Source organism: Pseudomonas sp. G11-1 (assembly GCF_024031555.1).
Taxonomy (GTDB): domain Bacteria; phylum Pseudomonadota; class Gammaproteobacteria; order Pseudomonadales; family Pseudomonadaceae; genus Halopseudomonas; species Halopseudomonas bauzanensis.
On sequence record NZ_QEYQ01000002.1, the window covers coordinates 518,647 to 575,655 of the forward strand.

Here is a 57,009-nt window from a genome sequence, read left to right on the forward strand (position 1 = left end):
CCTTGCGTAACCGATAGCGACTACGCAACCCTTCCGGCAGCGCAACCTGTGGCAACTGTTGCAGCACCGGATTCAAATACAGCAGCTTGCGCGCCTTGCGCCAGGTGCCGTCCAGCAGGACCAACCGGCGGGGACGCTCATCGACGGTGGTCGGCTGCAGCGGCGATGCGCCGTGCCCAGGAAACAGCAACTCGGTACGCCAGGCGGCATCGAGCAGTTGCTCACACCGCTGTTCGGAAAGCCGCTCGGCTACCAGCAGCTCGGCGTCGGCCAGCCCCGCGACCAACAGACGAGCAGTATTCAGTGCATGACGCTGCTCATCCGGATGCTGGATGACCAGAATCTGCGTACGCGCCGCAATGTGCGGCAGCAGATGACACAGGCAATATCCTGCCGGCCGCAGGCATCGGGCGCATCGCCGCCGTGCGGCCACAACAGGAGGACAGGAAGGATCAGACATGAACCGGCTCAGGTGATCAGGACCGGACAAGTCTAGCCTGGCAACCAACCCAAGCCCAGGCTGGAGCGCCCGATGCAGCCAGGAAAATAAAAAAGGCGGTCACCAGAAGGTAACCGCCAAAGGCCTTGCGAGCCATGCTCATTTGCAGGTTCCGAGATCGTGCACCGCTGGTCGGAACTCTCGAAATCAGTGGAATCAGGGATTCTTCTTGCTGCTCTTGCGCGCATCCTGGTAGATGAAAACGCCCACCCCGGCCAGGAAAATGACCATCAGACCCACAGTCAACAAACCGGCAATCACTGCATCATCGATAAACATGAGGGCATCTCCGCTTCCATGTATGTCCGTGTATGGTTGCAGAATACCCATGAGCTTCATCCGGTTGATTGACCGGGATCAATTAATCGCAATATTTCAGCGCTTTTTCGGCTTTCTGGCTTTTTTCTTACGGGTAGGCTTGGGCGGAGCGGGTAGCGGCAGGGCTTTTTCAAAGGCGGCGCGCACCTTGAGTAGGCGCGCTTCGTGGATATCGTGCAGCCGGCTGCGCCGCGCTTCGGCAAGATCGATAACCGGGGCTGACTCGGGCTGGTCGGACATGCGCACTCCTCAGGACAGCAGCAAGCCTACCACCGTCTCACGCCCGGATGTCAACCAGCAGGCCCTTGCGCGGCAGGTCCGCTGCGCCGCCCGGCGCAGCTTTCACAGCAGGCGGCTGTTCGCTCTCGAGCTCGGGAGCTGGACTCGGTTGCTCGCCGGCTGACTGCTGGTGGCCACCCTTTGAGCCGCTGTCATCCACCGGCAGCTCCGATAACGGATCTCCAGGCACACCCTCGATCGCACCCGGCCTGATCTTGCGATCAGGCTTGAATGCATCTTGCTGGGCGCCGGCTGGCGGAAGGTTCGGGATGAGCATGGGTCTTACCTGTGCGTGTCGTACATACCAAGGATGGTACTGATGTTATCGGCCGTCAAAGGCGGTTTTTTACTGCATGCAATGCGCAGCACATCACAGAACGATATTTCTGCTATCAGCCCGACGCCGATCGGTGCGGAAATAAACCATGCCATCAACGGTTTGTGAGCACTCCGGTATCGGGTACCATATGCGCCCTTTACGCATGGGCAGGAGTGAGGCATGACAGTATTTACCCCGGGGCAACGCTGGGTCAGTGACAGCGAATCGGAACTGGGACTGGGTACGGTGTTATCACAGGATGGCCGGTTGGTAGTCATGCTCTTCACTGCCAGCGGCGAGACCCGCCACTATGCCATGCGCAATGCTCCGCTGACCCGTGTGCGATTCAGCCCTGGCGACAGCATCACCCATCATGAGGGTTGGAGCCTGACGGTCAGCGACGTGACCGAGAAAGACGGCCTGTTGCATTATCGCGGATTGCGCGACGACGGCAGCAGCGCCGAATTCGCCGAAACCATGCTGGACAACTTCATTCAGTTCCGGCTGGCCAGCGACCGCCTGTTCGCCAGCCAGATCGACCCCCTGCCCTGGTTCGGCCTGCGCTATGAGAGCCTGCGCCATTATTGCCGCATCCAGCGCTCGGCACTGCTGGGCCTGGCCGGGGTTCGCACCCAGCCGATCGCTCATCAGCTGCATATCGCCCGGGATGTTGCCGACCGCGTCGCCCCACGCGTACTGCTGGCCGACGAAGTAGGCCTGGGCAAGACCATCGAGGCCGGCCTGGTCATTCATCGCCAGATCCAGACTGGCCGGGTGCGCCGGGTGCTGATCGTGGTACCGGAAAACCTGCAGCATCAGTGGCTGGTCGAGATGCTGCGCCGCTTCAACCTGCGTTTCGCCCTGTTCAACAGCGACCGCTGTGCGGGTGCCGAAGAAAACCCCTTCGAGGAAGAACAGCTGGCCCTGGTGTCACTGGAATTCCTGCTGGAAGACGACAAGGCCGCTCAGTGGCTGCAGGCCAGTGACTGGGATCTGCTGGTAGTGGACGAAGCCCACCACCTGGTCTGGCATGAAGAGGCGGCCAGCCCCGAATACAATCTGGTGGAGCAACTGGCCGGCCAGATCCCCGCTGTACTGTTGTTGACCGCCACGCCGGAACAGCTCGGCCAGGCCAGCCACTTTGCCCGCCTGCGCCTGCTTGATCCGGACCGTTTCCACGACCTGCAGGCCTTCCGCGACGAGACCGCCCGTTATCAGCCGGTAGCCGAAGCCGTGCAACAATTACTGGATACCGAGGAACTGGCCGCGGCCAACCGCCAGGTCATCAGCCAATGGCTGGGTGACAGCGCCGAGTCCCTGCTCGATGCAGTGCAGGCCGGTGGAGAGGCCGCAGCCGAGGCGCGCCGCAGCCTGGTCCGCCAGTTGCTCGACCGCCACGGCACCGGCCGCGTGCTGTACCGCAACACCCGTGCGGTGATCAGCGGCTTCCCCGAGCGCGAGTTGCACGCCTATCCGCTGCCCTGCCCGGCGCTCTACCAGGATCTTGCCGGGTGCGACACGCTGTATCCGGAAGTCGGCCTGCAGGATGAGTTCGAGCCGGCGGAAACCGCCTGGTGGCAGGACGACCCCCGTGTCGACTGGCTGATCGATACCCTGAAGATGCTCAAGCATGCCAAGGTACTGGTGATCTGCGCCCACGCCGAAACGGCGCTGGACGTGAACGATGCCCTGCGTATCCGCAGCGGCATCCCCGCCACCGTGTTCCACCAGGGCATGAGCATCATAGAGCGCGACCGCGCCGCCGCCTTCTTTGCCGACGAGGAATTCGGCGCCCAGGTAATGATCTGCTCGGAAATCGGCAGCGAGGGACGCAACTTCCAGTTCGCTCATCATCTGGTCATGTTCGACCTGCCGGCGCACCCCGATCTGCTGGAACAGCGCATTGGTCGCCTCGATCGGATCGGCCAGAAGAATGTCATCCAACTGCATGTGCCCTATCTGGAAGGCACCGCCCAGCAGCGGCTGTTCCAGTGGTACGATCAGGCGCTCAACGCCTTCCGCGCCACCTGCCCGACTGGCAACGCGCTCCAGCAGGAATACGGCGCAGCGCTCCAGCAACAGCTGGAACAACCGCAGGACGAGCAATGGCAGGCGCTGATCACCAGCGCACAGCAAGCACGCGCCGCACTCGAAGCGGAACTGCACAACGGCCGCGACCGCCTGCTGGAGTTGCATTCGCGCGGTCATACCGGCGAGGCCCAGCGCCTGATCGACACTATTGAGAAGCAGGGCCGGGATATCCAGCTGCCGATCTACATGGAACGGCTGTTCGACGTGTTCGGTATCGATAGCGAAGACCACTCGGACAACGCTCTGGTACTGCGCCCCGGCGAGCGCATGCTCGATGCCGGCTTCCCGCTGGGTGACGACGAAGGCGTGACCATCACCTATGATCGCGACACTGCGCTGTCTCGCGAGGACATGCAGTTCATCACCTGGGAACATCCCATGCTGCAGGGCGGCATGGATCTGGTGCTGTCCGGCAGCATGGGCAACAGCTCGGTAGCGCTGCTGAAGAACAAGGCCTTGAAACCCGGCACCATGCTGCTGGAATGCCTGTTCGTCAGCGAAGCGATTGGTCCGCGTGCGCTGCAACTGCAGCGCTATCTGCCACCGACCCCGGTACGCTGCCTGCTGGATATCAGTGGCAATGACCTGGCATCCAAGGTTGCATTCGAAACTCTGGAAGCGCAGATCGACGGCTTGCCCAAGCACCTGGCCAGCAAGATTGCCAAGACCCAGCGCGACGAGGTCGAACGCCTGCTGGATCGTGCCGAGGCGCTCGCCGATATGCAGCATGCCGAGCTGGTGGAACAGGCCTCGACCCGCTTCACTACCGACCTGGACGAGGAAATCAATCGCCTCAAGGCGCTGCAGCAGGTCAACCCGCTGGTGCGCCAGAGCGAGATCGACGCTCTCGAGCAACAGCGTCAACGCGGCGTGGAAGTCCTGCACCAAGCGAAAATCCGATTGGATGCGCTGCGCATTCTGGTAGTGGGCTAACCGCCCACAATATGTGGGAGCGGGGCGTGCCCGCGAGCAGGCTGGCGGAACAGCTTCGCGGCCAAAGCCGCTCCCACCAACACCACTCCCGCCTCGGGGCGTCTACAGCTGGCCGTGTGTCGTGCTTGCTCCGGTCTCCGCAAACCCCAGAAACCGCCGCAGATCATCCGCCTGCGCCAGCGCATCGCGGCGCCCCAGGGCGATCAACTCATTGCAGTATTCCGCTTCGAACAGCAGATAACTCAACAGGTCACTGCCTGAGGAGCGGGTCGCGCCACTGCCGCGCAGGAACAGGCGCAGCCCGGCCGGCAATGCGGCCCGGTGGCGGGCGGCAATCAGGTCCACTGGCTCGCTGGGTGAGATCACCAGCACATCCACATGCCGCACGCCATGGTCGCCGCTGCGCATGGCGAACGGCTGGTAGGCGGCCAGGCGATTCATCCGCTCCAGCTGCTCCAGATCGGTTTCCAGATTATCGATAAAGGTACTGTGCAGAAGATGCCCGCCCAGCTGCGCCAGGCTGGGCGGCGCCGGTGTCTGTAACACCGGGCTGGGCTGACCAGCCGCCGGTGTCTGACCATGATGGGTCACGCCGATCACGAGGACCTTGTTCGCCCCCAGATGCAGAGCCGGGCTCAATGGCGACTGCTGGCGCACCGCACCATCGCCGTACCAGGCGCGGTTGAGCAGGACCGGCGGAAACAGCAGCGGGATCGCCGTGGAGGCCATCAGATGATCCAACCCCAGCCGGGTCTGTACACCGATGCGCCGGTGTCGCCGCCACGGCGTGATCCGCTCACGCCCCTGATAGAAGTACACCGACTGCGAGCTGCGGTAATCGAAGGCGCTGACTGAAATTGCCCGCAACTGGCCCGCCTGCAACGCCTCTTCGATGCAGCCGAAACGCATGCGCGCCTCCAGCAGGCGCCGCAGCGGCCGATTGTCCAGCAGCGCGGTAGTCGCCTCTCCGGCAGCGCTGCCGAGCAGGTTGGTGCGGCTCCAGCGCCAGGCCTGTGCCAACAGCCCCGGCCAGTCGGTCCGCATCACATGATGACTGCGAAACTCCGACCAGACCTCCAACATGCTCTCTACTGCCGAATGCAGATTACCGGCATGGGTCGCCAACGCCAGGGCGTTGATTGCCCCGGCAGAGGTACCGCAGATGATCGGGAACGGGTTCGGCGTGTGCTGCGGCGTCAGCTCGGCAATCGCTGCCATCACACCGACCTGATAGGCTGCCCGGGCACCGCCGCCGGAAAGGATCAGCGCCAGACAATCATCCCTGCCCGGTCCGGCCTGCAGCATCAGTTGCGACTCTTGCGCTTGCGCCGCCTGCGCTGGCGCTTGGGATAGGGGCGCGCTTCGCCTTCCGGGCGGGTCTTGAAGCGTCGGTGCACCCACATGTACTGCTCGGGCTGGCGCAGAATCTCCTGCTCCACCCATTGATTGATGCGCAGCGCATCGGCTTCTTCATCACCCTGAGGGAAGTTCGCCAGCGGCGGGTGCACGGTCAGCCGATAGCCCTGGGCCCCGGGCAGGCGGGTCTGGGTAAAGGGCACCACCCGAGCCTTGCCCAGCCGGGCGAAGGTAGCAGTGGCGGTGACGGTCGCGGCCGGGATACCGAACAGCGGTACGAACACACTGGCCTTGCGACCGTAATCCTGATCCGGTGCATACCAGATCCCCCGACCCTTGCGCAGCGACTTGAGCATGCTGCGCACATCCTCGCGCTCCACGGCGATGGCATCGGCATTGTGCCGCTCGCGCCCGCGCCGCTGGACATAATCGAAGGCGGCGTTGCGGTGCTCGCGGTACATCCCGTCGATCGTCGCCCGCTGGCCGAGCAATGCCGCACCGATTTCCAGGGTGGTGAAATGCAGCGACATCAGCACCACGCCCTGCCCGGCCGCAGCGGCCTGCTGCAGATGCTCCAACCCCTCGATCTGCGCCAGCTTCGCCAATCGCCGCGGCGGCCACCACCAGGCGATGGCCATCTCGAACAGAGCGATGCCGTTGGATGCGAAGTTCTCGCGCAGCACCCGGGTACGCTGTTCCGCGCTCCACTGCGGAAAGCACAGCTCCAGGTTGATGCGGGCGATTTCCCGACGCTCACGCATCAGATGATACATACCCCAGCCGAGCATACGCCCCAGCTTCAGCAATACGGCAAACGGCAGGTGGATCACCAGCCACAACAGGCCCAGCCCAAGCCACATGGGCCAATAACGTGGATGCAGCAATGCCGCTTTGAAACCGGGACGAGTCATCAGACAACCATAGTTTGAAAAAAAGCCATTCTACCCAAGCCGCCTGCCAGATGGGAAACCGCAGGCTCAAAGCGCCGGGCTGATCCGTTACCGGTTTCGGCTTGCCGTCGGACATGTCAGGCTATATAAGTGTGCCCACCAAACGCTCTATGGATCTGCCATGACTTCTGAAACAAATCTGGACCTGCTCGATACCGACCCTGTCTTCCAACTGAAGGGCGGCATGCTGACCATGACAGTGTTGGAGCTGGTTCACCTGGCCCCACAACGCTTCGCCATACAGCTGGCGGAGAAGGTCGAACAGGCGCCGAATTTCTTCCAGGACACGCCGGTGTTGATCAGTCTGGAAAAACTGGACGATAACCTGGATATCTCCGGGCTGATCGCGCTGCTGCGGATCTGTCGGGATCATGGCCTGCAACCGGTAGCCCTGCGTGGCGCCGAACAGTTTCGCCCGCTCGCGCAGCAGGCCAGCCTGGTGCTGCTGCCTCCGGGACGCAACCGTGACAAAATAATCGAAGCGCCGGAACCTGCGCCGCAACCTGTTGCCCAACAAGCGGAGGCCGCTCCGGTGTCCGCACCCCAGCCGGCAGATACCACGCCGACCCGGGTGATAACCGAGCCGGTGCGCTCCGGGCAGCAGGTCTATGCCCGCGGCGGCGACCTTGTCGTGCTGGCACCGGTCAGTGCCGGCTCGGAGCTGCTTGCCGATGGGCACATCCACGTCTATGGCCCGCTGCGTGGCAGAGCCCTGGCGGGAGTAAGAGGCGACACCAGGGCACGCATTTTCTGCCAGTCGCTGGAGGCCGAACTGGTGTCAGTGGCAGGGCAATACAAGGTGGCCGAGGACCTGCGGCGGCAACAATGGAAAGAGGCGGTACAGATATCACTCGAAGGTGACATCTTGAAGATAGCAGCCCTTTGACAGATACTGTTCAGCCATTCGGGACGCCCATGAGCCGCGGCTCAACGCCGATCGCGAGCGTCCCAGGCAGGCCGGGACACATGGCACGCAACACCGGTTGTCCGGTGCACCCTAACAATCAAATTCAAGATCAGTCAGGAAGGTCATTTTGGCAAAGATCCTAGTCATTACCTCAGGCAAGGGGGGCGTTGGTAAAACCACTACCAGCGCTGCCATCGGTACCGGACTCGCTCTGCGTGGATACAAGACAGTCATCGTCGATTTCGACGTAGGTTTGCGTAACCTCGACCTGATCATGGGTTGCGAGCGTCGCGTAGTCTATGACTTCGTCAACCTGATCAACGGCGACTCGAACCTCAATCAGACGCTGATCAAGGACAAGCGCTCCGACAATCTGTACATCCTTCCTGCCTCCCAGACCCGGGACAAGGACGCACTGACCCAGGAAGGGGTCCAGGGTGTGCTCGACCAGCTCAAGGAAACCTTCGATTTCATCGTCTGCGATTCCCCGGCCGGTATCGAGAAAGGCGCCCACCTGGCGATGTACTTCGCCGATGAGGCCATTGTCGTGACCAACCCGGAAGTCTCTTCCGTGCGCGACTCCGACCGCATGCTCGGCCTGCTGTCGAGCAAGTCGCGCCGCTCCGAACAGGGCGAGAAGATCAAGGAACACCTGCTGCTGACCCGCTACAGCCCGGAGCGCGTCGAGAATGGCGAAATGCTCTCGGTCAGCGATGTCGAGGACATTCTGTCGATCCCGCTGTTGGGGGTGATTCCCGAATCCCAGGCTGTGCTCAAGGCGTCCAACCAGGGTATCCCGGTGATCATGGATGACAAGAGTGATGCCGGTCAGGCCTACAGTGATGCCGTCGAACGCCTGCTTGGCAAGGAAGTGCCCCACCGCTTCCTCGAAGCTCAGAAGAAAGGGCTGCTCAAGCGCCTGTTCGGAGGATGACGATGAGTCTTTTTGATTACTTCAGCCGCAAGAAGAAACAGGATTCCGCGGCCTCGGTGGCCAAGGAGCGCCTGCAGATCATCGTTGCCCATGAGCGTGGCCAGCGCAGTCAACCCGATTACCTGCCGCAGCTGCAGCAGGAAATCATCGACGTGATCAGCAAGTACGTACCGATCGACCGTGATCAGGTGCATGTCGCTCTGGATAACCAGGATGACTGCTCGATCCTGGAACTCAACATCACCCTGCCCGAACGCTAACAGACAGGTGCCGCCGCCAGGCGGCACCGTGGTTACCCCATGCCCCTGACCCATATCGGTATCCTCCATGAGGATCCGGCTTTTCTGATCGTCAACAAACCTACCCTGCTGTTGTCCGTCCCCGGCCGCGCCGAAGATAACAAGGACTGCCTGATTACCCGCCTGCAGGAAAACGGCTACCCCGAAGCCCGCATCGTGCACCGACTGGACTGGGAAACCTCCGGTATCCTGGTGATTGCCCGCGACCCGGACAGCCACCGCGAACTGTCGCGTCAGTTCCAGGATCGCGAGACCGGCAAGACCTATATCGCCCTGTGCTGGGGCCAGCCCGAAGCGGACGCCGGGCACATCGACCTGCCTTTGCGCTATGATCCGCCCAACAAGCCACGGCACATCGTCGACCATGAGCAGGGCAAGCCGGCGCAGACCTTTTGGCGAGTACTGGAGCGCCATGCCGAGCATTGCCGGGTGGAACTGACGCCCATCACCGGTCGCTCGCACCAGCTGCGGGTGCACATGCTGAGCATCGGCCATCCGCTGTTGGGCGATCGTTTGTACGCCCATGAGGCGGCATTGGCTGCCTGCCCGCGCCTGGCACTGCACGCGGCCCGCCTGGAAATAAATCATCCGCAGAGTGGCGAGCGCCTGACCTTCGATTGCCCTGCCCCATTCTGACGTACAGGAGTATCCATGACGCCCGATAATGCCAGTCAGTCCCTCGCGGACTTCATCCAGTCTTCTCCCACCCCTTTTCATGCCGCCCGCAGCCTGGCCGAGCGCCTGCAAGCTGCCGGTTATCAGGAACTGGATGAACGGGATGAATGGACGCTGGCCGACGGCGGGCGCTATTTCGTGCTGCGCAACCAGTCATCGCTGATCGCCTTCAGCCTGGGGCAGTCCAATGCCCTGCGCAACGGCATCAGAATGATCGGCGCGCACACTGACAGCCCCTGTCTGCGGGTCAAGCCGCAGCCGGAGTTGACTCGCCACGGCTTGTGGCAATTGGGCGTAGAAGTCTATGGCGGTGCGCTGCTGGCGCCGTGGTTCGACCGTGACCTGTCGCTGGCCGGCCGGGTGACTTGCCGGGATAGTGGCGGCCAACTGCATAATCTGCTGCTCGACTTCCAGCGCCCCATCGCTGTCATCCCCAACCTGGCGATTCACCTGAACCGGGACGTCAACGGCGGTTTCGCGGTCAATGCGCAGACCGATCTGCCGCCGGTACTGGCCCATGGCATCGAACCCAATCGCGATCTGCGGGCGCTGCTCGCCAATGAACTGACCCAGCAATATCCCGAGCGGGAGCCATTGCAGGTGCTGGATTACGAGCTCAGCTTCTATGACACCCAGCCCCCGAGGGTAATCGGGCTGGACGGCGATTTCCTGGCCGCTGCACGCCTGGATAATCTGTTGTCCTGTCACGCCGGCCTCGAAGCCCTGTTGCGCAGTGATGGCAAGCAGGCCTGCCTGCTGGTCTGCACTGACCATGAAGAGGTCGGCTCCAGTTCGGCCTGCGGTGCCGATGGGCCGTTCCTGGAAGATGTACTGGCACGGCTGCTGCCGGATGAAAGCGAGCGCATCCGCACCATCCAGCGCTCGGTACTGGTCTCGGCGGACAACGCCCACGCCATCCATCCCAATTACGCCGATCGCCACGACGGCAACCACGGCCCGCAACTCAATGCCGGCCCGGTAATCAAGATCAACAGCAACCAGCGCTACGCCACTACCAGCGAAACCGCTGCCCTGTTCCGCCACCTGTGCCAGCAGGTGGATGTACCGGTGCAGAGCTTCGTGGTACGCAGCGACATGGGCTGTGGCAGCACCATCGGCCCGATCACCTCCAGCCGCCTGGGTGTACGCACCGTGGATATCGGCGCACCGACCTTCGCCATGCACTCTATTCGAGAGCTGGCGGGGGTCAGGGATGTGGCGTATTTGCAGAAGGTGCTGACCGCGTTTCTGGATTGCGAGCGGGTATAACATCCAGGTTGTTTGCACCTTTAATGTGGGAGGGCCGAAATCCATCTCGACCCTCCAAACACCACGCCCCTCGGGAGCATGGCGTCTGGGTGCGGCGCTAGACTTGCCCGCTCACCAACACGATCTTGCCAACAATCTGATCCTTGGCCAGCTCGGCAAAGGCTTCCTCGGCCTGCTCGAATGAGTAGGTCTTGGCCACCAACGGCTTCAATTGCCCCGTTTCGAACAGCGGCCACAGACGCTCTTCCATACGCGCCAGCAATCCGGCCTTGAAGTCGGCGCTGCGGGTACGCAGGGTCGAGCCGGTGAGCTGCAGGCGCTTGACCAGCACCTTCGCCAGATCCAGCTCAGCCTGGCGTCCACCCATCAGACCAATCATCACCCAGCGACCGTCCAGCGCCAGCAGATCGAGATGATCCGAGGCGTAATTGGCGCCCACCGGGTCCAAGACCACATCAAACGGCCCATCTGCCTTGAGCCCGCTGATGCCTTCATGGCGCAGCACGCCGCCCTGGGCGCCCAGTGCCTTGCAGGTGTCCAGTTTTTCCTGGCTACCCAGGGTGACCCAGCAGGGATTGTCGAAGGCCTTGCATAACTGAATGGCGGCGGTGCCCACGCCACTGGCGCCGGCGTGGATCAGCACCTTCTCACCGGGTTGCGCCGCGCCCAACTCGAATACGTTCAACCAGGCGGTACTGAACACCTCGGGAATCGCGGCCGCATCTTCCCAGCCCATACCCTGGGGAACCGGCAGCAGATGCCGTCCGTCGATCACCACTTCATCGGCCATGCCACCACCGGCCAACAGGGCACAGACCCGGTCGCCCACGGACCAGCGGCTGTCGCCACAGGTCTCGACCACCTCACCGGCACATTCCAGGCCCAGAATGTCCGTAGCGCCGGGCGGCGGCGGGTAGTTTCCGGCCTTCTGCAACAGGTCCGCGCGATTGATTCCCGCGGCCCGAATACGTACCCGAACCTGCCCCGGCGCCAGTGCTACAGCCGCCTCCGTACGCCAGCTCAGTACCCCGGCTTCAGCTTGCAATCCTCTCACGGTGCCCCCATAGTTATCAGTCGAATCGGTTTGAAAAGGGAACCCTAGGGCCCCTGTCGAGCACTAAAGCATATCCTCACCTCTCCGGACACGATACCTTTGATGACAGTTTCCAACATCTTGCGCAAATCCTGCCTGATTGCTCTGCTCAGCCTTGGCACCAGCGCTTTCGCCGCAGAAACAGCCGACAGCGCAATGCCGATATTCGATCTGGAGAGTCTGCAACCGACCCGCGAGCAGATGATTGCCAGCCTCAATACCGTTGAGCTGCTGCGCCGTCACCACTACAACCGCATCAGTCTGGACGACGCCCTGTCCAGCGAGATCTTCGACACTTATCTGCGCCAGCTCGACCCCCAGCGCAGCTTGTTCACCGCTGCCGACATCAGCACATTCGAAGAGTACCGCCACAAGCTCGACGATCTACTGCTGGCCGGTGATTTGAGCGTCGGTTTCGCCATGCATACCCGGCAGATCCAGCGCGCCGACCAGCGTATGGTCTACGCCCTGCAATTGCTGCGCGAAGGTATTGGCCAGCTGGATTTCAGCAGCGACCAGAACATCCTGATTGACCGCGAGAAGGCCGAATGGCCTGCTGATCAACAGGCACTCCATGTGCTCTGGCGGCAGCAGATCAAAGATGAAGTGCTGCGCCTGAAACTGGCCGGACGCGAGCAGGACTCCATTCAGGAGCTCCTGGAGAAGCGTTATCTCAATGCTCAGAAACGCCTGTACCAGACTCGCAGCGAAGACATCTTCCAGAACTACATCAATGCCCTGGCCCAGGTCTACGATCCGCATACCCAGTATCTGTCTCCGGACAATGCGGAAAATTTCGACATCAACATGAGCCTGTCGCTGGAAGGTATCGGTGCGGTCCTGCAGAGCGACAACGACCATACCAAGATCGTCCGCCTGGTGCCGGCCGGCCCTGCGGAGAAGAGCAAGCAGCTCGCCCCCGCTGACCGCATCATCGGTGTTGCCCAGGACCAGGGTGAAATGGTCGATGTGGTTGGTTGGCGCCTGGACGAGGTGGTCAAGCTGATCCGCGGCCCGAAAGGCTCCTCGGTACGCCTGGAAGTGATTCCCGCCAGCAACCCGCCCAGTGACATGACCAGCCGCGAAGTGGCCTTGGTGCGCGAGGCGGTGAAACTCGAAGATCAGGCCGCCAAGTCGTCGGTACTGGAATTCAACGAACAGGGTAACGATTACCGCATTGGTGTGATCGAAGTCCCCGGCTTCTATATCGATTTCAAGGCCTACCGCCGCGGCGACCCGGACTACCGCAGTACCACTCGCGATGTGCGCCATCTGCTCAGCGACCTGCAGGAACAGGAAGTCGACGGCATCGTGCTCGACCTGCGCAACAATGGTGGTGGCTCCCTGCAGGAAGCCACCGAGCTGACCGGCCTGTTCATCGATAAGGGGCCAACCGTACTGGTACGTGACAGCAAAGGCGACGTGCAGGTGCTGGACGACCCCGAAGCCGGTATCACCTACGGCGGACCGATGGCAGTCATCGTCAACCGGCTGTCGGCTTCAGCGTCGGAAATCTTCGCCGGCGCCATGCAGGATTACGGTCGGGCACTGGTGATTGGTGAACCGACCTTCGGCAAGGGCACGGTACAATCGATCCAGCCGCTGAATCACGGCGAGCTGAAATTCACCCTGGCCAAGTTCTATCGGGTCTCCGGCCAGAGCACCCAGAATCGCGGCGTGGTGCCAGACATTACTTACCCGTCGCTGCTGGATACCGTGGAGATCGGCGAAAGCAGCCTGCCCCGCGCCCTGCCCTGGGACACCATTCCCGCAGCCCGTTACCAGGCCGACAGCCGGCTGGAACAGTTCATTCCGCTGCTGACCGACAAACACAAGGCACGGGCCGCCAATGACCCTGAGTTCGCTTATACGCTGGCGCGCATCGAGCTGAACCGCGCCATGCAGGAGCGCGAGTACCTGCCGCTGAACGAAGAGCGTCGCCGGACCGAACAGAAGGAGTTCGAGGACAAGTTGCTGGCCATGGAAAACACCCGACGCAAGGCGCTGGGCGAAGAGCCTCTGGCTGCGCTGGACAAGGAAGATCCGCTGATGGACGGCACCGGTATTCCCTCGCCCATGGCCGAGGAAGAGAGCACCGATGAGAACGATCCCTTCCTGGCGGAAACCGGCCATATCCTGATTGATCTGCTGGAACTCAAGCGACAGGTCGCCAGCGCCAGCTAAGGGAACGCGTTTATATTCCTGCCATCTCGCTGACTGGCCATTCAGCTGCCTTACCCGGCTCCCCGCCGGACAAGGCAGCTGACATATGGCCCCACCATATAGCTCCATCCCCCAACCACGTGCAGCCTCTGCCCGAGCGCATGTTCATCTAGTTGAACGGGCAGCTCCAGGTAGAACTGAAAAGATGGGATGTGCCAAGGCAGCTCGGCGCAGCTAAGGATCTGCTTATTCGAGGTTACCCACAGTTACTGTGGATAAGTCTGTGAACAAGGCTTGAGCAAAGCGGGCAAATGCCCGGTTAGATGCGCCTCGACTCACTCTGGACGTTTTTTAACCAACCACAAAAACCTTGAAAAACAGGTACTTGCGGGAGCAGTTAAAGATGCTGGAAGGAGGCAAATTGTCGCTTGCCTGTTACCGGTGGAATGTGCATAACGGTAACACTCCGAGGCCCGCAATCTCTGTTCCGGGCCTCGGCAGGTGTTACCCTATGACTTACTCGTCGTCTTGCTGGATGCCCAACAGTTCCATTTCGAAAACCAGAATGGAGTTCGGCGGGATCACCGGGCTGGGGCTGCCGGGACCGTAGGCCAGATCGCTGGGAATGGTGACCTTCCACTTGTCGCCGACCCGCATCAGCTGCAGTGCCTCGACCCAACCCGGAATAACACCGCTGACCGGCAGATCGACCGGCTCGCCACGGCTGATGGAGCTGTCGAACACGGTACCATCGGTGAGCTTGCCTTCGTAGTGGACCGAGACCACATCGCTGGCCTGCGGCTGAGCACCGTCGGCTGCGCCGGATTCGATCACTTCATACTGCAGGCCCGATTCCGTGGTGATCACCCCTTCGCGCTTGGCATTCTCCGCCAGGAAGCTGGTGTTGGATTCGAGCTGCTCGGTACTCAGATTGGTGGCACGCTCTTCGGCTTGCGATTGCAACTCGGCGAAGGCAGCCATCAGTTCCTCCTCGCCGACCCGGGCTTCGGTCCCGGCCAGAGCATCTTCCATGCCCAGCGCGAGCGCCTGGGTGTCGATGTCCTCCAGACCATCCTGCAGCAGGCTCTGACCCATGTTCAGACCGATGCCATAGGACGCCTGCTGAATGGACGTGGTGAGTTCGGGTTCCTTTTCACTGCAACCCACCAAAGTGATAACGCTGAGTGCAACACTGGCTGCCAGCAGATTCCGCTTCATGCTTACCTCTTCGACTTGCCCACTCGGGGCGAAAATAAAGCAAGAAGCATAACAGCGCAGTCCTGGTCCGGCTACCGCCCAGATTGGGCTGATTTTTTCATCCGCCCAAAGAAAACGGGGGCCGGAGCCCCCGCTTCAACACAACACCGCTCAGGTGCGCCGGCTCTGCTGGCCACCCTTGCGTCCTGCTTCCGCAGCACGTTGCGGATTGTTCTTGAAATTGCCACCGCTGGCTTGACCGCCCTTTCTGCCGGCTTCCGATGCACGTTGCGGGTTTTCGGCAAAATTGCCTTTACCACCTTTACGTTGAGTCATGTGACTGGCCTCCAGTTAGGGTTATAAATACAGGTGCGCTGCACCTATGTCGTTGGAGGGCTCCCCGGCCCGTAGGTTCGCCTTATTTTCCAATCACCAGGCGGACGGTGTTCCCCCATCCGCATCGCCCCCTTTCTGCCAGCGACGAAACACGCGATCCCAACCGTCACAACTCCCGACCCATTTCCCGGTCCAACTTCTTACAACCCTGCCAGGCCACCATGGAGATACCCCATGTCCGACCCCGCTACGCCGCTGTCCACCGAGCTGTTCCTGCGTCACTATGGCGAAACACTATTGGCCCGAGCCGCGCCGCTCTTTGAGCAAGCGGCGTTGAATGCCCGCCAGGCTGGCCTCGATGCCATGGTGCACACGGCGGGCAGCCCACCTGAACTCTGTCTGGAAGTGAGGACGACCGATCAGCCCTACGCCAGCCACTACCGCATTGAGGCCGATACCGCACGCCAATGCGTACATCACGTGCTGTATTTTGTCGCCGATGGCACCACCCAGGCGCTCGACGGTGGAATCGATTCGATCAACGCCATGGTCATCGATACCCAGCTGGCCAGCCTGTTCCGGGACGGCTTCGCACTGACCCTGCCGGCGGTCTCTGCGCGCCACCCAGCAGGTTTCTGGTGAGGGCTTCAACCCTGCGTCATAGCGGGGTTGCGCAGGTCATTGACATACCTGTCCAATGCCAGCAGGGCGTGACGAGCAGCCTGCTCGCGTACTGCGTTGCGTTCACCATCGAATTTGCAGGTTTCACTGAGCACACGCTGCTCGCCACCAATGATCATGGCGCAGGCGAAGCACACCACCCCATCCATCGGACCTTCTGCCTCCGCCAGCCCGGTGTTGGCCAGGGTGACGCCCGCACCGCAGCGCTGCAACGCGCCTAGTGCCATCTCCCGCGCCACCTCTTCGCTGGTGAGTCCGAAGCGATCGATGGTTTCCAGACTCACACTCAGCATCTCGCGCTTGGCGCGCACGGCATAGACCACATAGCCGCACTCCATGACCGCCCCACTGCCGGATATGTCCGCCACCAACGACGCCATGAGCCCGGCCGTACAGGACTCGGCCGTCGCCAGAATGAGGTTATTGCCTTTGAGAAAATCCACTACCTGTTGCAGGTTCTGCATGGCTGGCTCCGGTCTGCTGCGGTCGTTTTACGATACGTATTTAGAGTCGACAACAGAGCGGTTCAGTTCCCCTTCCAACCGCAGGATCAGCGGCAAAAAAAGTCTAAACTTCTGCAAAACCAACCGGTCACTATTTTGAGGGATGGATAACAAGTCTTCTGATCTGTTACGGCGGGGGTGCCGGCAAAAGCGTCTGTGTGAATAAGGAGTCCTGGAAAGCGCAGCTGGCCTGGCATAACGACACCGGATGACGGGAAGACCCTGTGGTCACGACAGACCACCCCTGTATCTCCGGGCTCGATTTCGGCGCAGCGTGATCGTTTACCTCAGACATCCTTAACACACCAACGCTCTCCCAGAAATCAGTTAACGATTAGGAGGGTGTCATGGGAAATGCTGCAGCGGCGGTCATGCCGGATGAGCTATTCAAGGGCGCATCACGCGCATCAAAGGGGGTTCAATTACGCCCCACTCCGCCTGCTGAAACCGGCCACAACATACTTTTCGTTACTTCCGAGATCACCGACCTCGTCAAGGTCGGCGGGTTGGGCGATGTGTCAGCTGCCCTGCCCCGCGCCCTGAATCAACATCATTCGGTACGGGTACTCATCCCGGGTTACCGGCAGGTCATCAATAGCGGGCGACCGCTGCGAGTAGTAGGCAAGTTGCCTGGCCATGCCGCCATTCCGCCCTGCCTGATTGGTCAGATGACCATGGATGACGGCCTCATCGTGCACGTGGTGATCTGCCAGGAACTCTATTACCGGGAAGGCAACCCCTATGGCGACGCCGACGGTATCGACTGGCCCGACAACCATATCCGCTTCGCCCGGCTGGCCCTGGCCGCCAGCAAGATCGCCGATGGTCTGGGCATACGCGGCTGGCGTCCGGACCTGGTGCATGCCAATGACTGGCCATCCGGCCTGACACCCGCCTACATGGCCTGGCGCGGGCAGCAGACGCCCTGCATCTTCACCATTCACAACCTTGCCTATCAGGGCCTGTGTCCGGTCGAGTGCCAAGTCGAACTCGGCCTGCCGGAAGAAGCCTTGCGTACCGAGGGCATGGAATACTACGGCAAGCTGTCCTTCCTCAAGGCCGGGATCAATTATGCGTCGCGGATCACTACCGTCAGCCGCACCTATGCTCACGAAATCACTTCCCCCGCCTTTGGTTGCGGGCTGGAGGGGCTGCTCAGACGCAAGGCTGACGAAGGCCTGCTGACCGGTATCGTCAACGGCATCGACACCAGCTGGCAACCGAAGACCGACCCGCGCCTGATCCAGGGCTTTTCGCCCAACGACTGGGTGGGCAAGCAGGCCAATACCCGCTACGTGGAGCAATCCTTCGGCTTTGCCCGGGAAGACGGACCGCTGTTTGCCGTGGTGTCGCGGCTGGTCCACCAGAAAGGTGTCGACCTGACCATCGCCGCGGCCGAAACCATCGTCGCCCATGGCGGGCGCATCGCCATCATTGGCCAGGGCGAGCGCGAGCTGGAGCAGCGGGTACAGGCACTGGCCCAGCGACATCCTGGGCGGATCGGGGCAAACCTGAACTTCTGTGAAACCGAAGCCCGCCGCATCATCGCCGGCAGTGACTTTCTGCTCATGCCCTCACGCTATGAGCCCTGCGGTCTCAGCCAGATCTATGCCCAGTGTTACGGCTCGCTGCCCATTGCGCGCCGTACCGGTGGCCTGGCCGACACCATCGAAGATGGCGTGTCCGGTTTCCTGTTCCGCGAGCCCACCCTGGAGCATTACCTGCAGGCAATCCGCCGTGCGCTGAATGTGCACCGCCACCCGGTCCTGCTCAATGCCATGCGTTGCAAAGCCATGGCCGCGCCGCTCTACTGGCACCAGTCGGTGCGCCCTTACGACCGTCTCTATCGCAGACTGATTGAGCGTACCTATGATTCTTTTGCCTTGCCCGGCAGGAGATCACGCGCATGTTCGAAATAACCCGCCTGCACGGCGCCACCGTGCAAAGCGATGGCGCCACCTGCTTCTCGCTGTGGGCCCCCGATGCCGATACCGTCGCGGTCAAGCTTGGGGATGGCAGCGTGCATACGCTGCATCACCAGGCCAGCGGCTGGTACAGCGCCCGCGTCAATTGCGGGCCCGGCACCGCCTACCGTTTTCTGATCAATGGCCAGCTGTCGGTGCCGGACCCGGCGTCGCGTCACCAGCCCCAGGGCGTCGATGGCCCGAGTTGCGTGCTGGACCCGGACGCCTTCGCCTGGCAGATCAAGGAGTGGCAAGGCCGCCCCTGGCATGAAACCGTCATCTATGAGCTGCATCCCGGGGCCTTCGGCGGGTTCGCCGGCATCCAGGCCAGACTCCCGGAGCTGCTCGACCTGGGCATCACCGCCATTGAGCTGATGCCAGTCAACGAGTGCCCCGGCAAGCAGAATTGGGGCTATGACGGCGTGTTTCCCTTTGCTCCGCAATCCAGCTGCGGTACACCGGATGATCTCCGACGGCTGATCGATGCCGCCCATGCCAGTGGTCTGATGGTGTTCATGGACGTGGTCTACAACCATTTCGGGCCGCACGGCAATTACCTGGGGAAATATGCCAGGAGCTTCTTCCGCGAGGATATCGACACGCCGTGGGGGCCGGCCATCGACTTTCGCAACAGCCAGGTTTGCGATTTCTTCTGTGAGAACGCGCTGATGTGGGTCCTCGATTACCGCGTCGACGGCCTGCGCTTGGACGCCGTGCATGCCATCAACGACATGGATTTTCTCACCAACCTGGCCCGCCGGGTGCGCAGCGCCGTGCCCCCGGAACGCCATGTGCATTTGATGCTGGAAAACGAGCATAACCAGGCCAGCCTGCTGACCGAGGGTTTCGATGCCCAGTGGAATGACGATGGCCACCATGCCCTGCATGTGCTGCTCACCGGCGAGAACGAGAGCTACTACCGGGACTTTGCCGATGACGCCACCATCAAGCTGGCACGCTGTCTGAAGGAAGGTTTCATCTACCAGGGTGAAACCACCCGTACTGGCAGCAGCCGAGGCGAACCCAGCGGGCATCTGCCCCCCACCGCCTTCATCCTGTTCCTGCAGAACCATGACCAGGTCGGCAATCGCGCATTCGGCGAACGTCTCATTACCCTGGCCGATCACCGTGCGGTCAAGGCAGCGCTGGGACTGGTACTGCTGTGCCCAATGATCCCGCTGCTGTTCATGGGCGAGGAATGGGGCTGCGAGCAACCCTTCCTGTTTTTCACCGACCATGACGAAGAGCTGGGCAAGGCGGTACGCGAGGGGCGTCGCAACGAGTTCGCGGATTTTACCGCCTTCGCCGATGAGATGATCCGACAGCGCATTCCCGATCCCAACTCGCACAGCACCTATATCACCTCGGTGCCTGATCGCACCGGCGGCAACCCAACCCTGCAGGATGACTGGCTGGCCTATTACCGCAGCCTGTTGCGCCTGCGCCATGCGCACATCGTGCCACGCCTGCCCGGCACCCTGTCCGATGGCACTACCATTACCGGCGAAAAAGCCGTCTCCGCCTGCTGGCGGCTGGGCGACGGCAGCCGGTTACGCATCGACCTGAATCTGTCGGGTAGTTCGGTACCGGTGACCGCTCCGGATCCCGGCACCCGGATCATTCATGATTATCGCGCCAGCCTGTCCAAAGACCCGACCATATTGCCGGGTTACAGCTCAAGGGCGATTCTGGACCAAGCCACATGATCCCCGCGGCGTTACGTGAATTGGCCCGGGAAGCCGGAGTCAGCTGCGATTGGACCGACGCCCACGGCGAGCCCGCCAGCATTGGCGAGGCGCCTTTGCGCGCCGTGCTGGCTGCCCTTGGCCTGCCGGCGAAGGATTCCGACCAGATCAGCGCCAGTCTCAAACGCGCGAAACAACTCAGAAAGGAAGCGGACAACGGCCCACTGCTGTTCTGTGATGCCGAACAACCCATCGACCTGCAATGCCGCCTGACTGCGGGCAGCCGTTGCGAGCTCGTCATGGAGGACGGCCAGCGACAGAGCCTGCAGGTGGACGCACGCGGCTGCCTGCCAGCTCTACCCTGCGGCTATCACCAACTGCGCTGTGGCGAACGGCAATGGATTCTGGCTTGCACACCCCCGGCAGCCCTGTCGGTCCCCCAACTGACCGGCGACCGGCGGTACATCTGGGGCATTGCCGCCCAGGTATATTCCCTGCGCCGGCCAGATGACGGAGGGCTCGGCGATACCGCGGCCCTGGCTGAGCTGGCCGCAGCCGCCGCCGACAAGGGCGCCGATGCTCTGGCGATCAGCCCGCTACATGCCATGTTCAGTGCCCGCCCCGAGCAATACAGTCCGTATTCTCCATCCAGCCGCTCCCTGTTCAACATCCTGCATGCCGCACCGGCTCAGGTACTCGGCAGCGAAGCTGTCGAACAGGCCATCGCCCGCCTTGGCCTGCAGGACGAACTGGATGAACTGGAGCAGCTGGAGCTGATCGACTGGCCAGCCGTGTCTACCCTGCGCCTGCGCTTGCTGCGCCAGCTGCATGCCGATTTTGCCAGCGCGCCCACCCGTTTGCAGGAGGACTTCAATGATTTCCGCCAGGCCGGTGGTCAGCGTCTCGAGTACCATTGCCGGCATGAAGCACTGCAACAACAAGCTCTGGAGCAAGGCCGCAGCAGCGACTGGCGAGCCTGGCCCGAGCCGCTGCGCGATCCCGCCTCGCCCCAGGTGGAAGCGTTTGCCCGGGAGCAGGCCGCAGAGCTGGAATTCCACGCTTTCAGCCAATGGCTGATCGATCGTTGCCTGGCGCAGGTACAGCGCCGCTGCCGTGAAGCCGGCATGGCCATCGGCCTGATTGCCGACATGGCTATTGGCGCCGATATCAGCGGCAGTTTCGGTTGGGCGCACCAGACGGAGCTGTTGAATCAGGTCAGCATCGGCGCGCCGCCGGACCTGCTCAATCGCGACGGCCAGAACTGGGGCGTGGCCGCGTTCTCTCCCCTCGGCCTGAAGCGCAGCGGCTACCGAGCCTTCATTGAAATGCTGCGGGCCAATCTGCAGCATGCCGGCGGCATGCGCATCGACCACATCATGGGGTTGCAGCGACTGTGGATCATCCCCGAGGGCGCTGACGCCCAGGACGGAGCCTATCTCAATTATCCCCTGGACGACTTCCTGCGCCTGCTGGCTCTGGAATCCTGGCGCCACCGCGCCCTGATCATCGGCGAAGATCTGGGCACGGTGCCCGAAGGGCTGCAGGATACCCTCGCCCGCCACAACATCCTCGGCATGCGGGTATTGCTGTTCGAACAACAGGACGGCGAGCTGCCCGCCCCGGAGCAATGGAGCAATGCCGCGCTGGCCACCACCACCACCCATGATCTGCCGACACTGGCCGGCTGGCAGTCGGGCCGTGACATCGCCTGGCGCGAACATGTTGGCCAGAGCAGCGCCGAGCAGGCCGAACAGGATCGCCGGCAGCGCACCGAGGAAGTCCATGTTTTGCATCAGGCCTTGCAACGGGAGGGGCTGACCCAGGGTGGACAAGACCCGCAGACGCAGCTGGATGCCAGCATCGGCTTCCTCGGATCCACGCCAGCCCCCCTGGTGCTGGTGCCCCTGGAAGACCTGCTCGGCGCCACCGAACAACCCAACCTGCCCGGCCCGGGCGATACCCACCCCAACTGGCGCCGGCGCTGGTCACAGAGCGCCGCGCAGATGCTTGACGCGCCGCAGGCCATACGCCGGCTAGAACGGCTGCATAACGCGCGCCTGAACCGTGAAAGGAAGAGCTTCGATGGTTGAACTGCGTGCCACCCTGCGCCTGCAATTTCATGCCGGCTTCACTCTGGATGATGCACTGGCGCTGGTCGATTACTTCTCCCGGCTGGGCATCAGCCATATCTATGCCTCCCCTCTGCTCACCGCTCGCCCCGGCTCGCTGCATGGCTACGACGTGATCGACCCGACCCAAGTCAATCCGGAGCTCGGTGGCGAAGACGCCCTGCGCCGCCTGGCCGATGCGCTGCACCAGCGCAGCATGGGGCTGATCATGGATATCGTGCCCAACCACATGGCCGTGGATAATGCCAACCCCTGGTGGCAGGACGTATTGCAATGGGGGGCGGCCAGCCCCTATGCCGGCTTCTTCGACATCACCTGGCGCTCCCAAGACCCGTTCATGCGCGACCGCCTGCTGCTGCCCATTCTGCGCAGCGACTATCTGGACGTACTCAAGGCCGGCGAGCTGCGCCTTACCTTCGATGCCACGTCCGGCAGCTTCTTCGTCACCCACTTCGATCACCGCCTGCCACTGGCCGTGGCCAGTTATGTGGATATCCTGACGCCGGCCGGCAATGTCGCTCTGACCCGCATCGCCGATCGCTGCGCAGCACTGGAGGATGAGTTCTCGGCCCATGCCCTCGGCGCCCGGATATGCCACGAGTTGGCGGCCGCCGCCACCGGCGACACCCTGCAGGATATAGAGCACGCGCTGCGGCGCTTCGAACCCGATACCGCCGAAGGTTGCCTACACCTGCATCATCTGCTGGAAAGCCAGCACTACCGCCTGGCCAGCTGGCGCACCGCCAATGACGATATCAACTGGCGCCGGTTCTTCGATGTCAATGAACTGATCAGCCTGCGCGCCGAGCAACCCGCAGTGTTCGAGGCCACGCACCGCAAGATATTCGAACTGGTCGAGGCCGGGCTTATCGACGGCTTGCGCATTGACCATATCGACGGGCTGGCCAATCCGCGCACCTACTGCCGCCGTTTGCGCCGTCGCGTTGACCGGCTGGTGGGTGACCGCCAAGGGCATTTCCCCATCCACGTGGAGAAGATCCTGGCGGCGGGCGAGCAACTGCCGACGGACTGGATGGTGGATGGCACCACCGGCTACGATTTCATGAACCGGGTGTCACTCTTGCAGCATGACCCCAACGGCCAGGCCGACCTGGCGGAACTCTGGAGCAGCCTGACCGGCCGCAGCACCGATTTCACCGAAGAGATCCGCGACGCCCGGCGCCTGGTGCTGAGCAATTCCCTGGCGGCCGACTTTGAGACGCTCTGCCAGGCCCTGCTACGCCTGGCTCGCTGCAGCCTGGCCACCCGGGATATCACCTTGGGCGCCATCCGCCGCGCATTGCGCGCATTGATCGTGCATTATCCGGTCTACCGCACCTATACGAGTGTTTGCGGACGCTCCGGTCAGGACCGCCGGTTTCTCGATCAGGCATTGTTCGGTGCCCGGGCCGAACTGGGTAGCAATGACTGGGCAACTCTGGAGCAAATCAATCACTGGCTGGGGGGCGAACCGCTGCATGCCAGCCCGCCCGGGGCCAAACGCCGCTTCCAGCGCCGACTGCTGACCCGCTTTCACCAATTGACCTCTCCGGTGGCCGCCAAAGCGGTTGAGGATACCGCCTGCTACCGCTCGGCCATCCTGCTCTCACGCAATGATGTGGGCTTCGACCCGCAGCGTTTCAGTGCCGACCCGGACTGGTTCCATGCCCAGTGCATCGAACAGGCCGAACACTTCCCGCAAGGGCTGCTGACCACCGCCACCCATGACCACAAGCGTGGCGAGGACGCCCGCGCCAGACTCGCGGTGGTCAGTGAGCACGCCCCCTGGTTTAGTATTCAGGTGCACTTCTGGCACAACCTGGCAGAGCCGCTGATTTCCGTGGTCGATGGCCAGCCGGCCCCCGCCCCGGCCGACGAGCTGATGCTCTACCAGACCCTGTTCAGCAGTTGGCCACTGAGCCTGAGCGCCGATGACGACAGCGGCTGCGCGGCCTTCGCCGAACGGGTGCTGGCCTGGCAGCGCAAGGCCCTGCGCGAAGCCAAGTTGCGCAGCAGCTGGACGGCGCCGAACAGCGCCTATGAAGATGCCTGCCATGGCTTTCTCCAGCGTCTGATGGGCAGCCGCGAGGCCATCGAACTGCGCCGCGCGCTGGCCCACGCCGTCGAGCTGACCGCCTGCAACGGGGCGCTGAACAGCCTCAGCCAATGCCTGCTGCGCATGACCACCCCAGGCGTGCCCGACCTGTATCAAGGCTGCGAGCTCTGGGACTTCAGCCTGGTCGATCCGGATAACCGCCGGCCCGTCGACTACCCCTTCCGCGAACGCTGCCTGGCCGCCGGCGACAGCCCCACGCAACTGCTGCAGGACTGGCGCGACGGACGAATCAAGCAATGGCTGATCGCCCGGGCACTGGACTGCCGACGCCGTTTGCCCGGCCTGTTTCGGCATGGCGATTATCAGCCACTCACTCTGCATGGCCGCCATGCCGATCGGCTGATCGCCTTCAGCCGGCGGCATGGGGATCAACTGGCAATCTGCATCGTCCCACGCCTCGCCGCGCCCCTGCTTGGTGACAGCGATATACCTCTGATTCCGGCCCAACGCTGGGATGACACCCTGATCGATCTGCCTACTACCTACCTGACCAGCGCCCTGACCGGAGAAACCGTCGCCAGCGGACCTGCCGTACCGCTGAGCGACCTGCTCGATGCCGTCCCGGTGAACCTTCTTGTGAACACCCAACATGAGGAATCCACGCCATGAGCAATGATGAACAGCGTATTCGCGAGTTGGCCTACCAGATCTGGGAAAGCGAGGGCAAACCCGAAGGCCAGACCGACCGTCACTGGGAAATGGCCTGCAAGCTGTTGCAGAGCGAACAGCAGGGTGAGCTACAGCCCAAACCAGCCAAGACCCGCAAGCCACGGAGCAAGCCGGCAGCGCAATTACCGCCCGAGGATGAAACCCAACTGGAAAAACCCGCCCTGCTGGGCAAGCCTGCCAGCTCTAAAAAACCCGCCCGTACGCCCCGCCAGCCCGCAGCCAGCACCGGCAAAAGCAGCAAGACCGGCAAGACTTCACCGGGCCGAAGCAAAGAGTAGATCATCATGACCGCGAAAAAACCGGGGCCGCAATCGCCACCCCAGATCCAGCAGAAATCCCGCGTCGCCGAAGGCCAGCCCTTTCCCCTGGGCGCCACCTGGGACGGCCTGGGTGTGAATTTCGCCCTGTTCTCGGCCCATGCCACCAAGGTCGAGCTGTGCCTCTTCGACAATGAAGGCAAGCGGGAGCTGGAGCGCATCGAGCTTCCGGAGTACACCAATGAGATCTGGCACGGCTATCTGCCCGATGCCCATCCCGGCATGGTCTATGGCTATCGGGTGTACGGTCCCTACGAGCCGGATGCCGGGCATCGCTTCAATCCCAATAAATTGCTGATCGACCCCTATGCCAAACAGCTGGTGGGAGAACTCAAATGGTCGGATCGGTTGTTCGGCTACACCCTCGGTTCCGCGGATGCGGATCTCAGCTTCGATGATCGCGACAGCGCCGCCCATATTCCCAAAGCCAGGGTGATCGACCCGGCCTTCACCTGGGGCCGGCATACCCATCGATATACGCCCTGGAACCAGACCATTATTTATGAAGCCCATGTACGGGGCATCAGCATGACCCATCCGGCGGTGCCTGAATCGGTCCGCGGCACGTTCGCCGGACTGATGCATCCGGAGCTGCTCAGGCATATCCGCTCGTTGGGAGTCACCAGTGTCGAACTGCTGCCGGTGCACGCTTTCGTCAATGACCAGCACCTGCTGGACAAGCAGTTGAGCAACTACTGGGGCTACAACAGCATCGCCTTTTTTGCTCCGCATCCGGCCTATCTGGCCTCCGGCAGCATCAACGAGTTCAAGGAAATGGTCGCCCACCTGCACGATGCCGGACTGGAGGTGATCATGGACGTGGTGTACAACCACACCGCCGAAGGCAATGAGCTGGGGCCGACGCTGTCCATGCGCGGCATCGACAATGCCACCTACTATCGGCTGATGCCGGACGAGAAACGCTACTACATCAATGATTCGGGTACCGGCAACACCCTGGATCTGGGCCACCCCTGCGTACTGCAGATGGTCACCGACTCCCTGCGGTACTGGGCCGAGGAAATGCAGGTGGATGGCTTCCGTTTCGACTTGGCGACCATTCTGGCGCGCCATGCCCATGGCTTCGACGAGCGTCACGGCTTCCTGGTGGCCTGCCGCCAGGACCCGGTACTGAGCCAGTGCAAACTGATCGCCGAACCCTGGGATTGCGGCCCGGGCGGTTATCAGGTGGGCGGGTTTCCGCCGGGCTGGGTGGAATGGAACGACCGTTTCCGCGATACCGCCCGGGCATTCTGGATGGGTGAGGAAGGCCAGATCGCCGAGTTGGCCAGCCGGCTCACCGCCTCCGGAGATTATTACAACCAACGTGGCCGACGCCCCTATGCGTCGGTCAATTTCATCACCGCCCACGACGGCTTCACCCTGCGCGACGTGGTCAGTTACGAGCAAAAACACAACGAAGCCAACGGCGAAGACAACCAGGACGGCAGCGACCACAACATTTCGCGTAATCACGGCTGCGAAGGTCCCACCGACGATGCCGAGATCAATGCACTGCGCATGCGCCAGATGCGCAATCTGCTCAGCACCCTGCTGCTGTCCCAGGGCACGCCGATGTTGCTGGCCGGCGACGAGTTCAGCCGAACCCAGCAGGGCAACAACAACGTCTACTGCCAGGACAATGAGCTGGGTTGGATCGACTGGAATATCGATGAGAACGGCGTCCAGTTACTCGAATTCACCCGCCGCCTGATCGCCCTGCGCCGCGCCTATCCCACCCTGCGCCGCGGGCGCTTTCTGGTTGGCGAATACAACGAGGAACTCGGCGTCAAGGATGTCACCTGGCTCTGCCCCAGCGGTGATGAAATGACCGATGAGCAATGGCAGGACCCGCATGCGCGCGCCCTTGGCATGCTACTCGACGGGCGAGCGCAGCCCACCGGCATCCGCCGCAGCGGTGATGATGCCACCCTGCTGTTGCTGTTCAACGCGCACCATGACGTGGTCAATTTCTGCCTGCCCGAGGTGGCCGAGGGCAATTGCTGGCGCTGCCTGATCGACACCCACCGCCCGACGCTGCGCAAACGCGAGGTTCATGAGTTCAAAAGCGAGTTCTTGATGACCGGCCATTCGTTGCTGCTGTTCGTTCTGGAACGGGAGGACAGCGCCTGATCTGTTTTGCCGCTTCGCAGAAAGGCTGAACCAAGCCTGGGCCCGCCAGTCGGAAACTGTAGGCACTACAAAACGCAGCGACACGGGAGGACTGAGGATGAAAGCCGTCGTTTTTCATGATGTCGGTGACATACGCCTGGAAGAAGTGGCTGATCCGGTGCTGCATGAGCCAACCGATGCCATCATCCGCCTGACCGCCTCGGCCATCTGCGGTACCGATCTGCATTTTGTCCGCGGCAGCATCAGCGGCATGCGCAAGGGCACCATCCTCGGCCATGAAGGTGTGGGGGTGGTCGAAACCCTGGGCACCGATGTGCGCAATCTGCAGGTGGGCGATCGGGTGATCGTCGCCTCGACCATCGCCTGCGGCAACTGCTCCTACTGCCGCGCCGGTTACTACGCCCAGTGCGATACCGCCAATCCAAAGGGCCCCCAGGCCGGCACCGCCTTCTTTGGCGGGCCGGAATCCAGCGGCAGTTTCGATGGTCTGCAGGCTGAGAAAGCGCGTATTCCCCATGCCAATATCGGCCTGATCAAGATTCCCGAAGCCATTACCGATGACCAGGCAATTCTGCTGTCCGACGTCTTCCCTACCGGCTACTTCGGCGCCGAGATGGCAGAAATTACGCCCGGTGATACCGTCGCGGTATTCGGTTGCGGGCCGGTCGGCCAGTTTGCCATCGCCAGCGCCCTGCTGTTGGGCGCAGCGCGGGTGTTCGCCATTGATCATTTGCCGGACCGGCTAGATATGGCCCGTTGCCAGGGTGCCGAGGTCATCAACTTCGATATCGAAGACCCCGTCGCCACTCTGCAACGTCTGACCGGCGGTATCGGCGTGGACCGCGCCATTGACGCCGTAGGGGTGGACGCCGAACATTCCTGCCAGGATCATGATCTGCTGCAACGGGGGCGGTTCCGTCAGGAGATGGCCGAAAATGCCCCGCACACCAACCCCGACGGCGACAACTGGCATCCCGGCGATGCGCCGAGCCAGGCGCTGCAATGGGCCGTGGCCGGTCTCGCCAAGGCTGGCACCCTGTCGGTGATCGGCCTCTATGCACCGCAATCACGCACCTTTCCCATCGGTCTGGCCGCCAGCCGTAACCTGACGGTCAACATGGGCAATTGCCATCACCGGCGTTACATTCCTCTCCTGTTGGAGCTGGTGCTCAGCGGCCGGGTCGATCCCACGCAGATTCTCACCCGCGTCGAGCCCATGGAAGACAGCATCGAGGCCTTCAAGGCGTTCGACCGGCGCGCCTGCGGCTGGGTCAAGGTCGCGCTGCAACCACAGGGCAGCCATGAAGAAGCGCAGCTGGACGAAGCGCTGGATGAGTCCTTCCCGGCCAGCGATCCACCTGCCATGGCTTCCCCGAAACCTTGAATGGCCTGTCCCCATGAGCAGTGATATCCGTATTGGCATTTCCGGCTGGCGTTATGAACCCTGGCGCGGCGACTTCTACCCCGAAGGTCTGCTGCAGCGCCGGGAGCTGGAGTATGCCTCGCGCACGGTCAGCAGCATCGAGATCAACGGCTCCTTCTATGCCCTGCAAACCCCGGAGCGGTTCAGCAACTGGCGCGACAGCACACCGGATGATTTCGTGTTCAGCGTCAAGGCGCCCCGCTATATCACCCATGTCAAACGTCTGCGCGAGCTGGATGAGCCGCTGGCCAACTTCTTCGCCTCCGGGCCGCTGCAACTGGAGCGCAAGTTGGGCGCCTTTCTCTGGCAGTTCCCGCCCAGCTTTCGCTATGACCCAGCCCTGTTCACTGAGTTGTTCGAACAGCTGCCGCGCACCTTCGGCGAGGCCGTCCAATGCGCCGCGCGCAGCCCCCGCTTTCCCGCGCCAGAGGGGCTAACTACAGGAGCCAAAACCCGCCTGCGCCATGCAGTGGAAATTCGCCACCGCAGCTTCATGCAGGAGGGCTTCATCGAGCTGCTACGCAAGCATCGGATCGCCCTGGTGGTCGCGGATACCGCAGGCAAATGGCCGCTGGTGGAGGAGCTGACCGCCGATTTCATGTACCTGCGTTTGCATGGCGACAAGGAGCTGTATAGCAGCGGCTACGATGATTCGGCGCTGGACGACTGGGCGCGCCGCATCCGCGCCTGGGCCGGCGGCAAACAGCCGGAAGGTGCCCGCCGACTATCCGAACAGGGGGATAGTTCAAGCGCCGAGCGCGACATCTATTGCTACTTCGATAACGACATCAAGGTCCGCGCGCCCTATGACGCGCGCCAGCTTCTGGAGAAGCTAGGGCGCGCCGAGGGACTGGAAATCAAGCCGGGCCAGCTGCCGGAGCGTTTTCTGTGACCCCATTGAGCTCCACCCAGGAACATCTCACCAACCGGGCGCCCACGGTCCATTCATTGAAGGTGCTGACCATCAATACGCACAAGGGTTTCAGCTGGCTGAACCGGCGCTTCATCCTGCCGGAGCTGCGCGACGCCGTGCGCACCCTGTCTGCGGATGTGGTGTTTCTTCAGGAAGTGTTGGGCAACAACGATCGCCATGGTCGCAACATCGATAACTGGCCGGATGCGCCTCACTATGAATACCTGGCCGATACCATCTGGCCCCAGTTCGCCTACGGCCGCAATGCGGTATATCCCGAAGGGCACCATGGCAATGCGTTGCTGTCCAAATTTCCGATACTGCACTACGAGAATCTGGATGTATCTATCAGTGGCACCGAAGAGCGTGGCTTACTGCATGCCATCCTCGACGTGCCGGGCCAGGCGGACCTGCATGCCATCTGTGTGCATCTGGGCCTGTGGGAACGCCACCGTCGGCGTCAGTTGCGCCTATTGTGCCGACTGCTCGACGAGTTGCCGCCGGACGATCCGGTAATCGTTGCCGGAGACTTCAATGATTGGCTCAAGCGCGCCGGAGACAGGCTGGACAGATGCGGTCTCAAAGAGGCCTTCGTCACCGCCAACGGGTCGCCGGCGAAGAGTTTTCCGGCGCAATGGCCAGTGCTGTGTCTGGACCGGATTTATGTCCGCAACCTGACAACCCATGGACCGGAAACGCTTTACCGGCGCCCCTGGTCACACCTGTCGGACCATGCGCCACTGTCTGTCGAGGTACGTTTCTGATGAGACCCGTCTGGCGTGAAGGCAATGATGCAGACCTGCTGATCAACGGCGAGGAGTTCTTTCCTCGCGTGTTCGAACGTATCCGCAACGCCCGCAAGGAGGTGTTGCTGGAGACCTTCATCATTCTGGAAGACAAGGTTGGCAAGGAGCTGCAGCGAGCATTGATCAGCGCCGCGAGCAATGGCGCCCATGTGGAAGTCATCGTCGATGGCTACGGCACCGTGGACCTGAGTAACGAGTACATCGGCGAGATGATCGAAGCCGGCATCCGGGTGCATGTATTTGATCCCCAGCCCAAGCTAATGGGCATGCGCACCAACCTCTTCCGCCGCCTGCATCGCAAAATCGTGGTGGTAGACAGCGAGGTGGCCTTTGTCGGCGGCATCAATTTCACTGCCGTGCATCTGGGGGATTATGGTCCAGGTGCCAAACAGGACTACGCCGTGGAAGTACGCGGGCCGGTGGTCAGCGATATCCGCCATGCCAGCCTCAATCTGTTCCGTCATGCCCGCCGTGAACTACCGTTGCCGCTGAACCCGGAAGACCGCGCGCGCGCGCGCCACGCCGGCGCCGCCTGGATCATGCTGGCGATCCGCGACAACAATCGCCACACCTCCGACATCGAAGATCAATATCTACGTGCCATACGCTCGGCCAACCACCGCCTGGTGATCGCCAACGCCTATTTCTTTCCCGGTTATCGCATGCTGCGCGAATTGCGCAACGCTGCCCGCCGTGGCGTGCACGTCACGCTCATTCTGCAGGGTGAACCGGACATGCCCTGGGTACGTCATTGTTCGACCTTTCTCTACAGCTACCTCCTGCGCAGCGGCGTGGTCATCCACGAATATTGCAAACGCCCATTGCACGGCAAGGTGGCGCTGATGGACCGGGAATGGGTGACGGTGGGCTCCAGCAATCTGGACCCCCTGAGCCTGTCGCTGAACCTGGAGGGCAACCTGTTCATCCGCGATCCGCAGCTCAACCAGCGGCTGTACAACCACCTGCAATCTCTGGCCAATAAGCACTGCGATGAGATCACCGCGGCCAAGGCTACTCGTGGCTTCTGGTGGCGAGCGCCGATGACCTTTCTGTTCTTCCACTTTCTGCGGCATTTTCCGGCCATTGCCGGCAGCCTGCCCGCCCACACCCCGCGCCTGGAGCCGCTCCTGCCTCAGGACGACCCCGCGGAGGAAGAGCTCGCCACTCTCGAACAGGAGAAGTTGCTTTGAGCGACGAACACGAATCCGCACCTGGCAATCCCTGGTTGCGCTGGGGCAAGCGTGTGCTGACCCTGTTCTTCTTCATCGCCATCCCGGTATTGCTGTATATGCAATTGCGCAATACCGACTGGCAGGCCGTGGGCGGGGCACTACGCGATTATCCGCTATGGGTAGTGGCGGCTGCCGTCGGCGTCGCGCTGCTGAGCTATCTGACCTACTGTAGCTTTGATCTCTTGGGCCGGTACTATACCGGGCACCGCTTGCCGATTCGCCAGGTGATCCCCCTGGTTTTCGTCTGCTATGCGTTCAATCTCAACCTCAACGCCCTGGTGGGCGGCGTGGCGCTGCGCTTTCGGCTGTATTCACGACTGGGGCTGGATATACCGACCATCGCCCGGGTCTTCAGCCTGAGCATCATCACCAACTGGCTGGGCTATCTGTGGTTGGCCGGCTGCGTCTTCGCAATGGGCTGGGTAAAGCTACCGGCGGGTTGGGCGGTGGGGAATGGTGGTTTGCGGGTGATCGGGGTGGCAATGATCATAGCCGCCGTCATCTATGTGCTGGCCTGCGCCTTCTCGCGCAAGCGCAGTTGGCAGATACGCGGCCAGACCATCGAACTGCCGTCCTGGCAATTGGCGCTGGTCCAGGCCGCGGTGGGCGCACTCAACTGGTCGCTGATGGCACTGATCATCTGGTTGCTGCTACCCCCCGAGGCATTCTATCCCGGGGTTCTGGGGGTGCTGCTGATCAGCAGCATCGCCGGGGTCATCACCCACATTCCCGCCGGTCTGGGTGTGCTGGAAATGATCTTTCTCACCCTGCTACAAGATGAACTGCCGAGAAGCAGCCTGCTGGCAGCGTTGATTGGCTATCGGGCAGTTTATTTTCTGCTGCCACTGAGCGTGGCAGTCGCCATCTATCTGGTATTGGAAAAACGCGCCAAGGCCATGCGCAGCGCCAATCGACAGGCCGCTTGAGCGCTGCGCTCGGGTTCAGTCCAACCCGTCATCCAACTGCGGGACCGGCGTGAGCGCGCCACGCCGCCACCGGCGCATGGCACCAACCGCGTTGCCCAGTAGCATGGCAATGGCGAAGAGCGCGACGAAGGGGTCGATCAGATAGTCCCAGTAGTTTTCCGAGGCCTTGATATCGAGGGTGAAAGCCAGCGTTGCCAACGTCAGCATGAAGACACCCAACCAATTGCCCAGCAGCAGAAGTGCCAGCGTCAATGCGCCAATCAGCACGATCAGCGACCGGGGCGAGTAACCCCAGCTGTAGGTGTCCAGCATGCCCACACCCATGGAAGCGGGATAGAGCACCACCCCCAGCACTGCAAACACCGACCACAACTGCCAGGTAGCCGAGGCCGAGCGGCCACGCGTCCAGCCCAGGCGCAACGCCGCACCGGCCAGCAGCCAGAGCATGGCGGTGATCGACAACTCGTCGGTCAGCCCACGCAGATAGCCTGCCAGGGACAACCCGCCGGGCAACGGCACCATGCCCACCAGCAGCACGCCGATCAGCAGTAGAGCGCGATAGCGCTGGGGCAGCCGACCACTGGGCAGCAGCAGGAATACCAACAAGGCGAAACTCAGGCAGGATTGCACACTAATCGGAATCATAGCTGCGCCTCCAGCCACGCATCGTTGAAGGCTACATGCTTGATGAAGCTGTTATTCCAGGCATAGACCAGGTGATAACGGCCATCGGTGGCCCGGATCATGTAGGGATATTCGTATTCGAAGTCGCACATGCCGTCGTGGCACATGCGCTGGTCGATCTCCCGCAGATAGCCGGTCAACAGTTGCTGACGCGATGTGCCGCTGGAGTCGAGAAACTTCTTGCGCATCAGCTCTTCATACCTGACCCGCGGAAAAGGCTTGCCGTCGGGGTCCGGGGAGGCGTCCAGCGAGGCTACCAGCGACCACTCGGTAAGATTGTTGGTGGCTTCATCCAGGCTCAGCTTGAATCGCCCATCGAGCAAGTTGTTCTGCGCCACCAACAAACTGCCCGACCCCGAGCGCACTGCAGCGAGGGAAGTGTTGGGGTTCCATGGTGCAACGGGCCATTCCGGCTGCCAGGTTCGTCCGGCATCCTCGGTCACGGTTGCCAGCACATGCCCTTCGCGCCCGGCATGACGCAGCAGCGCCACGGCCCGCTTGCCATCCAGGGGCACCACCGTAGGCTGCAGGGAATTCGTACCATCGGCGATACGGAATTTGTCGACGACCCGCCCCTGGGCGTCCAGATATAGGTATTCCGGAAATTTGCCAAGGAATTCGTGGTACACCGGCACGCCGATCGAGCCGTCTTCATGGAACACCGGCGCGGAGCGGACCAGGGTGCTGATATTCACGAAAGGAGTAGTTACCAGCTGGCGGGGTTTCGACCAGGTGACGCCAAGATCATCGGACACCATGGCATTGACTGCGCTGCCTGCCCAGCCGCCTACCGACACCGAGACATAGAACAGCCACAGGCGTTCATCCGGGGAAAATGCGATCACCGGGTTGCCCAGCTTGCGAATGGGTTTACCGATGGCACGACGGGTCATTTCCCGGGTCACCAGTACCCGTTCTTCGCCCCAGGTGCCCGTGACGGCATCGAACCGCGCGCCACGAATATCCACATCAGCAGCACCTTCCCGGGAGCCGGCGAACCATGCCGCCATGAGGTCACCACCGGGCAAAGCCGCTACGGAAGGCGAATGAACGAACTCGTCCAGGTCCGATGACGCGAAACCCTGCTGAAATTCAGCTTCCTGATCCACCTGCGCAGTATTGAAGTCAGCGGCGGGAAAAGGCGAGAAATCCGACATCTCATAAGCCGGATGCAGCGACCAGGCTGCAAGAAAAACACCCAGCACGGCGGGAATCGCCAGCATCCGCCATCGACTGGTATTACTGTTCCATTGCATTGTTCTAGTTCTTCATGTCCTGTTGTGTCTGCAGCGTCGAACGCCCCCGAATATGCGCAAACAGCCTGGCTGCAAAACGACATCCGTGGATAGTACCAGCCCCTTTGCCCGATCGACATATTTTTATCTTTCGACTCGACCAAGGAACCTGGAGCGGTCGGCGCCCTCCAACAGCAATACAACATCAGGCCCGGCGGTTCGCCCTTGCGTAGGTGCGTGCTACAGTGGGCCGGAATCTGAATCTGTCGGAACCGATACATGCGCAATCAGCCCATTCGTTTCAGCACCCTGTGCCGCAATCTTCTTGCGGTGGCCGCCGGTCTGCTGGTCCTGTCCGCCTGCGGTGAGAACCGTCTGGAAGCCTCGGTTCAGCCGGGCGTGAACACCGCCAGAGCTGAAGCAGACAACCTTACCTTCAGCCAATGGCGTGATGGCTTTCGCGCCCAGGCACTGGCCAGCGGCATCGATGCCCGGCTGTTCGACCAGGCATTCCATGACATCGGACCTGATCCGGCAGTACTGAAGGCCGATCAGAGTCAGCCCGAATTCACTCGGCCAGTCTGGGAGTACCTGGACGGGGCCTTGTCCACGCAACGCCAGGCCACCGGGCGTCTGATGCTGACACGTCATGCCGGTATCCTGCAGGAGATCGAGGCGCGTTATGGCGTGGACCGGCATATTCTGGTTGCCATCTGGGGCCTGGAAAGCAATTTCGGCAGCAATATGGGCGATCGCTCGGTCATTCGCTCGTTGGCCACCCTCGCTCACCAGGGCCGCCGCTCCGACTTCGCCCAGGCCCAACTGCTGGCCGCTCTGGAAATTCTGCAACGGGGCGACATCACCGTCGATGGCATGACCGGCTCCTGGGCCGGCGCCATGGGGCAAACCCAGTTCATTCCCACTACCTACAACGACCACGCAGTGGATTTCGATGGCAATGGCAAGCGTGACATCTGGCATACCGAAGCCGATGCCCTCGCCTCCGCCGCGAACTATCTGCGCGATTCCAACTGGCAATCCGGTGCGCCCTGGGGCATGGAAGTACGCCTGGGCGAGGGTTTCGACTATGCCTTGGCGGACATGTCCATCCGCAAACCCTTGTCCGAGTGGGCCGGTCTCGGCGTGACCGACGCCCGTGGTCGCCCGCTGACCGGCCAGCCGAGCACCGAGGCCACGCTGGTACTGCCCGCCGGCCATCGCGGCCCGGCGTTTCTGGCGATGAACAATTTCCGCAGCATTCTGCGCTACAACAACTCCACCAGCTATGCCCTGGCCATCGGGCTGTTGGCGGAACGTTTGCAGGGCCGCGGCACGATTCAAGCCAGTTGGCCGACCGATGACAAACCGTTGTCACGCACCGAACGTCTGGAGCTGCAGGAACATCTGCAAGCTCAGGGCTACGAGCCCGGCAGCGTTGATGGCATCATCGGTGCCAATACCCGCCAGGCAATACGGCGTCTGCAGATTGCCCTGGGCTGGCCGGCCGACGGCTACCCCGATCAACAGCTGCTGAAAGCCCTGCGCCATCGGACAAACTGACAGACGGCAACAAATATCAGTTTGTCCGATAACCGAAGAAGGCGTATAAGGATCTTTCCATAAGCCACTGGTTTACCGTTTTGAACTCTGTCCCTCCCCGAACAAACGCGATGACAGACCGTCTTCGCACCCCATCTTCACAATCAATCCCCGCAGTTGCACTGCCCCAGACCTCCAAGGAGGCCGTCCATGTTCGAATGGCTGGCTGATCCTACCGTCTGGGCAGGCCTGTTCGCGCTGATCGCCCTGGAAATCGTTCTTGGTATCGACAACCTGGTATTCATCGCCGTTCTGGCGGAGAAGTTGCCGCCGCACCAACGTGACAAGGCACGGATCCTCGGCCTGTCTCTGGCGCTGATCATGCGCCTGTTGCTGTTGATGAGCATCGCCTGGCTGGTGACCCTGACCAATCCGCTATTCCACTTCGGTGAGCATGCCGTATCAGCGCGCGATCTGATCATGCTGGCGGGCGGCCTGTTTCTGCTGTTCAAGGCCACTATGGAGCTGCATGAGCGCCTGGAAGGCCGCCAGCACAGCAGCGGCGCACGTCTGGCCTATTCCAGCTTCGGTGTGGTGGTAACCCAGATCGTTATCCTTGATGCGGTGTTTTCCATCGACTCGGTGGTCACCGCTATCGGCATGGCCGACGAGCTGGCGGTAATGGCCATTGCCATGATCGTAGCCATGGCCGTGATGCTGCTGGCCAGCAAGCGCCTCACCCGCTTTGTGAATGCCCACCCGACCTTGATCATCCTGTGTCTGGGCTTTCTGTTGATGATCGGCTTCAGCCTGGTCGCCGAAGGGGTTGGCCTGCATATACCCAAGGGGTATCTGTATGCCGCTATCGGCTTCTCGATCATGGTCGAGTTCTTCAACCAACTGGCCCGCCACAATAAGCAGAAATGGCTGGACAGTGGCGGCAGCCTGCGTGAGCGCACCGCCCACAACATTCTGCGCCTGCTGGGCAAGGGTGACAGCGCCGAACAGGTGTCCGATGAAGGCTTTACCGGCGAGGATAGTTCGGCACCGGTATTCCATGAGAATGAACGGGACATGATTCGCGGTGTACTCAGCCTGGCCGATACCAACATCAAGGCACTGATGACACCGCGTCGCGAGGTGCATGCGCTGGACCTGAGTACCAGCCTGGACGAACAACGTCAGCAACTGCTGGATTCGCCCTATTCGCGTCTGGCAGTGATCCGTGATGGCAAACATGACGAACCGCTGGGCATAGTGCAGAAGAAGACGCTGCTCGATGCCATCCTGCGGGGCAGCGAGCTGCAGTTCGAGCAGTATATCGAGCAGCCTGTCGTGCTATTCGAGACCCAGAACGCGATCAAGGCGCTGGAAGCCTTCCGTCATGAGGGCAAGCAGATGGCGTTCGTGGTCGATGAGTTCGGTACTCTGGAGGGCATCGTCAGTCTGACCGACATCATGGAAGCCATCGCCGGGGAACTGCCCGAGGTTGAACAGGGCATGGATTTGACGCCCAGCGTGATCGAAATCGGACCGGGTCGCTATGAGGCCGACGCCAGCGAAAACCTGGAAGAGATCAACCGCCAGCTACCCGAGCCATTGCCGCGCAGCCAGCTGTATACCACTCTGGCCGGCCTGATCCTCAATCAGCTTGAACACATGCCCGAGCAGAATGAGCTGCTGAACGTCGAAGGCTGGCAGATGCGCATCCTCGAGATCGAGCATATGCGCATCGCCCGGGTCGAACTGACGCGGCTGGACGAAGTAGGCGGTCAGTCACGCGACTGACCGTTTCCGCCGCACCCAGAAGTAACAACCACTTGTTGGTGCGGCGGCTTTGGCCGCGAATAGCACCGCCAGCCCGATCTACGCCCTCCCCCCACACCTACAGCGCCTGTGGTAAACTGCTCCGTGGCTACAAGCCAGCCCGTGTCCGCGCACACTCCCATGGAGCCTCTACCAGGAGCCCTGAATCCCGATGTCTGACAGCACGCCAACCAACGTTGCCAGTGGTGAAAAATTCCGCAATGCCCAAGGTATTGCCGCCATCAAGGATGGCCAGAAGCGCCGTGCCAACGCCGAACCCACAGTATTTGAACCCAAACCCAAGTGGCTGCGTGTCAAGGCGCCGGCGGGTGATCGGTTCGAGGCGGTCAAGCGCAACGTTTCTGAGCACCGTCTGAGCACCGTCTGTCAGGAATCACACTGCCCGAACATGGGCGAGTGCTGGTCCAACGGTACTGCCACCATCATGCTGATGGGCTCGGTATGTACTCGCGCCTGCCGCTTCTGCGCCGTGGACACCGGCAACCCCAACGGCTGGCTGGATCTCGAGGAGCCGGAGAATACCGCCAAGTCGGTCGAACTCATGGCGCTACGCTATATCGTGCTCACCTCGGTGGACCGCGACGACCTGGACGACGGTGGTGCCAGTCATTACGCCGCGTGCGTACGCGCCATCAAGCAGCGTACACCGCAGGTAGTGGTCGAGGCCCTGACGCCGGACTTCGACGCTGACCTGGCCGCAGTGGAACTGGTGGTCGACTCCGGGCTGGAGGTTTTCGCCCAGAACGTTGAGACCGTTGAACGACTGACCCGGGAAGTACGTGATCCGCGCTCCGGCTATGGCAAGACCCTGAAGGTGCTGGAGCACGCCAAGCGCCATCGCCCTCAGGTGTTGACCAAGACCAGCCTGATGGTTGGCCTGGGTGAAACCGATGAGGAGATCCTGCAGACCTTCGATGAACTGCGGGCCATTGGCGTGGATATCGTCACCCTCGGCCAATACCTGCAACCCACCCGCAATCACCTGCCCGTCAAGCGCTGGGTCAGCCCCGAGGAGTTCAATCGTTACCGTGAACTGGGTCTGGCCAAGGGCTTCATGGAAGTCGCTTCCGGGCCGCTGGTACGCTCCAGCTACCGTGCCGACCGGGTATTCGAGAAGAACAATCTCGGATTGGCCGCCCCTATTCCGGTACCGGGGCAGGACGTCGATAGCAACCTGATCCCGACTCTGAATCTCAGATAACCAGGACGCCGCCGAGGATAGCCTGGGAGATTCGAGCACCAGCTCGTACCAAATCAGCCGACACCGTCGGGGTTACCGGCAGGCTGCGCATCGAGTCCGATCGCGGCCTGCGGGCTCGACCTTCCCAGGATGGGAAAAAGATGTAACGATCTACGCCTGCGGAAACCCGAGCTGCTTGCGCAGCGCCTGTTCCAGCCGCTGCGCCACCTCTTCGATGCTCACCGGCTGCGCTACCAGCTCACTGAGCTGGACCATTTGCAAGCCACTGTAACCACAAGGGTTGATGCGCTGGAACGGCTGCATGTCCATGTCCACATTCAGCGCCAGACCATGGAACGAGCAACCACGGCGCACGCGCAGGCCCAGTGAAGCGATTTTCGCACCGTTCACATATACGCCCGGCGCATCGGGCTTCGGCGCTGCTTCCACGTCATAAGACGCCAGCAGATCGACCAAGCTCCGCTCCATGGCGGTGACCAGCTCGCGCACACCCAATCCCAGGCGCCGCAGGTCCAGCATCAGATAGCCGACCAATTGGCCCGGGCCATGATAGGTTACCTGGCCACCGCGCTCGACCTGGATCACCGGGATATCCCCCGGCGCCAGCAAGTGCTCCGCCTTGCCAGCCTGTCCCTGGGTGAAGACCGCCGGATGCTGCAGCAACCAGATTTCATCAGGGGTATCGGCATCACGCTCGGCGGTCAGCTTACGCATGGCCTCCAGCGTGGGCTGGTAATCCACCAGCCCGAGAGCTCGGACGATCAGCTCCGACATCACAGCACCATATGCACGTGGCCGGTGGCCTTGAGATCAGCATGCAACTGCTGCAGCTGCTGCTCGCCGGTTGCCGTCATCACCAGCCGCAGGGATTGAAAGCGACCGTTCTTGCTGTCTTGCACTACCAGCTTGTCGGCATCCAGCGCAGCGTCGTGCTGCCTGACCACTGCCAGTACCAGCTCGATGACGCCGTCACCGGCACTGCAGATGATCTTGATCGGGTACTGGCAAGGAAACTCGATCTTCGGCGCTTCAGGAGTCTTGTCGCTCATGGCGAAGTCCTCAGTTGAACAGGCCGTAGAAAAACAGGCGGATGCTGTCCCACAGGCGACCGAACAGACCGGCTTCTTCCACATCAGCCAGAGCTACCAGCGGGGCGGTATGGACCACCTCTTCACCCAGCTTGACTTCGACCTGACCCAGCACGTCGCCCGCAGCGATCGGCGCCTTGATAACCGGATTCATTGTAACACCCGCTTCCAGCTTGTCGGCCTGCCCCTTGGGCAGAGTCAGCACCAGACCTTCAGCCAGACCGGCATCCACCTGGTCAGCCTGCCCGGCCCAGACCCGCGCCGGCGCAACCACCTGGCCCGGCTGATAGAAACTCTTGGTCTCGAAGAAACGGAAGCCCCAGGTCAGCAGCTTCTGGGTTTCAGCAGCGCGAGCCTGTTCGCTGACAGTCCCCATCACCACCGAGATCAGGCGCATGCCATCGCGCTCAGCCGAGGCCACCAGACAGTAACCAGCTTCCTCGGTATGGCCGGTCTTCAGGCCATCCACCGACTTGTCACGCCACAGCATGAGGTTGCGATTGGGCTGGCGAATACCATTCCAGACGTATTCCTTTTCCTTGTACAACTTGTAGTGCTCGGGATCGTCGTTGATGATCGCCTTGGCCATGATGGCCATATCCCGGGCGCTGGAGTAATGATTCTCCGACGGCAGGCCGGAGGCGTTCTCGAAATGGGTATTGACCATGCCCAGACGCTTGGCATGGCTGTTCATCAGATCGGCAAAGGAGTCCTCGCTGCCGGCGATGTGCTCGGCCATCGCAACGCTGGCGTCATTGCCCGACTGGATGATGATGCCCCGCAGCAGGTCAATCACCGGCACCTGGTTGCCCACCTCGATGAACATCTTCGAGCCACCCATGCGCCAGGCCTTTTCACTGATCAGCACCTGATCGGTTTCCTTCAACTGGCCGCGTAGAATCTCCATGCTGGCAATATAGCTGGTCATCATCTTTGTCAGACTGGCCGGCGGCAGCGGCTGGTCAGCATTGTGTTCGACCAGGACCTTGCCACTATCGGCGTCAATCAATAGATAGCTCGAGGCAGCGACTGTTGGTGCCGGCGGCATCAGCGGGGCGGCAGCCTGGGGTTGCGGCTGCGGTTGCGGCGTCTGAGCCAGGGCTGCCGGGACGAGCAGCACAGCGCTGGAAATCAACAGGGTGTGAATGAATTTTTTAAACATGATGCTCACTGTCTTGGAAAATGTGGAACGCAAGGGGCCGTTGGCAGACAACGGCAATATCAATTGGCGCTGACCAGCGACGGGTTGCCAAGATTGGCCAGGCGCAATGTCTCCATCAGCCTTTCTGCCTCGGCATGATCACTTACTGGCCCGAGCCGGACCCGATGCAACGTACGGGAATCCTGCTCTATCGGGGTAACAAAGACCGGCGCACTGACCATGCCCTGCAATTGGCTACGTAACTGCTCGGCCGCCTGGTCAGAGGCAAAGGCGCCAACCTGAAGGTACAACCCGGCGCTCGCTACCACTGTGGCCGGTGCCGGGCTGGCTGCCGCCGCAGTTGGCGCCGCCGATGGCTGCGCCTTGACCAGATAACCGGGGTTGTTCTGCTGTTGCCAGACCACCGGGTCAATACCCTCCACCCGCACCCGCGCCACGCCCTTCTCGGCGAAGCCCAGCTTGACGGCGCCAGCGTAGGACAGGTCGATGATACGGTCTGAGTGAAACGGTCCACGGTCATTAACCCGCACGATGATGCTGCGGTCATTATCCACATTGGTCACACGGACATAGGTCGGCAACGGCAGGGTCTTGTGGGCGGCGGTCATGCCATACAGGTCGTAGGACTCACCGTTGGCGGTCAACTGGCCATGAAACTTGGTGCCATACCACGACGCCAGACCGGTCTCGCGGTAATTGCGGCCGTCCTTCATCGGGTTGTAGTTGCGCCCCAGCACCCGATAGGGCGAGGCCTTGTACGCGCCGGTATGGGGTACCGGGACCGCGTCCGGAATTTGCGATACATCCTGAAAATAATCCGGCGCACCATCCTGGGCTGGGCGCGGCTTGCTGGCGCTGGCTGTGTCACCCTGGCCCTGCTGCACCGGCGACGATGAGCAGGCGCTCAGCAGCGCCAACAGCAGACAGACGACGGCAACGCCCGGGCCGTTGCGCAATGGCTTGTTCATTGGTCCCTCGCTTCCCTTATCAGGTCGGCCAACTGATGCACGACCATAGCGTACATGACGCTCCGATTGTACCGGGTAATGACATGCAGGTTGTTCAGACCCAGCCAATACTGTTTATGTTCCCCGGCGTCGAACTCGAAGGCCATCACCTCAGTAGCGTCATCCAGCTCCTGCTGCGGAGTCCAGCCCAGGCGCTTCAGTTCGCCGACGCTGATCTTCGCCTCCAGACCGCGGTCCAGGGTAAACCCCTTGGCGAAATCATCCCCCGAAACTTCGGCGGCAATCGCCACATCAGCGCCGTGCTGCCACTTGTGCTCGGCGAAGTAATTGGCCGCACTGCCAATGGCATCGACCGGATTGTTCCAGATATCCGCCACCCCGTCGTCATCGAAGTCGACAGCAAAGGCCTGGTAGCTGCTGGGAATGAACTGCGGATACCCCATGGCGCCGGCGTAGGAGCCGGTCAGTTCAAGCGGATCGACCTGCTGCTCGCGGGTTAGCACCAGAAAGGACTTGAGCTGACGACGAAAGAAGTCTGCCCGCGGCGGATAATCGAAGCCCAGAGTGGTCAGCGCATCGATCACCCGATGGCTGCCCTTGTTGCCGCCATAGAATGTTTCGACACCGAGAATAGCCAGAATCACCTCCGGTTCAACACCGTACACTTCCTCGGCTCTGGCCAGCGCGTCGGCGTGCTGGTTCCAGAACGCCACGCCCTCCTTCACCCGTCGATCAGTGATGAAGATCTTGCGGTACTCGTGCCACGGCCGAACCCGCTCGGCAGGCCGGGCGATAGCCTCAAGAATAGCGTCCTTGCGCTCGGCCTGTGCCAGCAATCGGCGTACATGCTCGGAGTTGAAGCCGTACTCGCTGCGCATCTCCTCGACAAAGGGGTCAACCGCCGGATGTTCCGCGGTATAGGGTCCAGCGGCGAGCAGCGCGGGACTGAACCCGGCGGTCAGCAACGCTCCCAGTGCATTGTGGCGCAACCAACCTGAAACGCGATCAAACATGAGCAATCCCGACCTCCCAAGATAATTTTTCATCTCTGAGTCATCCACTTTCGGTGCGTGTGAATGGACATCAGGATGCCGAAGCCAACCAGCAGCGTAATCAACGAGGTGCCGCCGTAGCTGATCAGCGGCAAGGGTACGCCGACCACGGGCAGCAGACCACTGACCATACCGATATTAACGAATACGTAGACAAAAAACGTCAGCGTGATGCTGCCCGCGAGCAACTTGCTGAAACTTTCCTGGGCATGGTGGGTGATATACAACCCACGAGCGATGATCAGCAGATAGACGAACAGCAGCAGCGCCACCCCGACCAGCCCGAACTCCTCGGCCAATACGGCGATGATGAAGTCGGTATGGCCTTCTGGCAGAAAGTCCAAGTGTGACTGGGTGCCCTGCAACCAGCCCTTGCCGAACACACCGCCCGAACCGATCGCCGCCTTGGACTGAATGATGTTCCAGCCCGCGCCCAGCGGATCGCTTTCCGGATTGAGAAAGGTCAATACCCGTTGTTTCTGATAGCCATGCATGACGAAAAACCACATGGCTGCCGCTCCCGGCACCAATAACAGTATTGATCCGAGAATGTAGCGCCAGCGCAGCCCTGCCAGCAGCAGCCCGAAGAGACCCGAGGCGGCAATCAGCAGGGTCGTCCCCAGGTCTGGCTGCTTGAGAATCAGCACCACCGGCACCAGGATGATCAACAAACAGACACACACATGCTTGAAACGCGGCGGCATCTCCCGCCGCCCAAGGTACCAGGCGACGCTCATGGGCATCACCAGCTTCATGATTTCCGATGGCTGGAAAGTGATCAATCCGGGGATCCTGATCCAGCGCTGTGCACCCTTGGCTTCGGTACCGACCAGTAGTACCAGCAGGAGCAGAAATACCGATATCAGATAGGCCGGCGGCAGCCAGCGCTCCATCAAGCGAGGCTTGAACTGGGCAACGCAGATCATCGCCGCCAAACCAATCGCGTAATGCGCCCCCTGCCGATAGACCATCGCCATGCTCTTGCTGCTGGCGGAATAGAGGACGAAACCGGCCACACCGGCCAGCACCAATACCAGCAGTAACAACCAGGGATCGACATGCAACCGCATCCACCAGGGCTCGCGACGCAGCCCCCGCGAATCAGGCGGAGAGATACCGGCCAGCGGCTTCATGGTGCTTCCTCCATGACGTTATCGGCCTCAGGATCATCCGTCTCGGGAGACGGCTCGGGTTCCAGCAGCCAGGCGTCGAACAGCGCACGGGCCACTGGCGCCGCCACCCGGCCTCCGGACTCGCCGTTCTCGACCATGACTGCAACAGCAATCTGCGGATCATCCAACGGTGCAAAGCCAACAAACAGAGCGTGGTCCCGATGCCGCTCCTTCAGCGCTTCGGAATCGTAACGCGCGCCCTGGGCAATGGCGACCACCTGGGCGGTACCGGTCTTGCCCGCCATACGATAGGGTGCGCCGGCGGCGGCAGCGCGGGATGTGCCCCGCTCACCGTGCATCACCTCCTCCATGGTCTTGATAATGAAGTCCCAGTCGTCCGGGTTCTTCAACACCACGTCCGGCGGCGTATCCTCTTCATCCGGCGGTAGTCCGTCTGCGGTCATCAGCATGCGCGGACGCTTCCACACACCGCGATTGGCAATCAGCGCGGTGGATTGGGCCAATTGCAACGGCGTAGTCAGCATATAGCCCTGGCCGATCCCGGTAATCAACGTTTCTCCCGGATACCAGGGCTGGCGGCGCGAAGCCCGTTTCCATTCACGCGAGGGCATCAGGCCGGCCGTTTCCTCGAACATGTCCAGCGATACCCGGCTGCCCAGACCGAACTGGCTCATGAATTCATGCATGCGATCGATGCCCAGCTTGTGCGCCAGATCGTAGAAGTAGGTGTCATTGGAACGGGCCATGGCCAGCTTCATATCCACCCAGCCATCCCCGTAACGGTTCCAGTTGCGGTATTTATGGCTGTTGTTTGGCAACTGATAAAACCCTGGATCGTAGACTCGGGCTGTACGCGTGGTTACTCCATAATCCAGGCCAGCCAGCGCCACGATTTGCTTGATCGTCGAACCGGGCGGGTAAAGTCCGCGCAGCACGCGGTTGAATAGCGGCTGGTCGAGGGAGTCGCGCAGCGCGCCGTAATCGGCATGGCTGATGCCGGTGACGAACAGGTTCGGGTTGAACGCCGGCTGGCTGACGAATGCCAGCACCCCACCGGACTTCGGCTCGATGGCGACCACCGCACCCCGGCGGTTGCCCAGCGCCTGCTCCGCGACGGCCTGCAAATCACTGTCCAGATGCAGGGTCAGGTCCCTGCCGGATACCGGCTCGGTACGCTTGAGCACCCGCAGTACGCGACCGCGCGCGTTGGTTTCCACCTCTTCATAGCCGACCTTGCCATGCAGCAGATCCTCATAGAAGCGCTCTACCCCGGTCTTGCCGATATAGTGCGTGCCGGCATAGGCCACCGGATCAATGCGCTCCTGTTCCCGCTCGTTGATCCGCCCGACATAGCCGACGGAGTGGGCGAAATGCTCGGCCTGCGGATAATGCCGCACGAAACTGGCTTGCACATCGATGCCCGGCAAACGGAACTGGTTCACCGCGATACGGGCGATCTGCTCCTCGGTCAGGTTGAACATCACCGGTACCGCTTCGAAGGGCCGGCGCGCCTGCTGCAGCCGTCGGCGCAGTTGTTCGATATCATCATCGCCCAGCTGCAGCAGTTCGCGCAGCAGCTCGATGGTGGCGTCGAGATCGGTGGTTCGCTCACGCGTAATGCTCAGGCTGAAACTGGGCCGGTTCTCGGCCAGCACCACCCCATTGCGATCATGGATCCGACCGCGCGCCGGCGGGATCGGCTGCACGTGCACCCGGTTGTTCTCGGACAGGGTGGAATGATGCTCGTACTGCACCACTTGCAGCCAGTACATGCGTGCCAGCAAGCCGAAAGCCAACAACAGAATGAACAGCACCGCGAGAATGATTCTGCGCTGTACTATCCCCGCGTCATTGAGGTGGTCCTTGATGCGAATCGGCTTGGCCATGTATCACTTGTGGTATGGGTGGCGGTTCAGAATGGTCCAGGCGCGATACAACTGCTCAGCGAGCAGGATGCGTACCAATGGATGGGGTAAGGTCAGCGGCGACAACGACCAGCGCTGGTCGCTGCGAGCAGCAACCTCGCTGGCCAGACCTTCCGGGCCACCCACCATCAGGTTGACTGTGCGGGCGTCCAGCCGCCAGCTTTCCAGCTGCCCGGCCAACGCCTCGGTAGACCAGGGCCGACCTTCGACCTCAAGCGTAACGATTCGTTCGCCGGGCTGCGTGACCGCCAGCATCTGCTCGCCTTCGCGGCGCATCAGCCGGGCGACATCCGCGTTCTTGCCACGGGTGGCCAGCGGAATCTCTACCAGCTCCAGCGGCAAGTCGGCAGGCATACGCTTGGCATACTCCTGATAGCCCTGCTCAACCCAACGCGGCATACGTGACGCCACGCTGATCAGGCGAATACGCAAGGAGCCTTACTCCGCGGTCGGTTGTTGCTGCGCCCGACGGGATTCAGCGCTCTGCCAGAGGCGCTCCAGATCATAGAACTGTCGAGTGGCCGGCTGCATGACATGCACCACGATGTCACCCAGGTCCACCAGCACCCACTCGCCGGAGTCCTTGCCTTCCACGCCCAGCGGACGCGCGCCCGCCGCCTTGGCTTTTTCAATAACGTTATCGGCCAGTGCACTCACCTGGCGGTTGGAGTTACCGCTGGCGATGAACATGTAATCGGTTACGCCGGTCAGCTCACGCACATCAATGCGCACCACGTCCTTGGCCTTGAGCTCGTCCAACGCGTCTTCTACTGCCTTGATCAGATCTTCAATCTGCATAATGGTGTTCAATTCCTCAATCAGGGCCGGTACAGCCCATTGGTTTCAATATAGCCAAGCACCGAATCGGGTAACAGAAATCGCGGAGAGCGCCCTGCCTGGATCAGTGAGCGGATATGGGTGGCCGATATGGCCAGGGGTGTTTGTGCCAGACAGAGAATCTCGCCATGGGCCGCTTGCATGGCCGACGGGTCGCCCACACTGCGCGCCGCCAGCAGATCCTTGAGTACTTCCGGCAATTCCTGGTCCTGCTCAGGACGCTGCAGCACGACCAGACTGGCGAGCTGCAATAGATCTTCCCACCGGTGCCAGCCGGGCAGACCGCTGAAGGCATCCCAGCCGACGATCAGAAACAGGGTGGCATTGTCGCCTAACTCGGTACGCAATGACTCCAGCGTCTCCACCGTATACGACGGACGGTCGCGTCGCAGCTCGCAGTCGTCAACCAGCAGGTTGTCATCCGACGCGGTGGCCAGGCGCACCATTTCCAGCCGCTGCGGCGCACTGGCACCGGGAATATCCCGGTGCGGCGGCGTGGCGTTGGGGATCAGCCGTAGCTCATCCAACGCCAGGCATTCACGAACCTCCACGGCGCTGCGCAGGTGTCCGAAGTGAATCGGATCAAAGGTACCGCCCAGGACACCGACACGGAGTGTCACTGACGAATATGCCCATCGCCATGGACGATATATTTTTCACTGGTCAGCCCTTCCAGACCAACCGGACCACGGGCATGCAGCTTGTCGGTGGAGATACCGATCTCCGCGCCCAGGCCGTATTCGAAACCATCGGCGAAGCGGGTCGAGGCGTTGACCATCACCGAGCTGGAGTCCACCTCGCCAAGGAAGCGTCGGGCGCGGGTAAAGTCTTCGGTGATGATCGATTCGGTATGTTGTGAGCTGTAGCGGTTGATGTGATCCATCGCCTCATCCATATCCGCCACCACCCGAATCGACAGGATCGGCGCCAGGTATTCGGTGGCCCAGTCTTCTTCGGTAGCGGCGATGGTCTGGGGCAGGATTGCGCAGGTCTGCGGGCAACCACGCAGCTCCACGCCCTTCTCGCCATACAGCGCAGCCATGCGCGGCAGGAATTGCGCGGCGACGCCTTCGTGCACCAACAGCGTCTCCATGGCGTTGCACACACCATAGCGATGAGTCTTGGCGTTCAGCGCAATAGCTTCGGCCTTGTTTAGGTCGGCGCGGTCATCCACGTAGACATGGCAGATACCATCCAGATGCTTGATCACCGGCACCCGGGCATCACGGCTGATGCGCTCGATCAGACCCTTGCCGCCACGCGGGACGATCACATCCACGTACTCCGGCATGGTGATCAGCGCGCCAACAGCAGCGCGGTCAGTGGTTTCCACCACCTGCACCACTTCCTGGGGCAGCCCGGCGGCATCCAGCCCCTGGCGGATACACTGGGCAATGGCTCGATTGGAGTGAATGGACTCAGAGCCGCCCCGCAGGATGCAGGCGTTGCCGGATTTCAGGCACAGGCTGGCGGCCTCCACGGTCACGTTCGGTCGTGATTCGTAGATGATACCGATCACGCCCAGCGGCACGCGCATGCGGCCAACCTGGATGCCCGACGGCAGGTATTTCATGTCGCGGATCGCACCAATCGGATCGGCCAGTGCCGCCACCTGGCGTAGCCCTTCGACCATACTGCGGATACCAGCCGGCGTCAGCGCCAGACGATCCAGCATGGCGTCATCCAGCCCGTTGTCGCGCCCGGCCTGCAGATCCAGCCCGTTGGCTTCGATCAGACTCGCCTCGGCGGCTTCAATAGCCTCGGCAGTGGCCAACAGGGCCCGGTTCTTGACCGCCGTGGTGGCCCGGGCGATCACGCGCGAAGCCTGCCGCGCCTGGCGTCCCAGCACGGACATGTATTCGGTTACCTGATCAGCGCTCATTTGTTCACCATCCTGCGACCAAAACGGAAAACCAGCATTATACCGGTGCCTCCAGACGCTGGACAGGGCGAACCTGCTATCATCGCTGATATGTCTGCGACCAATTCTTTCCATCGGGCACCAAACCCTCTGCCACGGGCCTTTTTCCGGCGTGACAGCCGCGAACTGGCGGTGCATTTGCTGGGCAAGGTTATCCGTCATTATCACCAGGGCCACTGGCTGTCGGCTCGTATCATCGAGACCGAGGCTTACCTGCGCGAAGAGAAAGGCAGTCATGCCTCGCTGGGCCTGACCCATTCCCGGCGCGCCCTGTTCATGGAAGCCGGCACCCTGTACATGTATTACGCCCGCGGCGGCGACTCACTGAACATCAGCGCCGCCGGCGAAGGCGACGGCGTGCTGATCAAGTCCGGCTACCCGGTGGTCGACGATATCAGCGGCCCGGACAGTCTCGCCCTGATGCAGGAACTCAACCCCGCCGCCAACGGGCAGGTGCGCCCAACAACCAGACTGTGCAACGGCCAGACCCTGCTGTGCCGTTCGCTGCACTTGAAGGTGCCCGTCTGGAATGCGCAGATACCGGACCCGGAACAGCTGCTTATCGACGACGACGGCTACCGTCCGCATCAGATCATCCAGGCCACCCGGCTGGGCATTCCGCTGGGCCGGGACGAGCATCTACCCTACCGTTTCGTCGACGCCGCCTACGCCCCCTGGTGCACCCGTAACCCTCTGGGGCGCACTCGGCAGGAAGGCCGCGATTATCAACTGATCGATGATGTGTCTGAATGGAAAGCCTGCTGAGCGGCGAGCTTATCGCCTGGCTGGGCAGCCATACCCGCTGGCTCGGGCTGGCCATCTTTCTCATTGCCATGGTCGAGTCCCTGGCGGTGGCGGGCCTGGTGGTGCCGGGGGTGGTGCTGCTGTTCGCCGCCACCGCCCTGGCTGGCGGCGGCGACCTGAGTCTTTTCGGTGCATTGGCCTGGGCTTTCTCTGGGGCCGTCTGCGGTGATTTACTGAGCTTCGCCCTGGGCCGCTGGTTTCATCAGGATATCCGCCGACTACGGATCTTTGCCCGTCATCCGCAATGGATTGACCGGGGCGAGAGCTTCTTCCGCCGCTATGGCATGTACAGCATTGTTCTGGGGCGCTTTATCGGCCCGATCCGCCCCATTATCCCAATGGTCGCCGGCATGTTCGACATGCCCGCCTGGCGCTTTCTGCTGGTCAATATCCTGTCGGCTCTGGCCTGGGCCCCAGTGTATGTACTGCCCGGCTATCTAGCCGGCAGCGCGGTCCGCTGGCCGGTGCCGGAATCCTTCTGGCATGAGGCGGGATTGTTGGCCGGCGGGCTGGCACTGCTCGGCCTGGCACTGCTGGTCCTGCTGCGCACCCAGCAACGCTGGAGCAGTCTCGCTGCAGCCGCACTCTGTCTGCTGACCATGCTCTGCCTGCCGCAGGCCGAGCCTTGGCTGACGGTAGTCTATGGCACCCTTGCCGAGTGGCTGGCCCACGCAGCCTGGCCGCGCCTGTCAGCCGTGCGGCTTGAACTGCAACCGCTGACCGGTGAAGCCTTCCTGTGGCTGCTTTACCTGCCAGTATTGGGATTGCTGGCGGTGTTGCGTCACGGCTGGCAACTGCTGTTCTTGCTGCTGTGCGCAATTCTCTGCCTGGCACTGGGCCTGCTGCCCGGGATGCATTCCACTTTGCTGGCGCTGCAATTGTCCCTGCTGCTTGGCGTGGTCCTGCTGGGCAACCGGCATCTATCGTTCTGGCTGCGCCTGAGCTGGACCTTCTACGCCGGCCCCATCTGCGCCCTACTGATTACCGCCTGGCTGCTCCTGCCCATGGCAACACCCATGGTGCTAGGCAGCGTACTGCAATCGGCCGCCGCGGTGTTGCTGGCCATCTGGCTGGTGGAACGCGGCGGACCACTGCCTCCTCTGTCGCCCCACTGGTCCATATTGGTACCTGCCTGGCCAATGGTAGCCGGCCTGCTGCTGTTGGCCGGTTTCTGAACGACCTATAGCTTTACACGCCGGTCGCGGCATTCAGCAAACCAATGGAAGCGCACACGCATTGACCCTTGCCGCACCGTCTTGCCACCATGGCTGCACCCTGTCGCTGCTCGTCGGCGCACCAACAACAATATCGCCGTGGAGAACACCATGACCACCGTAGCCGTATCCGAACTGACTTCCTTCATCGGCAAGGACCTTGGCCATTCCGAATGGCTGTTGATCGACCAGCAGCGCGTCAACCAGTTTGCCGAATGCACCGGCGATCATCAGTTCATCCATATCGACGAAGAAAAGGCCAAACAGACCCCCTTCGGCGGCACCATCGCCCACGGCTTCCTGTCCCTGTCCCTGATCCCCGCCCTGTCCGCCGGCATTTCCATGCGCCCCGAAGGCCTTAAGATGGCCGTCAACTACGGCCTGGACAGCGTCCGTTTCATCCAGCCGGTCCGCGTCGGCTCCCGCGTACGCATGCAATTGACAGTCGTGGACGTCACCGAAAAGAACCCTGGCCAGTGGCTGGTAAAATCCCGCGCGACACTGGAAATCGAAGGGGTGGACAAGCCGGCCTACATCGCCGAGACACTGGCGCTGTATTTCGTCTGACCTGAATGACGCCAGAATGATGAGCGAGTCACCTACCCTCGTCATTCTCGGCGCAGGCCGTAATGCTATTCACTTAGCCCCACCATCCTCCGCGCTACCGCGTATCCAACCCTGACACTACAAACGCACCCCAACATTGACCATGGCCGCCGCCGCACCTAAGAGCACCACATCCACCCCCACCCGCTGATAACTGGCACCGACGGACGGAATCACTGCCGGCGCCACACCAAAACGGTTGAAGGGTATCTTGTCGCGATATTCTCCCCGGTAACCATACAACAGCCCCGCAGTGAGCTTGGCATTGAAGGGCGTACCGGCAAATTCGAAACGCTTGCCGGTATAACCATACCAGGACCGCTCACCAAAAGAGTGCCGAAAGGTGGCGGCACCCCAGAGGTAACTGTCATCCCGGTGTCGCTCCAGACCGATCAGGTCCTGATTATTGTTATGGTCTGGCTGAGGATCAAAGTGCGTGGTCCAGACGCTACCCTGGATATACCAACCCTCCTCCGAATCAACGGGAGCCGCCAACTCCCTGGCCAACTCCAAAGGCCGCTGCAGCAGCCCCGGCCCACTGTCAGAGTCCTGTATGGTTGCCGGCACATCCTCCACCTGTGCTGCCTGTGCACCTGCGCTGATCAGTAATGCAACAATGCCAGGCACAAGACGCTGGATGCCATACCATGGTGTAGATGTCAGCCGTAAGACTCGGCGGGGAGAGGGAGAGTACTGGTGTAATGTCATAGCTACATGGTCGCGTGAGGTGAATAATCCAGGATGGGTGATGAAGTAGGGTCATGACATGTCGCACGGGACAAGTTCACGGCCTCCAACCTTACCAGCTCTTGCCCCGCTCCCCTGCATTTGCCATCATCGCCAACACCTCGCCCTACCGGAACAAGGATTTTCCCGTGCCCCATGCTGACACCAGCCCCCCGCCCATGGCGCACCCGCAGAGCCATTGCCCGCTCTGGTAAACCTGTCCGAGCGCTTACGCAGCGGTACCTGCCATATCGGCATCTATGGCCTCGACTATGCGGCGTTGATGCAGAGGGCCAAGGCGGAGGGCTGACTTGACGCAAGGCCGCTGGCGTAGCGCGGGTGCGCTACGCCCGAAAAACGGGCTGCAATGCGAAAGAGATAATTCCGTTATGGCAATGCCTCCCCTTCCCGCCGAACGGTCACTTTCTGACACCCCGCTGTAACCTCCATACGATTAACTGCACCCCAAGTGATATTCAGCTTCCGAGGTGTGTGGCCATGTATGCAGAAAAGGCAGTGGTGCGGGTGCAGGGTGATTTGAAGGTGCATACGCGCTTTTATCCGAATCCGCGCAGCAACAGCACCATCATTCTGGTCAACGGTTCGCTGGCGACCAGTGCCTCCTTTCATCAGGCGCTGCGATTTCTGCAGCCGCTGTTCAACGTGGTGTTGTTCGATCAGCCCTATTGCGGCATGTCGCGGCCTTACAATGAATCCTTGAGCATGCTGGGCAAGGAGGATGAGGCGCTGATCCTGCTTGAGCTGATCGAGCATTTCCGGGCAGACCAGGTCATGGCGTTTTCCTGGGGTGCGGTGTCGACGCTGCTGGCTCTCGCGCAGCGGCCGGCGCGGATCAAGCGGGCGGTGATCAGTTCGTTTTCACCGGTGCTGAACCGCGAGATGCTGGATTATCTGGCGCGCGGTCAGGAGTGCCTGGCAGCCTGTGACCGGAACCGCATCGCGACACTGGTCAACGACACCATCGGCGAGCATCTGCCGCCACTGTTCAAGCGCTGTAACTTCCGTCATGTCTCTACGCTGGAGGTGCATGAGTATGCGCAGATGCTCCATCACATTCGCCAGGTATTGAGTCTGGATGCTGATCGCTATATGCAGTGCGTGGGAAATGTGGACATTCCGCTGCTGTTTCTCAATGGCGAACTGGACAAGTACACCACACCGAACGATGCCCTGTATTTTGCCGATCTGGCTCGTCGTTCCGAGTATGTGACCATTCGCAATGCCGGGCATTTCCTGGAAAACGAACATCAGACCGCCTGGGAAGATGTGCGCGAGGCGGTGGAGCGGTTTTTGTTGCCGGGTGAGACGGAAAATGCCCACCGGCTGGCCATGGTTGGTTGATTGTATCGACGCTCAAGGTGTCGCAATCTTTCGCCGAGCGGTGAAGAAACTCGGTGAAGGAGCTGAAAGCTGCAGCCTTGCTCGGGCTGCGGGAGCGGCCGCAAGGGTTTCTGTAGGCTTATCCGCGGCCTTAGGCCGCTAATAGCCTACCCCCGCATCAGGAAGCTCCCACAACAGACCGCCCGCAGACTCAGCTACTGACGCACCTGCCCTCTCAAGGCGTGGTACTGGTATCGCTGTCGATGCCCGGATCCACCCGCTCATTGGGTGAGTCGCTGTCGGTGCCCAGCCCCGGGTCCCGGTCCAGCGAACGCTGCAGGTTTTCATCCGGCGGGTTCATGGGGTCTTCAGCCGGTGGCATGGGTTCATCGGCCGGCATCCGCGGATCGGTGGCCGGTGCTGGCGTGTCATCAGTGGGTGACATCGGCTGGTCCGCTGGATCGACCGGCGTGCCGTAGGCCTCTTCGGCCGGCGCTTCGTTGTCCATGGGCAGCGCGGTGTCAGGCTCATCATCGCCGCAACCGGCAAGCAGCAGGGCAAACAGGGGTATGCTCAGGTAGGTAAGTCGCATGGCGGTTCTCCGCATCTGATAGGTCCATGCGTTTGGACAGGCGCGCGACCGGCAAGTGCGAATTTTTTCCGCATGCCGGCCGGTGCAGCCGTGGGCGTTATTGCGTAATGCCGGAGTCGTTGTCAGGACCCGGGGCGGTCATGTCGTCGCCGTCGGTACCATATACGCCAGTATCGCCATCCGCCGGGGGCACAGCGGTGCTGTTATTGGGCACCGCTGGATCGTTGGCCGGGTCCGTCGGAGCGCCGTACTCTTCGGTTTGCGGGGCGGTATTGGTTTCCGGGAAGGTGGCCTCTTCTTCCTCCCCGCAACCAGCCAGCAGCAGGGCAAACAAGGGTATGGATAAGTAAGTCAGTCGCATCACAGCTCTCCAAAGCAGGGGTCGTCCCTGCTTTGGACACGCTTTTGGGCTGGCAGTGCCCTATTTTCCCGTTGAACTCCACCTCGGCCTATAGCGCCCGTGCTCCCCTGGAACTCGGGGCCTGGCCGGTGAATTCAGGGATTCATCGAATCAAACACCCCTTCTTCCCGGTCCGCCGCCTCGGCGCGCAGCTTGATCAATTGTTTGATCTTGCGATGGGGGAAGACATAGAACTGGTTATTTTCCACGGCCTTGAGGGTCATTTCGGCGATATCGGCAGCCGGGATGCGGCCGTGCTCAACGGCATATTTCAGCGCGGCAGCACGCTTGAGCGAGACTTCGCTCTTCTCGACGGTCTCGGCCTTGTCTGCCGGGCGGTTGCGATCGGACTGGTGAATGCCGGTGGGGAAGAATGCCGGGCACAGCACGGTCACGCCAACGTTGGCCTGGGCATCGCGCAGGTCCAGCGCCAGGGTTTCGGAGATCGCCACCACCGAGGTCTTGCTGACGTTGTAGATGCCGCTGCTCGGGCCGTTGAGCCAGCCGGCAGCGGAGGCTGTATTGATGATATGGCCTTCGTTCTGTTCGATCAGCATCGGGGTGAATGCCTTGATGCCCCACACCACGCCATACAGATTCACGCCCAGCACCCAGTCCCAGTCATGCACGGTGCTCTGCCAGATCGGCCCGTTGACGCTGACACCGGCATTGTTGAAGATCAGATGCGCGCCGCCGAAGCGACTCTTGCTCAGCGCCGCCAGCTCCTCGACCTGCTCCAGCCGGGATACATCCAGGCGCATGGTGACCGACTCGGTACCCGGGTGCGCTGTATCTACCAGGCGCAGAGTTTCCTGCATACCGGCTTCGTCCACATCGCCCAATACCAGTTTCATGCCACGCGCCGCACAGCATAACGCCAGTTCCCGGCCCAGACCGCTGCCACCGCCGGTGATCACTGCTACCTTGTTCTGAAAGTCCTGCATGCCTGAGTTCTCCTGTTGATGCGCTGGCACTCTATGCAGCGCGGGTGAGCCGATGCAGCGAGCATGCCGCGCCCCGCCGCTCCCCGCCAGCGCTATGCGCCCGGTTGATCAGAGAACAGCAGTGCGGTTTATGAAAGCCTGCAGGAGGGAATATCCGCATGCCATTGAGATTCCTGTTGCCCTTGGCGCTGCTGCTGACGGCGTGCGCCCACCCGCTGCCGCCTCTGGCCCCAGACTTCGCGCGGGTGGGCCTGGATAGCGGCAACCGGGCGGACATGCGCGCCTATCGGCTGGACGGTGAACTGGTGCGGCAGTTGCGCTTTCCGGACCTGCCGCCCGGCAGCCACGGACTGCAGGTGCGTTATCAGTTCGAGGTGCTGGGCAGCATGGGTGGGCTGGGAGAGATATCCGAACCACGCCGCCGTACCTGCATTCTAGGGCTGGATTGGGATTTCGCCGCCGGGCAGCACTATCGGGTGACGGCTTACCGGCTGGGCTGGCAGCCGGTAGGCTACCTGGAAAACGCCGCCGGCGAGCGGCTGGTACGCGCCAGGGTCATACGCTGCGGCCCTGGAGTCTGAAGGTTCCGGCGGCAGTCCATTGTGCCAGCCATTGCAGCGACTGCTCGGGCGATAATGCCGGCCGGTACTCCGCCGCGAGCCAGCCGCGGTAACCGTGCCGCGACAGCGCGCCGA

Annotated in this window: 56 protein-coding genes (2 of these 56 cut by a window edge); 28 read left to right on the forward strand and 28 right to left on the reverse strand. The window is 61.7% G+C overall.

Going from position 1 to position 57,009, the window contains the following annotated elements; genetic code table 11:
• The 4 genes from DHB74_RS08500 to DHB74_RS08515 form a co-directional block, all read right to left on the reverse strand.
• Positions 1-460: the 5' portion of a tRNA-uridine aminocarboxypropyltransferase gene (locus tag DHB74_RS08500; RefSeq protein ID WP_280165468.1), read on the reverse strand. The gene continues 179 nt to the left of window position 1, outside the view; the window shows 460 of its 639 coding nt (coding positions 1-460); its start codon is at positions 458-460; the stop codon falls past the left edge of the window.
• A 195-nt stretch (positions 461-655) separates the two neighbouring features.
• On the reverse strand, positions 656-778 hold the full coding sequence (gene ccoM, locus DHB74_RS08505; RefSeq protein WP_036991130.1) for a cytochrome c oxidase subunit CcoM: 123 nt from the start codon (positions 776-778) through the stop codon (positions 656-658).
• 96 nt (positions 779-874) lie between these two features.
• Positions 875-1,057: a hypothetical protein gene (locus DHB74_RS08510; protein ID WP_036990548.1), complete on the reverse strand. Its 183-nt coding sequence runs from the start codon at positions 1,055-1,057 to the stop codon at positions 875-877.
• Between the two features lie 37 nt (positions 1,058-1,094).
• Positions 1,095-1,373: a hypothetical protein gene (locus tag DHB74_RS08515; RefSeq protein WP_036990549.1), complete on the reverse strand. Its 279-nt coding sequence runs from the start codon at positions 1,371-1,373 to the stop codon at positions 1,095-1,097.
• A gap of 42 nt (positions 1,374-1,415) precedes the next feature.
• On the opposite strand from DHB74_RS08515, the gene DHB74_RS08520 reads away from it, so the two are divergent.
• Complete coding sequence (locus DHB74_RS08520) at positions 1,416-1,541, forward strand: hypothetical protein (RefSeq protein WP_280165467.1); 126 nt, start codon at positions 1,416-1,418, stop codon at positions 1,539-1,541.
• A gap of 54 nt (positions 1,542-1,595) precedes the next feature.
• Positions 1,596-4,439 carry an RNA polymerase-associated protein RapA gene (rapA, locus tag DHB74_RS08525; protein WP_499161207.1) on the forward strand — a complete coding sequence of 948 codons (2,844 nt, stop codon included), beginning with the start codon at positions 1,596-1,598 and terminating at the stop codon, positions 4,437-4,439.
• Between the two features lie 102 nt (positions 4,440-4,541).
• On the opposite strand, the gene DHB74_RS08530 is transcribed toward rapA, so the two are convergent.
• Both DHB74_RS08530 and DHB74_RS08535 read right to left on the reverse strand, forming a co-directional pair.
• Complete coding sequence (locus tag DHB74_RS08530; RefSeq protein WP_499161208.1) at positions 4,542-5,744, reverse strand: patatin-like phospholipase family protein; 1,203 nt, start codon at positions 5,742-5,744, stop codon at positions 4,542-4,544.
• Positions 5,744-6,706 (reverse strand): lipid A biosynthesis lauroyl acyltransferase, encoded by a 963-nt coding sequence (locus tag DHB74_RS08535; protein ID WP_499161209.1) that lies wholly within the window; start codon positions 6,704-6,706, stop codon positions 5,744-5,746. Before DHB74_RS08535 ends, DHB74_RS08530 begins: the two co-directional genes overlap by 1 nt.
• A 160-nt stretch (positions 6,707-6,866) precedes the next feature.
• On the opposite strand from DHB74_RS08535, the gene minC reads away from it, so the two are divergent.
• From minC to DHB74_RS08560, 5 genes are all read left to right on the forward strand, one after another.
• Positions 6,867-7,631 (forward strand): septum site-determining protein MinC, encoded by a 765-nt coding sequence (gene minC / locus DHB74_RS08540; protein WP_036990552.1) that lies wholly within the window; start codon positions 6,867-6,869, stop codon positions 7,629-7,631.
• Between the two features lie 148 nt (positions 7,632-7,779).
• Complete coding sequence (gene minD, locus DHB74_RS08545; RefSeq protein WP_036990553.1) at positions 7,780-8,586, forward strand: septum site-determining protein MinD; 807 nt, start codon at positions 7,780-7,782, stop codon at positions 8,584-8,586.
• Positions 8,587-8,588: 2 nt separating this feature from the next.
• Positions 8,589-8,846, forward strand: coding sequence for a cell division topological specificity factor MinE (gene minE, locus DHB74_RS08550; RefSeq protein WP_090273353.1), 258 nt, complete (start codon positions 8,589-8,591; stop codon positions 8,844-8,846).
• Positions 8,847-8,885: 39 nt separating this feature from the next.
• Complete coding sequence (locus DHB74_RS08555) at positions 8,886-9,521, forward strand: RluA family pseudouridine synthase (protein WP_074780398.1); 636 nt, start codon at positions 8,886-8,888, stop codon at positions 9,519-9,521.
• 15 nt (positions 9,522-9,536) lie between these two features.
• Positions 9,537-10,829 (forward strand): M18 family aminopeptidase, encoded by a 1,293-nt coding sequence (locus DHB74_RS08560; protein WP_499161210.1) that lies wholly within the window; start codon positions 9,537-9,539, stop codon positions 10,827-10,829.
• A 97-nt stretch (positions 10,830-10,926) separates the two neighbouring features.
• Here DHB74_RS08560 and DHB74_RS08565 read toward each other — a convergent pair whose 3' ends face one another.
• Entirely contained in the window at positions 10,927-11,883 is a 957-nt protein-coding gene (locus DHB74_RS08565; protein WP_499161211.1) for an NAD(P)H-quinone oxidoreductase, read from the reverse strand.
• Positions 11,884-11,985: 102 nt separating this feature from the next.
• Here DHB74_RS08565 and DHB74_RS08570 point away from each other — a divergent pair, with 102 nt between their 5' ends.
• Positions 11,986-14,106 carry a carboxy terminal-processing peptidase gene (locus DHB74_RS08570; protein WP_036990558.1) on the forward strand — a complete coding sequence of 707 codons (2,121 nt, stop codon included), beginning with the start codon at positions 11,986-11,988 and terminating at the stop codon, positions 14,104-14,106.
• A 495-nt stretch (positions 14,107-14,601) separates the two neighbouring features.
• On the opposite strand, the gene bamJ is transcribed toward DHB74_RS08570, so the two are convergent.
• Both bamJ and DHB74_RS08580 read right to left on the reverse strand, forming a co-directional pair.
• The gene (gene bamJ / locus DHB74_RS08575; RefSeq protein WP_136869311.1) at positions 14,602-15,303 is read right to left on the reverse strand and encodes a BamJ family beta-barrel-assembly machinery protein; all 702 of its coding nucleotides are present in this window, start codon (positions 15,301-15,303) and stop codon (positions 14,602-14,604) included.
• Positions 15,304-15,453: 150 nt separating this feature from the next.
• Positions 15,454-15,618: a con-10 family general stress protein gene (locus DHB74_RS08580; protein ID WP_036990560.1), complete on the reverse strand. Its 165-nt coding sequence runs from the start codon at positions 15,616-15,618 to the stop codon at positions 15,454-15,456.
• Between the two features lie 234 nt (positions 15,619-15,852).
• On the opposite strand from DHB74_RS08580, the gene DHB74_RS08585 reads away from it, so the two are divergent.
• Positions 15,853-16,260, forward strand: a complete 408-nt coding sequence (locus DHB74_RS08585) for a hypothetical protein (RefSeq protein WP_036990561.1) — start codon at positions 15,853-15,855, stop codon at positions 16,258-16,260.
• A 5-nt stretch (positions 16,261-16,265) separates the two neighbouring features.
• On the opposite strand, the gene DHB74_RS08590 is transcribed toward DHB74_RS08585, so the two are convergent.
• Entirely contained in the window at positions 16,266-16,763 is a 498-nt protein-coding gene (locus tag DHB74_RS08590; RefSeq protein ID WP_036990562.1) for a CinA family protein, read from the reverse strand.
• Between the two features lie 410 nt (positions 16,764-17,173).
• Here DHB74_RS08590 and glgA point away from each other — a divergent pair, with 410 nt between their 5' ends.
• The 11 genes from glgA to DHB74_RS08645 all read left to right on the forward strand — a co-directional run bounded on the left by glgA (position 17,174) and on the right by DHB74_RS08645 (position 33,115).
• Positions 17,174-18,721: a glycogen synthase GlgA gene (gene glgA / locus DHB74_RS08595; protein ID WP_499161385.1), complete on the forward strand. Its 1,548-nt coding sequence runs from the start codon at positions 17,174-17,176 to the stop codon at positions 18,719-18,721.
• Positions 18,709-20,472, forward strand: a complete 1,764-nt coding sequence (gene treZ, locus DHB74_RS08600; RefSeq protein WP_499161212.1) for a malto-oligosyltrehalose trehalohydrolase — start codon at positions 18,709-18,711, stop codon at positions 20,470-20,472. Before glgA ends, treZ begins: the two co-directional genes overlap by 13 nt.
• Positions 20,469-22,541, forward strand: a complete 2,073-nt coding sequence (gene malQ / locus DHB74_RS08605; RefSeq protein WP_499161213.1) for a 4-alpha-glucanotransferase — start codon at positions 20,469-20,471, stop codon at positions 22,539-22,541. Before treZ ends, malQ begins: the two co-directional genes overlap by 4 nt.
• On the forward strand, positions 22,534-25,305 hold the full coding sequence (gene treY / locus DHB74_RS08610; RefSeq protein WP_499161214.1) for a malto-oligosyltrehalose synthase: 2,772 nt from the start codon (positions 22,534-22,536) through the stop codon (positions 25,303-25,305). Before malQ ends, treY begins: the two co-directional genes overlap by 8 nt.
• Positions 25,302-25,643 carry a DUF2934 domain-containing protein gene (locus DHB74_RS08615; RefSeq protein WP_499161215.1) on the forward strand — a complete coding sequence of 114 codons (342 nt, stop codon included), beginning with the start codon at positions 25,302-25,304 and terminating at the stop codon, positions 25,641-25,643. Before treY ends, DHB74_RS08615 begins: the two co-directional genes overlap by 4 nt.
• Before the next feature lie 6 nt (positions 25,644-25,649).
• Complete coding sequence (gene glgX / locus DHB74_RS08620; protein ID WP_499161216.1) at positions 25,650-27,815, forward strand: glycogen debranching protein GlgX; 2,166 nt, start codon at positions 25,650-25,652, stop codon at positions 27,813-27,815.
• Between the two features lie 97 nt (positions 27,816-27,912).
• On the forward strand, positions 27,913-29,199 hold the full coding sequence (locus DHB74_RS08625; RefSeq protein WP_036990568.1) for a zinc-dependent alcohol dehydrogenase: 1,287 nt from the start codon (positions 27,913-27,915) through the stop codon (positions 29,197-29,199).
• Positions 29,200-29,212: 13 nt separating this feature from the next.
• The gene (locus DHB74_RS08630; RefSeq protein WP_036990569.1) at positions 29,213-30,130 is read left to right on the forward strand and encodes a DUF72 domain-containing protein; all 918 of its coding nucleotides are present in this window, start codon (positions 29,213-29,215) and stop codon (positions 30,128-30,130) included.
• Positions 30,127-30,915 (forward strand): endonuclease/exonuclease/phosphatase family protein, encoded by a 789-nt coding sequence (locus DHB74_RS08635; RefSeq protein ID WP_136869302.1) that lies wholly within the window; start codon positions 30,127-30,129, stop codon positions 30,913-30,915. Before DHB74_RS08630 ends, DHB74_RS08635 begins: the two co-directional genes overlap by 4 nt.
• The gene (gene clsB, locus DHB74_RS08640; RefSeq protein WP_499161217.1) at positions 30,915-32,147 is read left to right on the forward strand and encodes a cardiolipin synthase ClsB; all 1,233 of its coding nucleotides are present in this window, start codon (positions 30,915-30,917) and stop codon (positions 32,145-32,147) included. Before DHB74_RS08635 ends, clsB begins: the two co-directional genes overlap by 1 nt.
• Entirely contained in the window at positions 32,144-33,115 is a 972-nt protein-coding gene (locus DHB74_RS08645; protein ID WP_036990571.1) for a lysylphosphatidylglycerol synthase domain-containing protein, read from the forward strand. The genes clsB and DHB74_RS08645 overlap by 4 nt, the downstream gene beginning before the upstream one ends.
• 15 nt (positions 33,116-33,130) lie before the next feature.
• Here the strand turns inward: DHB74_RS08645 and DHB74_RS08650 are convergent, their stop codons facing one another.
• Positions 33,131-33,760, reverse strand: a complete 630-nt coding sequence (locus DHB74_RS08650) for a hypothetical protein (RefSeq protein ID WP_036990572.1) — start codon at positions 33,758-33,760, stop codon at positions 33,131-33,133.
• On the reverse strand, positions 33,757-35,055 hold the full coding sequence (locus DHB74_RS08655; protein WP_235818275.1) for a sialidase family protein: 1,299 nt from the start codon (positions 35,053-35,055) through the stop codon (positions 33,757-33,759). Before DHB74_RS08655 ends, DHB74_RS08650 begins: the two co-directional genes overlap by 4 nt.
• Before the next feature lie 258 nt (positions 35,056-35,313).
• On the opposite strand from DHB74_RS08655, the gene DHB74_RS08660 reads away from it, so the two are divergent.
• The 3 genes from DHB74_RS08660 to lipA all read left to right on the forward strand — a co-directional run bounded on the left by DHB74_RS08660 (position 35,314) and on the right by lipA (position 39,601).
• On the forward strand, positions 35,314-36,594 hold the full coding sequence (locus DHB74_RS08660) for a lytic murein transglycosylase (RefSeq protein WP_280165454.1): 1,281 nt from the start codon (positions 35,314-35,316) through the stop codon (positions 36,592-36,594).
• Between the two features lie 189 nt (positions 36,595-36,783).
• Positions 36,784-38,361 carry a TerC family protein gene (locus tag DHB74_RS08665; protein WP_280165453.1) on the forward strand — a complete coding sequence of 526 codons (1,578 nt, stop codon included), beginning with the start codon at positions 36,784-36,786 and terminating at the stop codon, positions 38,359-38,361.
• A gap of 190 nt (positions 38,362-38,551) precedes the next feature.
• Complete coding sequence (gene lipA, locus DHB74_RS08670) at positions 38,552-39,601, forward strand: lipoyl synthase (protein ID WP_499161218.1); 1,050 nt, start codon at positions 38,552-38,554, stop codon at positions 39,599-39,601.
• 150 nt (positions 39,602-39,751) lie between these two features.
• On the opposite strand, the gene lipB is transcribed toward lipA, so the two are convergent.
• From lipB to DHB74_RS08725, 11 genes are read right to left on the reverse strand one after another with little or no spacing between them, the layout of a single operon-like run.
• The gene (lipB, locus tag DHB74_RS08675) at positions 39,752-40,375 is read right to left on the reverse strand and encodes a lipoyl(octanoyl) transferase LipB (RefSeq protein WP_499161219.1); all 624 of its coding nucleotides are present in this window, start codon (positions 40,373-40,375) and stop codon (positions 39,752-39,754) included.
• Positions 40,375-40,650, reverse strand: coding sequence for an HP0495 family protein (locus tag DHB74_RS08680; protein ID WP_036990578.1), 276 nt, complete (start codon positions 40,648-40,650; stop codon positions 40,375-40,377). Before DHB74_RS08680 ends, lipB begins: the two co-directional genes overlap by 1 nt.
• Positions 40,651-40,660: 10 nt before the next feature.
• On the reverse strand, positions 40,661-41,851 hold the full coding sequence (locus tag DHB74_RS08685; protein ID WP_074780348.1) for a D-alanyl-D-alanine carboxypeptidase family protein: 1,191 nt from the start codon (positions 41,849-41,851) through the stop codon (positions 40,661-40,663).
• A gap of 59 nt (positions 41,852-41,910) precedes the next feature.
• Positions 41,911-42,819, reverse strand: a complete 909-nt coding sequence (locus DHB74_RS08690; RefSeq protein ID WP_136869298.1) for a septal ring lytic transglycosylase RlpA family protein — start codon at positions 42,817-42,819, stop codon at positions 41,911-41,913.
• Positions 42,816-43,832 carry a lytic murein transglycosylase B gene (gene mltB, locus DHB74_RS08695; RefSeq protein ID WP_499161220.1) on the reverse strand — a complete coding sequence of 339 codons (1,017 nt, stop codon included), beginning with the start codon at positions 43,830-43,832 and terminating at the stop codon, positions 42,816-42,818. The genes DHB74_RS08690 and mltB overlap by 4 nt, the downstream gene beginning before the upstream one ends.
• Positions 43,833-43,861: 29 nt before the next feature.
• Complete coding sequence (rodA, locus tag DHB74_RS08700) at positions 43,862-45,004, reverse strand: rod shape-determining protein RodA (protein ID WP_036990581.1); 1,143 nt, start codon at positions 45,002-45,004, stop codon at positions 43,862-43,864.
• On the reverse strand, positions 45,001-46,890 hold the full coding sequence (mrdA, locus tag DHB74_RS08705; RefSeq protein WP_136869297.1) for a penicillin-binding protein 2: 1,890 nt from the start codon (positions 46,888-46,890) through the stop codon (positions 45,001-45,003). Before mrdA ends, rodA begins: the two co-directional genes overlap by 4 nt.
• A gap of 3 nt (positions 46,891-46,893) precedes the next feature.
• A complete protein-coding gene (gene rlmH / locus DHB74_RS08710) occupies positions 46,894-47,361 on the reverse strand; it encodes a 23S rRNA (pseudouridine(1915)-N(3))-methyltransferase RlmH (RefSeq protein WP_499161221.1) in 468 nt (155 codons plus the stop codon).
• A gap of 6 nt (positions 47,362-47,367) precedes the next feature.
• The gene (rsfS, locus tag DHB74_RS08715) at positions 47,368-47,727 is read right to left on the reverse strand and encodes a ribosome silencing factor (protein ID WP_036990584.1); all 360 of its coding nucleotides are present in this window, start codon (positions 47,725-47,727) and stop codon (positions 47,368-47,370) included.
• Positions 47,728-47,747: 20 nt separating this feature from the next.
• Entirely contained in the window at positions 47,748-48,386 is a 639-nt protein-coding gene (gene nadD, locus DHB74_RS08720; RefSeq protein WP_036990585.1) for a nicotinate-nucleotide adenylyltransferase, read from the reverse strand.
• The gene (locus DHB74_RS08725) at positions 48,383-49,648 is read right to left on the reverse strand and encodes a glutamate-5-semialdehyde dehydrogenase (protein WP_074780335.1); all 1,266 of its coding nucleotides are present in this window, start codon (positions 49,646-49,648) and stop codon (positions 48,383-48,385) included. Before DHB74_RS08725 ends, nadD begins: the two co-directional genes overlap by 4 nt.
• An 81-nt stretch (positions 49,649-49,729) precedes the next feature.
• Here DHB74_RS08725 and DHB74_RS08730 point away from each other — a divergent pair, with 81 nt between their 5' ends.
• The 3 genes from DHB74_RS08730 (at position 49,730) to DHB74_RS08740 (ending at position 52,272) form a co-directional block, all read left to right on the forward strand.
• Complete coding sequence (locus DHB74_RS08730; protein WP_407920281.1) at positions 49,730-50,452, forward strand: DNA-3-methyladenine glycosylase; 723 nt, start codon at positions 49,730-49,732, stop codon at positions 50,450-50,452.
• Positions 50,437-51,666, forward strand: a complete 1,230-nt coding sequence (locus DHB74_RS08735; RefSeq protein WP_499161222.1) for a DedA family protein — start codon at positions 50,437-50,439, stop codon at positions 51,664-51,666. The genes DHB74_RS08730 and DHB74_RS08735 overlap by 16 nt, the downstream gene beginning before the upstream one ends.
• A gap of 150 nt (positions 51,667-51,816) precedes the next feature.
• The gene (locus DHB74_RS08740; RefSeq protein ID WP_036990588.1) at positions 51,817-52,272 is read left to right on the forward strand and encodes a MaoC family dehydratase; all 456 of its coding nucleotides are present in this window, start codon (positions 51,817-51,819) and stop codon (positions 52,270-52,272) included.
• 117 nt (positions 52,273-52,389) lie between these two features.
• On the opposite strand, the gene DHB74_RS08745 is transcribed toward DHB74_RS08740, so the two are convergent.
• Complete coding sequence (locus DHB74_RS08745) at positions 52,390-52,878, reverse strand: sn-glycerol-3-phosphate transporter (protein ID WP_499161223.1); 489 nt, start codon at positions 52,876-52,878, stop codon at positions 52,390-52,392.
• Positions 52,879-53,535: 657 nt separating this feature from the next.
• Here DHB74_RS08745 and DHB74_RS08750 point away from each other — a divergent pair.
• A complete protein-coding gene (locus DHB74_RS08750; RefSeq protein WP_036990590.1) occupies positions 53,536-54,399 on the forward strand; it encodes an alpha/beta fold hydrolase in 864 nt (287 codons plus the stop codon).
• A 214-nt stretch (positions 54,400-54,613) separates the two neighbouring features.
• Here DHB74_RS08750 and DHB74_RS08755 read toward each other — a convergent pair whose 3' ends face one another.
• The 3 genes from DHB74_RS08755 to DHB74_RS08765 all read right to left on the reverse strand — a co-directional run bounded on the left by DHB74_RS08755 (position 54,614) and on the right by DHB74_RS08765 (position 56,314).
• Positions 54,614-54,970: a hypothetical protein gene (locus DHB74_RS08755; protein WP_036990591.1), complete on the reverse strand. Its 357-nt coding sequence runs from the start codon at positions 54,968-54,970 to the stop codon at positions 54,614-54,616.
• 97 nt (positions 54,971-55,067) lie between these two features.
• Positions 55,068-55,331 carry a hypothetical protein gene (locus DHB74_RS08760; protein ID WP_136869295.1) on the reverse strand — a complete coding sequence of 88 codons (264 nt, stop codon included), beginning with the start codon at positions 55,329-55,331 and terminating at the stop codon, positions 55,068-55,070.
• A gap of 134 nt (positions 55,332-55,465) precedes the next feature.
• The gene (locus DHB74_RS08765; protein ID WP_074780326.1) at positions 55,466-56,314 is read right to left on the reverse strand and encodes an SDR family NAD(P)-dependent oxidoreductase; all 849 of its coding nucleotides are present in this window, start codon (positions 56,312-56,314) and stop codon (positions 55,466-55,468) included.
• A 158-nt stretch (positions 56,315-56,472) separates the two neighbouring features.
• On the opposite strand from DHB74_RS08765, the gene DHB74_RS08770 reads away from it, so the two are divergent.
• Positions 56,473-56,895 (forward strand): PA0061/PA0062 family lipoprotein, encoded by a 423-nt coding sequence (locus DHB74_RS08770; RefSeq protein ID WP_083392503.1) that lies wholly within the window; start codon positions 56,473-56,475, stop codon positions 56,893-56,895.
• Here DHB74_RS08770 and DHB74_RS08775 read toward each other — a convergent pair.
• Positions 56,870-57,009: the 3' portion of a hydroxypyruvate isomerase family protein gene (locus DHB74_RS08775; RefSeq protein ID WP_074780322.1), read on the reverse strand. The gene runs 676 nt beyond the window's last position; the window shows 140 of its 816 coding nt (coding positions 677-816); its start codon lies beyond the right edge, outside the window — the gene reads right to left on this strand; it ends in the stop codon at positions 56,870-56,872. The two genes, DHB74_RS08770 and DHB74_RS08775, sit on opposite strands and share 26 nt — an antisense overlap.

Coding starts and splice junctions, on each gene's coding strand:
- ccoM (WP_036991130.1), bottom strand. CDS start 778: ATGTTTATCGATGATGCAGTGATTGCCGGTTTGTTGACTGTGGGTCTG.
- DHB74_RS08510 (WP_036990548.1), bottom strand. CDS start 1,057: ATGTCCGACCAGCCCGAGTCAGCCCCGGTTATCGATCTTGCCGAAGCG.
- DHB74_RS08515 (WP_036990549.1), bottom strand. CDS start 1,373: ATGCTCATCCCGAACCTTCCGCCAGCCGGCGCCCAGCAAGATGCATTC.
- DHB74_RS08520 (WP_280165467.1), top strand. CDS start 1,416: ATGTTATCGGCCGTCAAAGGCGGTTTTTTACTGCATGCAATGCGCAGC.
- rapA (WP_499161207.1), top strand. CDS start 1,596: ATGACAGTATTTACCCCGGGGCAACGCTGGGTCAGTGACAGCGAATCG.
- DHB74_RS08530 (WP_499161208.1), bottom strand. CDS start 5,744: ATGCTGCAGGCCGGACCGGGCAGGGATGATTGTCTGGCGCTGATCCTT.
- DHB74_RS08535 (WP_499161209.1), bottom strand. CDS start 6,706: ATGACTCGTCCCGGTTTCAAAGCGGCATTGCTGCATCCACGTTATTGG.
- minC (WP_036990552.1), top strand. CDS start 6,867: ATGACTTCTGAAACAAATCTGGACCTGCTCGATACCGACCCTGTCTTC.
- minE (WP_090273353.1), top strand. CDS start 8,589: ATGAGTCTTTTTGATTACTTCAGCCGCAAGAAGAAACAGGATTCCGCG.
- DHB74_RS08555 (WP_074780398.1), top strand. CDS start 8,886: ATGCCCCTGACCCATATCGGTATCCTCCATGAGGATCCGGCTTTTCTG.
- DHB74_RS08560 (WP_499161210.1), top strand. CDS start 9,537: ATGACGCCCGATAATGCCAGTCAGTCCCTCGCGGACTTCATCCAGTCT.
- DHB74_RS08570 (WP_036990558.1), top strand. CDS start 11,986: ATGACAGTTTCCAACATCTTGCGCAAATCCTGCCTGATTGCTCTGCTC.
- bamJ (WP_136869311.1), bottom strand. CDS start 15,303: ATGAAGCGGAATCTGCTGGCAGCCAGTGTTGCACTCAGCGTTATCACT.
- DHB74_RS08580 (WP_036990560.1), bottom strand. CDS start 15,618: ATGACTCAACGTAAAGGTGGTAAAGGCAATTTTGCCGAAAACCCGCAA.
- DHB74_RS08585 (WP_036990561.1), top strand. CDS start 15,853: ATGTCCGACCCCGCTACGCCGCTGTCCACCGAGCTGTTCCTGCGTCAC.
- DHB74_RS08590 (WP_036990562.1), bottom strand. CDS start 16,763: ATGCAGAACCTGCAACAGGTAGTGGATTTTCTCAAAGGCAATAACCTC.
- glgA (WP_499161385.1), top strand. CDS start 17,174: ATGCCGGATGAGCTATTCAAGGGCGCATCACGCGCATCAAAGGGGGTT.
- treZ (WP_499161212.1), top strand. CDS start 18,709: ATGTTCGAAATAACCCGCCTGCACGGCGCCACCGTGCAAAGCGATGGC.
- malQ (WP_499161213.1), top strand. CDS start 20,469: ATGATCCCCGCGGCGTTACGTGAATTGGCCCGGGAAGCCGGAGTCAGC.
- treY (WP_499161214.1), top strand. CDS start 22,534: ATGGTTGAACTGCGTGCCACCCTGCGCCTGCAATTTCATGCCGGCTTC.
- DHB74_RS08615 (WP_499161215.1), top strand. CDS start 25,302: ATGAGCAATGATGAACAGCGTATTCGCGAGTTGGCCTACCAGATCTGG.
- glgX (WP_499161216.1), top strand. CDS start 25,650: ATGACCGCGAAAAAACCGGGGCCGCAATCGCCACCCCAGATCCAGCAG.
- DHB74_RS08625 (WP_036990568.1), top strand. CDS start 27,913: ATGAAAGCCGTCGTTTTTCATGATGTCGGTGACATACGCCTGGAAGAA.
- DHB74_RS08630 (WP_036990569.1), top strand. CDS start 29,213: ATGAGCAGTGATATCCGTATTGGCATTTCCGGCTGGCGTTATGAACCC.
- clsB (WP_499161217.1), top strand. CDS start 30,915: ATGAGACCCGTCTGGCGTGAAGGCAATGATGCAGACCTGCTGATCAAC.
- DHB74_RS08650 (WP_036990572.1), bottom strand. CDS start 33,760: ATGATTCCGATTAGTGTGCAATCCTGCCTGAGTTTCGCCTTGTTGGTA.
- DHB74_RS08655 (WP_235818275.1), bottom strand. CDS start 35,055: ATGCAATGGAACAGTAATACCAGTCGATGGCGGATGCTGGCGATTCCC.
- DHB74_RS08660 (WP_280165454.1), top strand. CDS start 35,314: ATGCGCAATCAGCCCATTCGTTTCAGCACCCTGTGCCGCAATCTTCTT.
- DHB74_RS08665 (WP_280165453.1), top strand. CDS start 36,784: ATGTTCGAATGGCTGGCTGATCCTACCGTCTGGGCAGGCCTGTTCGCG.
- lipA (WP_499161218.1), top strand. CDS start 38,552: ATGTCTGACAGCACGCCAACCAACGTTGCCAGTGGTGAAAAATTCCGC.
- lipB (WP_499161219.1), bottom strand. CDS start 40,375: ATGTCGGAGCTGATCGTCCGAGCTCTCGGGCTGGTGGATTACCAGCCC.
- DHB74_RS08680 (WP_036990578.1), bottom strand. CDS start 40,650: ATGAGCGACAAGACTCCTGAAGCGCCGAAGATCGAGTTTCCTTGCCAG.
- DHB74_RS08685 (WP_074780348.1), bottom strand. CDS start 41,851: ATGTTTAAAAAATTCATTCACACCCTGTTGATTTCCAGCGCTGTGCTG.
- DHB74_RS08690 (WP_136869298.1), bottom strand. CDS start 42,819: ATGAACAAGCCATTGCGCAACGGCCCGGGCGTTGCCGTCGTCTGTCTG.
- mltB (WP_499161220.1), bottom strand. CDS start 43,832: ATGTTTGATCGCGTTTCAGGTTGGTTGCGCCACAATGCACTGGGAGCG.
- rodA (WP_036990581.1), bottom strand. CDS start 45,004: ATGAAGCCGCTGGCCGGTATCTCTCCGCCTGATTCGCGGGGGCTGCGT.
- mrdA (WP_136869297.1), bottom strand. CDS start 46,890: ATGGCCAAGCCGATTCGCATCAAGGACCACCTCAATGACGCGGGGATA.
- rsfS (WP_036990584.1), bottom strand. CDS start 47,727: ATGCAGATTGAAGATCTGATCAAGGCAGTAGAAGACGCGTTGGACGAG.
- DHB74_RS08725 (WP_074780335.1), bottom strand. CDS start 49,648: ATGAGCGCTGATCAGGTAACCGAATACATGTCCGTGCTGGGACGCCAG.
- DHB74_RS08735 (WP_499161222.1), top strand. CDS start 50,437: ATGGAAAGCCTGCTGAGCGGCGAGCTTATCGCCTGGCTGGGCAGCCAT.
- DHB74_RS08740 (WP_036990588.1), top strand. CDS start 51,817: ATGACCACCGTAGCCGTATCCGAACTGACTTCCTTCATCGGCAAGGAC.
- DHB74_RS08750 (WP_036990590.1), top strand. CDS start 53,536: ATGTATGCAGAAAAGGCAGTGGTGCGGGTGCAGGGTGATTTGAAGGTG.
- DHB74_RS08755 (WP_036990591.1), bottom strand. CDS start 54,970: ATGCGACTTACCTACCTGAGCATACCCCTGTTTGCCCTGCTGCTTGCC.
- DHB74_RS08760 (WP_136869295.1), bottom strand. CDS start 55,331: ATGCGACTGACTTACTTATCCATACCCTTGTTTGCCCTGCTGCTGGCT.
- DHB74_RS08765 (WP_074780326.1), bottom strand. CDS start 56,314: ATGCAGGACTTTCAGAACAAGGTAGCAGTGATCACCGGCGGTGGCAGC.
- DHB74_RS08770 (WP_083392503.1), top strand. CDS start 56,473: ATGCCATTGAGATTCCTGTTGCCCTTGGCGCTGCTGCTGACGGCGTGC.